The sequence below is a fragment of the Sphaerisporangium corydalis genome (assembly GCF_025506355.1).
GTDB classification, from domain to species: Bacteria; Actinomycetota; Actinomycetes; order Streptosporangiales; family Streptosporangiaceae; genus Sphaerisporangium; species Sphaerisporangium corydalis.
Genome location: NZ_JANZYP010000024.1, coordinates 1 through 57,671, shown reverse-complemented (window position 1 = coordinate 57,671; position 57,671 = coordinate 1). Strand labels below are relative to the sequence as shown.

The 57,671-nt window shown below is 72.0% G+C and carries 43 protein-coding genes, 1 tRNA gene and 1 pseudogene (1 of these 45 running past the window's edge); 19 read left to right on the top strand and 26 right to left on the bottom strand.

Features of this window, described 5'->3' with window-relative positions:
- Positions 1–1,181, bottom strand: partial view of a helix-turn-helix transcriptional regulator gene (locus NYZ98_RS18395; protein WP_262844035.1) — the 5' end (the start) only. Its footprint begins 1,567 nt before the window's first position; the window shows 1,181 of its 2,748 coding nt (coding positions 1–1,181); it begins with the start codon at positions 1,179–1,181; its stop codon lies off the left edge, out of view.
- Positions 1,182–1,491: 310 nt separating this feature from the next.
- Here NYZ98_RS18395 and NYZ98_RS18390 point away from each other — a divergent pair, with 310 nt between their 5' ends.
- The gene (locus NYZ98_RS18390; RefSeq protein ID WP_262844034.1) at positions 1,492–3,285 is read left to right on the top strand and encodes an ABC transporter ATP-binding protein/permease; all 1,794 of its coding nucleotides are present in this window, start codon (positions 1,492–1,494) and stop codon (positions 3,283–3,285) included.
- Positions 3,286–3,320: 35 nt separating this feature from the next.
- On the opposite strand, the gene aspS is transcribed toward NYZ98_RS18390, so the two are convergent.
- Positions 3,321–4,619, bottom strand: coding sequence for an aspartate--tRNA(Asn) ligase (gene aspS / locus NYZ98_RS18385; RefSeq protein ID WP_262844033.1), 1,299 nt, complete (start codon positions 4,617–4,619; stop codon positions 3,321–3,323).
- Between the two features lie 333 nt (positions 4,620–4,952).
- Between aspS and NYZ98_RS18380 the strand changes: the two genes are divergently transcribed.
- From NYZ98_RS18380 to NYZ98_RS18370, 3 genes are all read left to right on the top strand, one after another.
- On the top strand, positions 4,953–6,800 hold the full coding sequence (locus tag NYZ98_RS18380; protein WP_262844032.1) for an ABC transporter ATP-binding protein: 1,848 nt from the start codon (positions 4,953–4,955) through the stop codon (positions 6,798–6,800).
- A gap of 48 nt (positions 6,801–6,848) precedes the next feature.
- Positions 6,849–8,663 (top strand): ATP-binding cassette domain-containing protein, encoded by a 1,815-nt coding sequence (locus NYZ98_RS18375; RefSeq protein WP_262844031.1) that lies wholly within the window; start codon positions 6,849–6,851, stop codon positions 8,661–8,663.
- Between the two features lie 85 nt (positions 8,664–8,748).
- Positions 8,749–10,719, top strand: coding sequence for a thioredoxin domain-containing protein (locus tag NYZ98_RS18370; RefSeq protein ID WP_262844030.1), 1,971 nt, complete (start codon positions 8,749–8,751; stop codon positions 10,717–10,719).
- 127 nt (positions 10,720–10,846) lie between these two features.
- Here NYZ98_RS18370 and NYZ98_RS18365 read toward each other — a convergent pair whose 3' ends face one another.
- Both NYZ98_RS18365 and NYZ98_RS18360 read right to left on the bottom strand, forming a co-directional pair.
- Positions 10,847–13,063 (bottom strand): transglycosylase domain-containing protein, encoded by a 2,217-nt coding sequence (locus NYZ98_RS18365; protein ID WP_262844029.1) that lies wholly within the window; start codon positions 13,061–13,063, stop codon positions 10,847–10,849.
- 196 nt (positions 13,064–13,259) lie between these two features.
- Positions 13,260–13,775 carry an Lrp/AsnC family transcriptional regulator gene (locus tag NYZ98_RS18360; protein WP_262844028.1) on the bottom strand — a complete coding sequence of 172 codons (516 nt, stop codon included), beginning with the start codon at positions 13,773–13,775 and terminating at the stop codon, positions 13,260–13,262.
- 102 nt (positions 13,776–13,877) lie between these two features.
- Between NYZ98_RS18360 and hppD the strand changes: the two genes are divergently transcribed.
- Positions 13,878–14,978, top strand: a complete 1,101-nt coding sequence (hppD, locus tag NYZ98_RS18355) for a 4-hydroxyphenylpyruvate dioxygenase (RefSeq protein ID WP_262844027.1) — start codon at positions 13,878–13,880, stop codon at positions 14,976–14,978.
- Between the two features lie 157 nt (positions 14,979–15,135).
- The gene (locus tag NYZ98_RS18350) at positions 15,136–16,590 is read left to right on the top strand and encodes a M1 family metallopeptidase (RefSeq protein ID WP_262844026.1); all 1,455 of its coding nucleotides are present in this window, start codon (positions 15,136–15,138) and stop codon (positions 16,588–16,590) included.
- Positions 16,591–16,612: 22 nt separating this feature from the next.
- On the opposite strand, the gene ilvA is transcribed toward NYZ98_RS18350, so the two are convergent.
- From ilvA to NYZ98_RS18335, 3 genes are all read right to left on the bottom strand, one after another.
- The gene (gene ilvA, locus NYZ98_RS18345; RefSeq protein ID WP_262844025.1) at positions 16,613–17,827 is read right to left on the bottom strand and encodes a threonine ammonia-lyase; all 1,215 of its coding nucleotides are present in this window, start codon (positions 17,825–17,827) and stop codon (positions 16,613–16,615) included.
- A gap of 183 nt (positions 17,828–18,010) precedes the next feature.
- Complete coding sequence (locus NYZ98_RS18340; RefSeq protein ID WP_262844024.1) at positions 18,011–19,156, bottom strand: ROK family protein; 1,146 nt, start codon at positions 19,154–19,156, stop codon at positions 18,011–18,013.
- A gap of 128 nt (positions 19,157–19,284) precedes the next feature.
- Complete coding sequence (locus tag NYZ98_RS18335) at positions 19,285–20,505, bottom strand: FIST signal transduction protein (RefSeq protein ID WP_262844023.1); 1,221 nt, start codon at positions 20,503–20,505, stop codon at positions 19,285–19,287.
- A 193-nt stretch (positions 20,506–20,698) separates the two neighbouring features.
- Between NYZ98_RS18335 and NYZ98_RS18330 the strand changes: the two genes are divergently transcribed.
- The 4 genes from NYZ98_RS18330 to NYZ98_RS18315 all read left to right on the top strand — a co-directional run bounded on the left by NYZ98_RS18330 (position 20,699) and on the right by NYZ98_RS18315 (position 25,029).
- Positions 20,699–22,174 carry a sigma 54-interacting transcriptional regulator gene (locus NYZ98_RS18330; RefSeq protein ID WP_262844022.1) on the top strand — a complete coding sequence of 492 codons (1,476 nt, stop codon included), beginning with the start codon at positions 20,699–20,701 and terminating at the stop codon, positions 22,172–22,174.
- A gap of 40 nt (positions 22,175–22,214) precedes the next feature.
- On the top strand, positions 22,215–24,176 hold the full coding sequence (locus tag NYZ98_RS18325; RefSeq protein WP_262844021.1) for a vWA domain-containing protein: 1,962 nt from the start codon (positions 22,215–22,217) through the stop codon (positions 24,174–24,176).
- Between the two features lie 185 nt (positions 24,177–24,361).
- Positions 24,362–24,523, top strand: coding sequence for a hypothetical protein (locus tag NYZ98_RS18320; protein WP_262844020.1), 162 nt, complete (start codon positions 24,362–24,364; stop codon positions 24,521–24,523).
- A 74-nt stretch (positions 24,524–24,597) separates the two neighbouring features.
- The gene (locus NYZ98_RS18315) at positions 24,598–25,029 is read left to right on the top strand and encodes a hypothetical protein (RefSeq protein WP_262844019.1); all 432 of its coding nucleotides are present in this window, start codon (positions 24,598–24,600) and stop codon (positions 25,027–25,029) included.
- 30 nt (positions 25,030–25,059) lie between these two features.
- Here the strand turns inward: NYZ98_RS18315 and NYZ98_RS18310 are convergent, their stop codons facing one another.
- Positions 25,060–26,202 carry a cystathionine gamma-synthase gene (locus NYZ98_RS18310; RefSeq protein WP_262844018.1) on the bottom strand — a complete coding sequence of 381 codons (1,143 nt, stop codon included), beginning with the start codon at positions 26,200–26,202 and terminating at the stop codon, positions 25,060–25,062.
- 255 nt (positions 26,203–26,457) lie between these two features.
- Here NYZ98_RS18310 and NYZ98_RS18305 point away from each other — a divergent pair, with 255 nt between their 5' ends.
- Both NYZ98_RS18305 and NYZ98_RS18300 read left to right on the top strand, forming a co-directional pair.
- Positions 26,458–27,726 carry an MMPL family transporter gene (locus tag NYZ98_RS18305; protein WP_262844017.1) on the top strand — a complete coding sequence of 423 codons (1,269 nt, stop codon included), beginning with the start codon at positions 26,458–26,460 and terminating at the stop codon, positions 27,724–27,726.
- A gap of 110 nt (positions 27,727–27,836) precedes the next feature.
- Positions 27,837–29,021 carry a sensor histidine kinase gene (locus NYZ98_RS18300; protein WP_262844016.1) on the top strand — a complete coding sequence of 395 codons (1,185 nt, stop codon included), beginning with the start codon at positions 27,837–27,839 and terminating at the stop codon, positions 29,019–29,021.
- A gap of 86 nt (positions 29,022–29,107) precedes the next feature.
- Here NYZ98_RS18300 and NYZ98_RS18295 read toward each other — a convergent pair whose 3' ends face one another.
- Positions 29,108–30,487, bottom strand: a complete 1,380-nt coding sequence (locus tag NYZ98_RS18295) for a cystathionine beta-synthase (RefSeq protein ID WP_262844015.1) — start codon at positions 30,485–30,487, stop codon at positions 29,108–29,110.
- Positions 30,488–30,771: 284 nt separating this feature from the next.
- Here NYZ98_RS18295 and NYZ98_RS18290 point away from each other — a divergent pair, with 284 nt between their 5' ends.
- From NYZ98_RS18290 to NYZ98_RS18280, 3 genes are all read left to right on the top strand, one after another.
- Entirely contained in the window at positions 30,772–31,773 is a 1,002-nt protein-coding gene (locus NYZ98_RS18290; protein ID WP_262844014.1) for an SGNH/GDSL hydrolase family protein, read from the top strand.
- Between the two features lie 51 nt (positions 31,774–31,824).
- Positions 31,825–33,177, top strand: coding sequence for a PQQ-binding-like beta-propeller repeat protein (locus NYZ98_RS18285; RefSeq protein WP_262844013.1), 1,353 nt, complete (start codon positions 31,825–31,827; stop codon positions 33,175–33,177).
- A gap of 249 nt (positions 33,178–33,426) precedes the next feature.
- Positions 33,427–34,647 (top strand): acetyl-CoA C-acetyltransferase, encoded by a 1,221-nt coding sequence (locus NYZ98_RS18280; protein ID WP_262844012.1) that lies wholly within the window; start codon positions 33,427–33,429, stop codon positions 34,645–34,647.
- A gap of 38 nt (positions 34,648–34,685) precedes the next feature.
- Here NYZ98_RS18280 and NYZ98_RS18275 read toward each other — a convergent pair whose 3' ends face one another.
- From NYZ98_RS18275 to NYZ98_RS18260, 4 genes are all read right to left on the bottom strand, one after another.
- The gene (locus tag NYZ98_RS18275) at positions 34,686–35,096 is read right to left on the bottom strand and encodes a PPOX class F420-dependent oxidoreductase (RefSeq protein WP_262844011.1); all 411 of its coding nucleotides are present in this window, start codon (positions 35,094–35,096) and stop codon (positions 34,686–34,688) included.
- A gap of 128 nt (positions 35,097–35,224) precedes the next feature.
- Complete coding sequence (locus NYZ98_RS18270; protein ID WP_262844075.1) at positions 35,225–35,458, bottom strand: DUF4287 domain-containing protein; 234 nt, start codon at positions 35,456–35,458, stop codon at positions 35,225–35,227.
- 214 nt (positions 35,459–35,672) lie between these two features.
- Complete coding sequence (locus NYZ98_RS18265; protein WP_262844010.1) at positions 35,673–36,473, bottom strand: Bax inhibitor-1/YccA family protein; 801 nt, start codon at positions 36,471–36,473, stop codon at positions 35,673–35,675.
- 548 nt (positions 36,474–37,021) lie between these two features.
- On the bottom strand, positions 37,022–37,990 hold the full coding sequence (locus tag NYZ98_RS18260) for an LLM class flavin-dependent oxidoreductase (protein ID WP_262844009.1): 969 nt from the start codon (positions 37,988–37,990) through the stop codon (positions 37,022–37,024).
- 88 nt (positions 37,991–38,078) lie between these two features.
- On the opposite strand from NYZ98_RS18260, the gene NYZ98_RS18255 reads away from it, so the two are divergent.
- A complete protein-coding gene (locus tag NYZ98_RS18255) occupies positions 38,079–38,942 on the top strand; it encodes a helix-turn-helix transcriptional regulator (protein ID WP_262844008.1) in 864 nt (287 codons plus the stop codon).
- 107 nt (positions 38,943–39,049) lie between these two features.
- On the opposite strand, the gene NYZ98_RS18250 is transcribed toward NYZ98_RS18255, so the two are convergent.
- The 10 genes from NYZ98_RS18250 to mfd form a co-directional block, all read right to left on the bottom strand.
- Positions 39,050–39,122 (bottom strand) — tRNA-Leu (locus NYZ98_RS18250).
- Between the two features lie 231 nt (positions 39,123–39,353).
- The gene (locus NYZ98_RS18245; RefSeq protein ID WP_262844007.1) at positions 39,354–40,673 is read right to left on the bottom strand and encodes an NAD(P)/FAD-dependent oxidoreductase; all 1,320 of its coding nucleotides are present in this window, start codon (positions 40,671–40,673) and stop codon (positions 39,354–39,356) included.
- A 190-nt stretch (positions 40,674–40,863) separates the two neighbouring features.
- Positions 40,864–41,658, bottom strand: a complete 795-nt coding sequence (locus NYZ98_RS18240; protein WP_262844006.1) for a uracil-DNA glycosylase — start codon at positions 41,656–41,658, stop codon at positions 40,864–40,866.
- A 137-nt stretch (positions 41,659–41,795) separates the two neighbouring features.
- Positions 41,796–42,707 carry a Ppx/GppA phosphatase family protein gene (locus NYZ98_RS18235; protein ID WP_262844005.1) on the bottom strand — a complete coding sequence of 304 codons (912 nt, stop codon included), beginning with the start codon at positions 42,705–42,707 and terminating at the stop codon, positions 41,796–41,798.
- Entirely contained in the window at positions 42,704–43,276 is a 573-nt protein-coding gene (locus NYZ98_RS18230) for a DUF501 domain-containing protein (RefSeq protein ID WP_262844004.1), read from the bottom strand. Before NYZ98_RS18230 ends, NYZ98_RS18235 begins: the two co-directional genes overlap by 4 nt.
- A gap of 146 nt (positions 43,277–43,422) precedes the next feature.
- Complete coding sequence (locus NYZ98_RS18225) at positions 43,423–43,839, bottom strand: FtsB family cell division protein (protein WP_262844003.1); 417 nt, start codon at positions 43,837–43,839, stop codon at positions 43,423–43,425.
- A 56-nt stretch (positions 43,840–43,895) separates the two neighbouring features.
- Entirely contained in the window at positions 43,896–45,173 is a 1,278-nt protein-coding gene (gene eno / locus NYZ98_RS18220) for a phosphopyruvate hydratase (protein ID WP_262844002.1), read from the bottom strand.
- A 123-nt stretch (positions 45,174–45,296) separates the two neighbouring features.
- Positions 45,297–46,277 (bottom strand): MazG family protein, encoded by a 981-nt coding sequence (locus NYZ98_RS18215; protein WP_262844001.1) that lies wholly within the window; start codon positions 46,275–46,277, stop codon positions 45,297–45,299.
- Position 46,278: 1 nt separating this feature from the next.
- Positions 46,279–46,923, bottom strand: coding sequence for a SurA N-terminal domain-containing protein (locus tag NYZ98_RS18210; protein ID WP_262844000.1), 645 nt, complete (start codon positions 46,921–46,923; stop codon positions 46,279–46,281).
- Positions 46,924–46,979: 56 nt separating this feature from the next.
- Entirely contained in the window at positions 46,980–50,585 is a 3,606-nt protein-coding gene (mfd, locus tag NYZ98_RS18205; protein ID WP_262843999.1) for a transcription-repair coupling factor, read from the bottom strand.
- 435 nt (positions 50,586–51,020) lie between these two features.
- Between mfd and NYZ98_RS18200 the strand changes: the two genes are divergently transcribed.
- Positions 51,021–51,752 (top strand): class I SAM-dependent methyltransferase, encoded by a 732-nt coding sequence (locus NYZ98_RS18200; protein WP_262843998.1) that lies wholly within the window; start codon positions 51,021–51,023, stop codon positions 51,750–51,752.
- A 46-nt stretch (positions 51,753–51,798) separates the two neighbouring features.
- Here the strand turns inward: NYZ98_RS18200 and NYZ98_RS18195 are convergent, their stop codons facing one another.
- Complete coding sequence (locus NYZ98_RS18195; protein ID WP_262843997.1) at positions 51,799–53,034, bottom strand: hypothetical protein; 1,236 nt, start codon at positions 53,032–53,034, stop codon at positions 51,799–51,801.
- On the bottom strand, positions 53,031–53,561 hold the full coding sequence (locus NYZ98_RS18190) for a SigE family RNA polymerase sigma factor (RefSeq protein ID WP_262843996.1): 531 nt from the start codon (positions 53,559–53,561) through the stop codon (positions 53,031–53,033). The genes NYZ98_RS18195 and NYZ98_RS18190 overlap by 4 nt, the downstream gene beginning before the upstream one ends.
- Between NYZ98_RS18190 and cysC the strand changes: the two genes are divergently transcribed.
- The gene (cysC, locus tag NYZ98_RS18185) at positions 53,463–55,010 is read left to right on the top strand and encodes an adenylyl-sulfate kinase (RefSeq protein WP_316249579.1); all 1,548 of its coding nucleotides are present in this window, start codon (positions 53,463–53,465) and stop codon (positions 55,008–55,010) included. The two genes, NYZ98_RS18190 and cysC, sit on opposite strands and share 99 nt — an antisense overlap.
- A gap of 24 nt (positions 55,011–55,034) precedes the next feature.
- Here cysC and NYZ98_RS18180 read toward each other — a convergent pair whose 3' ends face one another.
- Positions 55,035–56,039, bottom strand: coding sequence for a glycoside hydrolase family 26 protein (locus tag NYZ98_RS18180; RefSeq protein ID WP_262843994.1), 1,005 nt, complete (start codon positions 56,037–56,039; stop codon positions 55,035–55,037).
- Between the two features lie 409 nt (positions 56,040–56,448).
- On the opposite strand from NYZ98_RS18180, the pseudogene NYZ98_RS18175 reads away from it, so the two are divergent.
- Positions 56,449–57,671: pseudogene (locus tag NYZ98_RS18175) on the top strand (hypothetical protein); the annotation flags it as partial.

Sequence of the window (57,671 nt, the reverse complement as noted above, 5' to 3'; positions counted from 1 at the left end):
GCGTGCATGGCCATCTCGCCCGCGACCAGCGGGGCGCCCCGGGTGGCGGCGAGGGTCGCGGCGTCGTCCAGGGTGTCGGCCACCTCCGCGTCCGGTTCGCCGGCGGTCGCCGCGAGGTGCCTCGCGCGCTCCTCCGGGTCGTCGACCACCCGGGCGAGCCGGACATGCATATCGCGCCGCCGCAGCGGGCCCGCGACCTCCAGCACCGCGACGCCGAACAGCGGGTTGCGGAAGCGCGGGACCTCACCGTCGAGTGAGACGAGCCACTCGGAGGTCGTCTCCGCCAGCCCTTCGAGCCCGCCGGTCACGGTCTCGACCAGGCCGATGGTGGGCCGGGAGGCGCAGGCGACCAGGAGCGCCGCCTCGGCGGCGGCCGGGGACAGCGCCGAGACGCGCTGGCGGAGCCGGTGCCGCAGGCTCTCCGGCAGGGACATGGCGGCGGCCGGGTCGGACCGCTCGGCCCAGGCCCTGGCCATCTCCAGGCCGAACAGGGGATTGCCGCCGCACGCCTCGTGCAGCCGCCGCAGCAGGGGCCGGGTGAGCGCGGTGCCGTACCGGCCCTCCACGACGGCGGCCAGGGCGTCCGGGCTCAGCGGGCCCGCCTCCCAGCGGGTGACCCGCTCGGCGGGCAGCACCCGGGCGAGCGCCGGCCAGGCGTCGCCGTCGGGCCCGGTCCGCAGGGTGGCGAGCAGCTTGACGGGCTCGACGGTCAGCCGCCTGAGCACGAAGGCGAGCACGACCTCGGTCGCGGAGTCCAGCCACTGCAGGTCGTCCAGGGCGATGAGCACGGGCCGCTCGGCGCTCAGGCGCCTGACCAGGTCGAGGACGGCCATGGCGACCGCGCGCCGGCTGGGCGGCTCTCCTTCGGGCTGCTCCCACCACAGGGCGGTGGCGAGGGCCCTGCGCAGCGGCTCGCGCAGGCCGCGTACGGCCGCCGAGCCCTCCACGCCGTTGACCAGGTCTCCGAGGCCCGCGTAGGCGAGGCCGGTCTCGCTCTCGTCGGACCGGCAGGAGAGGACCTGGTACGACCGCCCGGCCGCCACCTCCAGCGCCGTCGACCAGATGGTGGACTTGCCGATGCCCACGTCTCCGCTCAGCACCGCCATCCAGGGCCCGGACGTCCCGCTGTCGAGCCACTTACCGATCATGCCGATCTCGCGCGCCCTGCCGGCAACTTCCATGGTTCCTCTCGACGGGAGGCACCTCCTCACCGTCGTCGATTCACAACGGTGCGGATTGTTCGACCGCAGCAATCAACAAACCATAACATTTCACGGCAATGCTTCAGGGATTTCCCTGATGAATCTGCCAAAGATGTCCCGTTTACTCGCCTGAGTAGAGCGAACCGTGACGAGACCCGCCCACCCCTTCGGGCACAGTTTGTGAGCGCCGTAAAGGCGGCGCCCGCGGAAGGGGCGCGCCGGAGAAGGCCGCAATTCCGGGCGCCCCTTATATGGAGTCACCGCTTCCGTCGAAAAGGCGCTACCCCCATTGAGTATTCCGAATTCGGTAGACCCCGCGAACGCCGACACCGCACTCGCCGAACCCCTCGTCCCGGTCCCCCGCCTCCTGGCCGTGGACGGCCGCGACCTCCGCCGCCGGCACGGCGCTCATCTCGCCGTGGACGGCGTCTCGATCGCGATCCCCGCAGGCGGCCGTCACGGGCTGGTCGGCCCGAACGGCGCCGGGAAGACCACGCTCATGCGCATGCTCAGCGCCACGCTCGCGCCCGACAGCGGGTCGCTCCGGGTGCTCGGGCACGACGCGGCACGCGACCCGAGGGCCGTCAAGGCCCGCATCGGCGTGGTCCCGCAGGGGATGACCTACGACAACGAGATCCTCGTCCGGGAGAACCTCACCACTTTCGGCCGCTACCACGGCCTGTCGGGGCGGGCCTCCGCCGCCCGCGCCGACGAGCTCCTCGCGACCGTGGGCCTCACCGCGTACGCCCGCGCCCGCCCGGAGACGCTGTCCGGCGGCATGCAGCGGCGCCTGCTCATCGCCAGGGCGCTGGTGAACGACCCCGACCTGATCCTGCTGGACGAGCCGAGCACCGGGCTCGACCCCGAGGGCCGCCTGCTGTTGTGGGACCTGCTCGACACCCTGTGCGCCACGGGCAAGACCCTGGTCGTCACCACGCACTACATGGAGGAGGTCGAGCGGCTCTGCGACGGGGTCACCGTCCTGCGGGCCGGGCGGGTGCGGCACACCGCGAGCCCCCGGCGGCTGGTGGCCGAGACCGTCCCGAGGTACGTGGTCGAGGTCGACGCCCCCCGGCCCGGCTCGCCGGTGCCCGCCTGGGCCCGGCGGCGCGAGCGGCTGCGGGTCGGCAACCGCCTGCTGGTGTTCGACGACTCGGCCACCGGCCTCGCCGCCGAGGCGGACCTGCAAGGGTCCGAGCCCATGGTCAGGCCGAGCTCGCTGCAGGACGCGCTGCACGCCCTCGACCAGCGCCCCTCGGCCGACCCCCCCGCCGGGCGGCCCGCGCCCGCCGCGCCGCGCCGGCGCCGCACCCTCTACCCGCCGTCGCCCGCCCTGGCCGCGCGGATCTGGTGGCGCGACCTCACGCTGTTCCGCAAGTCGTACAAGACCACCATCGTCCCCAACTTCTTCGAGCCGGTCTTCTCCCTGGCGGCCCTCGGCATCGGCCTCGGGTTCTACGTCAACGGGAGCGCCCTCGGCTCCTCGTACGCGAACTTCGTCGCCCCTGGCCTGCTGGCCGTCACCGCGATGAACGGCGCGGTCTTCGAGGTCACCTACAACGTCTTCGTGCGGCTCCGCCACGCACGGAGCTACGACGCGGCGGTGACCAGCCCCGTGGAACCGGCCGACATCGCGCTCGGCGAGCTGATGTGGGCGCTCACCCGGTGCCTGGTCTACACCGGCGTCTACCTGGCGATCATCGCGGCGATGGGCTACGCGCCCGCGGGCACCGCCGTGCTCGCCGTGCCGGCCCTGCTCCCGCTCGGCCTGGTCTTCGCCTGCGCCGGGCTGATCTTCACCGGCACCGTACGCGCGATCAACGCCTACTCCTACTTCTACACGCTGGTGCTGACCCCGCTCACCCTGCTGAGCGGGGTCTTCTTCCCCACCGCGCGGCTGCCGGCGCCGCTGCGCGCGGTCGCCGAGGCCTCTCCGCTGCGGCACGGCGTGGAACTGGCCAGGGCCCTGGTCACCACGGGCGACCTGCGCGCCGCGGCGGGGCACCTGGCCTGGCTGACCGGGATCTCACTGGTCCTGATCGGCCCCGCCCTGTACAGCCTGAGGCGGCACCTGTGCTCGTGAGCCGGGGGCCGGGGGAACGGCCCCCGGCCCTGCGGTCACGGGGCCAGGCGGTGCAGGTCGCGCGGGAACAGGGTGGTCCAGCGGATGTTGTCCGCCCCGGTCAGGCGGGCGACGAAGCGCTCGAGGCCGAGGGCGAACCCGCCGTGCGGCGGCATGCCGTGCGCGAACGCGGCGAGGTACCCGGCGTACGGCTCCGGGCTCTCCCCGCGCGCCGCCAGCGCCGCCAGGTAGTCGGAGTGGCGGTGCAGCCGCTGGCCGCCCGTCACCAGCTCCAGACCGCGGAACAGCAGGTCGAAGCTGTTGGAGTACTGGGGCCGCTCGGGGTCGGGGTGGGTGTAGAACGGCCGCTTGGCCATCGGGTAGCCGCTGACGAACAGGAACTGGGAGCCGTACTCGCGCATCGCCCAGTCGCACAGCCACCGCTCGTGCGCGGGGGCCAGGTCCGGCTCGCCGCGCGGGTCCTCGTCGGTCTCGCGGGCCAGCAGCTCCTGCGCGTCGGCGAAGTGGATCGACGGGATCTCGGCCGGCACGTCGGGCAGCTCCACGCCGAGCAGCTCCACCGCGCCGGCGGCGCGCTCGGCGACGGTGGAGACCATGTCGGCCACCGCCTCGCGGACCACGGCCATCACGTCGCGGTGGTCGGTCACGAAGCCGAGCTCGGCGTCGAGGCTGGTGTACTGCGCGAGGTGCCGCGCGGTGTCGTGCGGCTCGGCGCGGAAGACCGGCCCGACCTCGTAGACCCGCTCGAAGACCCCGACCAGGGTCTGCTTGTAGAACTGCGGCGACTGCGCGAGGTAGGCCTTGCGGCCGAACCAGTCGAGCGCGAAGACGTTGGCCCCGGACTCGGTGGCCGAGGACACCACCTTCGGGGTGTGCACGTCGGTGAAGTCCAGCCGCTCCATCGCGCGTCGGAAGCCCGCCACCGAGGCGGCGGAGATCTCGAACGGCGCCCGCAGCCGGGGGTGGCGCAGCGCCACCGCCGCGTTGTCCAGCACGGTCGGCAGGCTCGCCGACACCACCGGGCGGTAGATGTCGAAGGGCGGCGGGACGGCCGGGTCGGAGAGCTCGGTCACCGACGGCGAGGTGATCTCCACGCCGCCCGGCGCCTGCGGGTTCGCCGTGGCGGTGCCCACGACCTCGATCACGGTCTCCTCGGGAAGCTCGGCGAGGCGCTGCATCAGGCCGGGCTCGGCGGCGATCACCTGGATCAGCCCCTCACGGTCCCGCAGCACGGCGAAGGTCACCTTCTTCAACGCGCGCACGCGATGCAGCCACCCGGCGACGCGCACCTCTTCCCCGACATGCTTGGACACCTGGGAGGAAAGAATTCGCATGGCCACTCCACACCTGAAGCTCATAGGAATCCCTGCAGAGTGTGGGCGAGCAGGGACTTCTTACTCGCGGTGCCACCACACCTTCGTCCCGCCGGAGACGGGACCTCGTCGCGGCCCGGTCACGGGAGCCGTCCGGCGGGGCATTGGACGGCCGCCACGATGGCGCCGCCGTTCCTCCCCGCAGCTCGGAAGGGTCTTCGGCCGGGGGGCGAGGCCGCCTTTCCAGCTCCGGCGGCTCTCTCGTGACTCGCGTGGTCCCGGCCTACTTGACTTCGTCACAGCTTTGCCGCCGAGCATAGCCGAGAACGCCTCGCCCCGGAGCCGGAGGCCCCGATGACCGCGGCCGGCGCGAGCCCCTCGGAGCGGCGGCGGGAGATCGCCCGGCTGCTCCCGTACGCGGGCCCGGGGCCGCTGGCCGCGGCGGTCGCGCTGAACCTGGTCGCGGGCCTGCTCCCGGCCGGTTTCATCGTCTGGACCAGCGTGATGCTGGCGGAGGTGGCCGCCCCCGCGGCCGGTCGTCCGGCCGACCTGGCGGCCACCGCCACGGCGCTCGGCCTCGCCGTCGGCGCCTACATAGCCCAGCAGGTGATCGTCCCCTACCAGGCCGCGCTCGGGGAGATCATCGCGCGGCGCGTGGACGGGCGCTGCGCCCGCCGGCTGATGCGCGCCGCCCTGGCCGACGCCCCGATGGCGGTGCTCGAACGCGAGGACGTGCTGAGCGGCCTCGGGGACGCCCGCGACGGGCTCGGCCGCCTGCCGCCCACCCCCGGCGAGGCGGTCGCCGGGGCGCTCACCCTGATCGCCAGGTACACGCAGCTCGCCGGGGCGGTGGTCCTGATCGGGATCATGCTGTCGCCGGTGGCGGCGGTCGTCGCGGCGGCCACGGCCCTGGTGATCCGCCACGGCCAGCGCGGGTCGCTCGGCCGGCTCGGCGCGCTCTGGCGCGAGCTGGCCGGCCCGCGCCGCCGGGTCGCCTACCTGCGCGGCACCGGGACGGCGCCCACGGCGGCCAAGGAGTTCCGGACGCTGGGCCTGATCGACTGGTACGAGCGGCGCCACCGCCAGGACTCGCGGGAGTACCTGGGGGCGCTGTGGGCCGGCCGCAGGCGCATCCTGTTCTGGCCGTTCGTCGGGTACACGCTGGTCGGGCTGGCCGGCGGCGCCGCCCTGCTGCTCTGGCTCGGCCGCTCCGCCGCCCTCGGCGGGCTCGGCCTGCTGGAGATCTCCATCGTGCTCCAGGCCGCGCTGGTGGCCGTCCGTTTCGGCACCTTCTTCCCTGAGAGCGACGTCCAGACGCAGTACGGCCTCAACGCCTACGAGGCGCTGGAGACGTTCGAGGAGGTGGCCCGGCGCGGCGCCGGCGAGACGCCGCGCGGCGACCTCCCGGCGGCGGGCCTGCCCCGGCACGGCATCCGCTTCGAGGGGGTCCGCTTCGGCTACGGCCGGGGGCGTACCGTCCTGGACGGCCTCGACCTGGAGCTCCCCGCAGGTTCCTCGACCGCGATCGTCGGGCTGAACGGCGCCGGCAAGACCACGCTGGTCAAGCTGCTGGCCCGCCTGTACGACCCGGACCAGGGGCGGATCGCGGTCGACGGGCTGGACCTGCGGGGGCTGGACCCCCGGGACTGGCAGCGCCGCCTCGCCGTGATCTTCCAGGACTACGTCCGCTACGAGCTGTCCGCGGGCGCCAACATCGGGCTCGGCGCCCCGGACGCCCTCACCGACCGTGAGGCGCTGCTCGCCGCCGCCCGCCGCGCCGGGGCCCTGGAGGTGGTCCAGGCGCTGCCCGGCGGGCTGGACACCCCCCTGTCCCGGCAGTACGCGGGCGGGCGCGACCTGTCGGGCGGCCAGTGGCAGCGCGTCGCCCTGGCCCGCGCCTTCCTCGCGGTCGAGCGGGGCGCCTCGGTGCTGGTGCTCGACGAGCCCACCGCCCAGCTCGACGTGCGGGCGGAGGTGGAGTTCTTCGACCGGTTCCTCGCCATCACCGGCGGGCTGACGACCGTGATCATCTCGCACCGGTTCTCCACGGTGCGGCGGGCCGACCGGATCGCCGTCATCGAGCACGGCCGCGTGGTCGAGCAGGGCGACCACGCGTCGCTGCTGCGATCGGGCGGGCGGTACGCCGGTCTGTTCAATCTGCAGGCCCGCCGGTTCGGCCCCGGATCGGATGGGGTCCGGTGAAACCGACTGAAACCGTCGAGAGGGGCCGATCATGAACGGGGCGGGCCGATGAGGTGGGTCGTGGGCAGCGCCGTCTTCGTCATGCGGCTCGCCGCCGCGGTGGACAGGGTCCGGCTGCTCAAGGCGATCGGGCTGATGGCCCTGGGCTACCTGGCCACGCCCCTGGTCGCCCTCGGCCTGCGGGAGTTCACCGACGCCGCCGTCTCCGGCCGGGCGGGCACCGCGACGCTGGTCATCACCGGCGTCGCCGTGCTGCTCGTCATGGAGCTGATGCTCGGGCACTTCGCGCACCTGTCGTACTTCGAGGTCGGCGAGCTGGCCGAGACCGACCTCAACGAGCGGCTCATCCGCACCGTCAACGGCTCGTCCGGGCTGGAACGGCTGGACGACTCCACTTTCGCCGACGGCGTGAACCTGGTCAGGGAGGAGCTGGGCAAGACCCGGACCGCCGTGGAGTCGGTGCTCCAGCTCGGCGGGCTGGTCCTCCAGATGAGCCTGACCACCGTGCTGCTGGTGACGCTCGATCCCCGGCTGGCCCTGCTGCCGCTGGCCGCGCTCCCCTCGGTCCTTCTGGGCCAGCGGGCCCAAGGGCTGGTCGAGCGGGCCAGGGAGGCGACCGCCGAGAGCACGCGCCGCACCCGGCACCTGCTCGACCTGGCGACCTCCCCGGCCTCGGTCAAGGAGATCCGGCTCTTCCACGCCGAGCCCCCGCTGATGCTGGAGCAGGACGCCTGCTGGTCCCGGACCAGCGCGGCGCTGCGGAGCGCGCACCTGCGGGCCGCCGGAGTGCGGGCGCTCGGGCAGCTCGCCTTCGCCCTCGCGTACGGCGGCGCGATCACGCTGGTGATCTGGGAGGCGGCGCGCGGACGGGCCGGCGCCGGTGACGTGGTCATGGTCATCACCCTGGCGGTCCAGGTGAGCGTGCAGGTGGCGGGGTCGGCGACGCTCCTCACCGCCCTCCAGGGCGTCGGCAGGACCCTGGACCGCCTGACCTCCCTCCAGGACCCCGCCCCGCCGCCGCCCGCCGCACGGGCGGATCGTTCAGGACGGGCGGCGGCGCTCGTGGGGGCTTCGGTGCCGGAGGCACTGGCGGAGGGGATCCGGCTGGAGGGGGTGGGCTTCGCCTATCCCGGGACCGGCAGGATGATCCTGCGGGACGTGGACCTGACGATCCCCGCCGGGGCCTCGATGGCGCTGGTCGGCGAGAACGGCGCGGGCAAGACCACACTCGTCAAGCTGCTGTGCGGCCTCTACCGGCCGACCTCGGGCCGGATCCTGGTGGACGGCGCCGACCTGGCCGAGATCCCGCCGCGGGAATGGCGGGCCAGGGTCGCCCCCCTGTTCCAGGACTTCGCCCGGTTCGAGCTGCTGCTGCGCGAGAACGTGGGGGTCGGCGACGTCGCCCGGGTGGAGGAGGAGGCGGCGGTCACCCGGGCCGTCGGGCAGGCGCGGGCCGACGGGATCGTCGCGGCCGTGCCCGGCGGCCTGTCCGGGCTGCTCGGCCACGGGTACGGCCCGGGGGTGGAGCTGTCCGGCGGCCAGTGGCAGACGCTGGGCCTGGCCCGGTGCATGATGCGCGAGGACCCGCTCCTGCTGGTCCTGGACGAGCCGGCCGCCGCGCTCGACGCCGCCGCCGAGCACGCGATCTTCGACCGTTACGCAACCCTGTCCGGTGAGGCGGGCCACCGCAGGGGCGCGATCACCCTGTTCGTCTCCCACCGGTTCACCACCGTGCGGATGGCCGACATGATCGTGGTCCTGGACGGCGGCGAAGTGGTCGAGAACGGCGATCATCGGGCACTGGTGTCCCACTCCGGCCTGTACTCCGAGCTCTACCACCTCCAGGAACGGATCTACCGCTGACGCGGCGGGATTACTGTGTGAGGGTCCGCGCGGAGTGGAAACGGGGCCGCCTCCGCGCGCCTCGACGTACGCAGGGGAGATCTCGATGAACCGCCTGAAGGACGCGACGAGCCCGTACCTGCTCCAGCATGCGGACAATCCGGTCGACTGGCACGAGTGGGGTGAGGACGCCTTCGCGGAGGCCCGGCGCAGGGACGTGCCGCTGCTCGTCTCGGTCGGCTACTCCGCCTGCCACTGGTGCCACGTCATGGCCCACGAGTCCTTCGAGGACGCCGAGACGGCCCGCATGATGAACGAGCTGTTCGTCAACGTCAAGGTCGACCGCGAGGAGCGGCCCGACGTGGACGCGGTCTACATGAACGCCACCACGGCCATGACCGGCCACGGCGGCTGGCCGATGACCGTGTTCGCCACGCCCGAGGGCCACCCGTTCTACACCGGCACCTACTTCCCCCGGCCGCAGTTCCAGCGGCTGCTGTCCGGCGTGGCCCAGGCGTGGACCCAGGAGCGCGACGAGGTGCTCGCCCAGGGGACCAAGGTCGTGGAGGCCCTCAGCCACGGCTCCGACCTGCCGGAGGGCCCGCTGCCGACGGCGGAGACCACCGAGACGGCCGTGCGCGACCTCGCCCGCACCTTCGACGCGACCCGGGGCGGGTTCGGCGGCGCGCCCAAGTTCCCGCCGTCGATGGTCCTGGAGTTCCTGCTCAGGCACGGCACCCCCGAGGCCATGGCGATGGCCGAGAACACCCTGTCCGCCATGGCCAGGGGCGGGATGTACGACCAGCTCGGCGGGGGTTTCGCCCGCTACAGCGTGGACGCGGGCTGGGTGGTGCCGCACTTCGAGAAGATGCTGTACGACAACGCGCTGCTGCTGCGGGTCTACGCCCACTGGTGGCGGTCGGCCGGGTCGCCGCTGGCCAGGCGGGTGGCCCTGGAGACCGCCGACTGGCTCCTCCGCGAGATGCGCACCCCCGAGGGCGGCTTCGCGTCCGCGCTCGACGCCGACAGCGAGGGCGTGGAGGGCAGGTTCTACGTCTGGACGCCGAAGGAACTGCGCGCCGCGCTCGGCGAGGAGCGCGGCGCCTGGGCCGCGTCCGCCTTCGAGGTGACCGGCCCTGGCACCTTCGAGCACGGCGCCTCGGTGCTCCAGCTCCTCACCGACCCGGCCGACGCGGCGCTGCTCGCCGAGGTGCGGGCCGAGCTGCTGGCCGCCCGCGCCGCCCGGGTGCGCCCCGGCAGGGACGACAAGGTGGTGGCCGCGTGGAACGGGCTCGCCATCGCCGCCCTGGCCGAGACGGGGGCGCTGTTCGACCGCCCCGACCTCGTCGACGCCGCACGCGCGGCGGCCGAGCTGCTGGACGGCCTGCACCTCGACGGCGCACGGCTGACCCGCACCTCCAGGGACGGCCGGGCGGGGGCCAACGCCGGGGTGCTCGAGGACTACGCCGACGTCGCCGAAGGTTTCCTCGCCCTGTACGGGGTCACCGGCGAGTCCCGCTGGTTCGACCGGGCGGGCGCGCTGCTCGGCACGGTGCTCGACCGGTTCCCCGACGGCTCCGGCGGGTTCTACGACACCGCCGACGACGGAGAGCGGCTGTTCCAGCGTCCCCAGGACCCCACCGACAATGCCACGCCGTCCGGGCAGTTCGCGGCGGCCGGGGCCCTGCTGTCGTACGCCGCCCTGACCGGCTCGGCCCGCCACCGCGAGGCGGCGCAGGCGGCGATCGGCGCGGTCTCGGTGCTCGCGGGCAAGCACGCGCGGTTCGCCGGGTGGGGTCTCGCGGTCGCCGAGGCCGTGCTGGGCGGGCCGGTGGAGGTCGCGATCACCGGGCCGCTCGGCGACCCGCGCACCATCGCCCTGCACCGCGCCGCGCTGATGGCCGGCGCGCCCGGCATGGTGATCGCGATCGGCGACGAGGGGGTGCCGCTGATGGAGGGCAGGGGCCTGGTCGGCGGGCTGCCGGCCGCGTACGTCTGCCGGGCCTTCACCTGCCGCGCCCCGGTCACCTCCCCCGCCGACCTGGCCAGCGAACTCCGCGCCTCCCCCGCCCGCTGACCGGGTCCGGACGCGTCCGGACCGGCCATGGACGCACGTGCGTCCGGGTCGGCGAACGGCCCGCGCGCGTGCGGCCCAGTTGAAGATCCGCGCGCGTTCGGCCAGGCCGTCCGCCCGGCAGGGCGTGTCAGGCGGGCGGCGGGGACGGGGTCTCGGCGGGGTGGTTCCGGGGGGTCAGGCCGTCGGGGCCGTCGGGACCGGGGCCGGGGCCGGGGCCCGGGTCGCCGTCGGGACCCGGGGGCGGGCCGTCCGGCCCGGGAGGCGTGCCGGACCGGTCCTTCTGTGGGTTCTCGCGCGGGTCGCCGCCCTGCCCGTTGTCGCCGTTCGGGCCGCCCGGCCCGTTGTCGCCGTTCTGCCCGTTCTGGCCGCGGTCGCCGTTCTGACCGTTGTCTCCTTCGCCACCGTTGCCCCACGGGTCCGCCGGGTCGGTGGAGTCGCCCCAGCCGTTGCCGCCCCAGTCGTCGTAGTACGGGTTGTACGAGGTGGGGCCGGGGAAGTCCTTCACCGGCCGGCCCGCCATGGCGTCGGTCATGAACGCCCGCCACACCTGCGCGGGCAGCGAGCCGCCGAACAGCGCCCCGTACCCGGGGACGCTCACCGTCTTGTTGTCGTCCCTGAACATGTCCACGGCGGCCGAGAGCTGCGGGGTGAAGCCGACGAACCACACCGAGCTGGAGGAGTCGCTGGTGCCGGTCTTTCCGGCCACCGGCCGGTCGTACAGCCGGGCGGCGGTGCCCGTGCCGCCCTCGACGGCCTGCTGCATGGCGTAGGTGGCGTCGGCGGCGGTGTCCTCGCCGAACGCGCGGACGCCCTGGGCGGTGTACTTGCTGACGTGCCCCTTGGCGTCGGTGACCGAGCGGATGACGTGCGTTTCGTGGTGGACCCCGCCGGCGGCGAACGTGCCGAACCCGGAGGCCTGCTGGACGGCGCTGACCGACGCGGTGCCGAGCGGGAAGGTCGGGAAGTCCTTCTGCCTGACGATCTGGTCCGCCGGGATGCCCGCCGCCTCGGCCGCCTTGGCGACCCGCTTCAGGCCGACCTTCTGCGCGAGGTCCACGAACGCGGTGTTCACCGAGTGCCGGGTCGCCTCCACCAGGTCGATGGACGCGCCGTAGGAGGTGCCGCCTGAGTTGGGGATCGGGTCCTTGGCCGAGGCGACCCGGATCGGCGAGTTGCCGTTCACCCGGGTGTTGAGGTCGAACCCGGCCTCCAGCGCGGCGGCCAGCGTGTACGGCTTGAAGGTGGACCCGGCCTGGACCTTGGCCGAGAACGCGTTGTCGTACTGGTTGGCGGCGTAGTCCTTGCCCCCGTAGAAGGCGACGACCTCGCCGGTGCCCGGGTCCACGGCGGCGAGCCCGGTGCGCACCTTGCCGGAGGTGTCGGAGGGGAGGGTGTCCTCGACGGCACGCTCGGCGGCGGCCATCAGGCTCTTGTCGAACGTTGTCGTGATCTTGAGGCCGCCCTGCTGGATGTCCTCGTCGCTGAGGCCCCTGCGGTTGAGCTCGGCCCGCACCTGCGCCAGGACGTACCCCTTCTGGCCGTTGGGCGACAGCGGGTTCTTGAGCTTGTTGAGCTTGGGGAACGTCATCGCCGCCGCCCGCGCCGGGTCGAGCGTCTTGGTGAGCACCATCGCGTCGACCACCGCGCGCCAGCGAGCCTTGGCGGCGTCCAGGTCGGCACCCTTGGGCGTGGCGAACCGCGACGGCTGCTGGATCACCGCCGCCAGGTAGGCGCCCTGCGACGCGCTCAGCTTGCCGACGTCCTTGCCGAAGTAGGCCTGGGAGGCGGCCTGGACCCCGTACGCGCCCCGGCCGAAGTAGATGGTGTTGAGGTACTGCTCCAGCACCCAGGACTTGGACCTGGACCGGTCCACCTTCAGCGCGATCATGATCTCTTTGAGCTTGCGGGTCGCCGACCGCTCCTGGCTGAGCCCGCTGTAGTAGTTGCGGACGAGCTGCTGGGTGATGGTCGAGCCGCCCTGCACCTGGTTGCCGGTGACGGTCGACCACATGGCTCTGGCCGTACCTGGCAAAGACACGCCCTGGTCCTGATAGAACGTCCGGTTCTCGACGGAGATGACCGCGTCGCGCACGACCTGAGGGACCTTGTGAAGCGAGACGTTCTTGCGGTTGACGCCCTGGCGGGCGAGCACCGACTTGCCGTCGCGGTAGTAGATCAGCGAGCCCTGCGCGGTCGCCAGCTTCTGAGTGGTGTCCGGGATCGGGGTCAGCACCCAGACGACGGCCACCATCGCGGCGAGCCCGAGGACGACGACGCCACCGGCGATGAGGAATCGGTGGAGAAGACGACGCCTCGACCGGCGTTTCTTCCCTTCGTGCCGCACGGCATGACCCCCGATCTCCTGCTCAGCAAACCCCCGTAAGCTGGGCGGATCGTCCACAGTAGAGGATAGAAGCCGGTGCTCCGCCCGTCGAGAGGCCTCGCTGACCAGGCATGATCCAGGTTCGCGTACCACCTTTTCCGGCTATGGCACGAGGCTTCGGGTTCCCCGGCGACGCGTGGGGCGGGCCCGCCGGGAGTCAAGTTTTCGTATCGCCGCCCGGGTGACCGCCGGCGGGGCCTTGGCGGTCGCGGGGCGTCTCGGCGACGAGCGGCAGCACGCGGTAGGCGACCGGGGTGTCCAGCGCGATCACCGAGGACGTGCGCACCACCCCCTCGACGTCCACGATCCGGTCGATGACCCGTTGCAGGTCGGCGTTGCTCCTGGCGACCACCCGGCACAGCATGTCGCCACCCCCGGTGATGGTGTGGACCTCCAGCACCTCCGGGATGACCGCGAGCAGCCCGGCGACCGGCTCGTGCCCGCTGACCTGCCGGATCTGCAGGGTGACGAAGGCGGTCACGTGGTAGCCGAGCGCGGCGGGGTCGACGTCCGGGCCGAAGCCGGTGATCACGCCGCTCTCCGTCAGCCGGTCGAGCCTCGCCTGCACGGTGCCCCGCGCGACCCCCAGCCGCCGGGACGCCTCGAGGACGCCGACCCTCGGTTCGGCGGCGAGCAGGGTGATCAGCCGCGCGTCCAGCTCGTCGATCATCATGCTGTACAGGATTACCGGTGACAGCGGCTGGGCGCTAGGCAATCTGACCACTGTTTTTTCCATCACTTGCGCATATAGGTCACATCATCTGAGAGTGGCCTCATGAGCGATGTATTTCCGGTTAACGGCATGGATTCGGTGGTCTTCGCGGTGGGCAACGCCAAGCAGGCGGCGCACTACTACTCGACGGCCTTCGGGATGCGGCTGGTGGCCTACAAGGGGCCGGAGACGGGCAGCCGCGACGAGGTCGCGTACGTACTGACCTCGGGGAGCGCGCGCTTCGAGCTGCGCGGCCCGGTGCGGCCCGGCACGCCCGTGGCCCGCCATGTGGCCGAACACGGCGACGGCGTCATCGACCTCGCCCTGGACATCCCCGACGTGGAGGGCGCCTACGCCCACGCGGTCGGCGCGGGCGCGCGCGGCCTGGTCGAGCCGTACACCCTTGAGGACGAGCGCGGCAAGGTCGTCATGGCGGCCATCGCGACCTACGGCGAGACCCGGCACACCCTGGTCGACCGGTCCAACTACAGCGGCGTGTACCTGCCCGGCTACCACGAGGCCGGCCCGCTGGTCGAGCCGCCGGCCAAGCGCTTCTTCCAGGCCGTGGACCACTGCGTGGGCAACGTCGAGCTCGGCCGGATGGACGAGTGGGTCGAGTTCTACCAGCGGGTCATGGGCTTCACCAACATGGCCGAGTTCATCGGCGACGACATCGCCACCGAGTACTCCGCGCTCATGTCCAAGGTCGTCGCCAACGGCACCCGCAAGGTCAAGTTCCCGCTGAACGAGCCGGCGGTCAGCCGCAAGAAGTCGCAGATCGACGAGTACCTGGAGTTCTACGGCGGCCCGGGCGTCCAGCACATCGCGCTCGCCACCAACGACATCCTCCGCACGGTGGCGGCGATGCGGGAGGCCGGCGTCGAGTTCCTTGACACCCCCGACTCCTACTACGACGACCCCGAGCTGCGCGCGAGGATCGGCCAGGTCCGCGCCCCCATCGAGGAGCTCAGGAAGCAGCGCATCCTGGTCGACCGCGACGAGGACGGCTACCTGCTGCAGATCTTCACCAAGCCCGTGCAGGACCGGCCCACGGTGTTCTTCGAGTTCATCGAGCGGCACGGCTCGCTCGGCTTCGGCAAGGGCAACTTCAAGGCGCTGTTCGAGGCGATCGAGCGGGAGCAGGAACTGCGCGGCAACCTCTGACCAGCGCGGAGGACCTCCGGCCCCGGTGCGCCCGGGGCCGGTGGGACGGATGTGAATCCCGTTCGGTGGAATGGGGCGGGCTTTGCGCGACAAAGCCCCTTCGCGTCATTGCCGTAGATGCCGGATGACCTGGGGTTTCTCGCGTAGGCTGCGTGGCATGCAGCTCAAGGGGCCCAAGCGGGTGACGACCGCCGTTCTGTCCGCCACAGTGCTCGGACTCAACGCCTGTTCAGCGTCGAGCGGGGCGACCGCGCCGAGCGAGCCGGCGGACGTCGCGAACGCCCAGTCCGCCGGCTCACAGGCGGGGACGCCGGGGGCGGCGGGCATCGGCGACCCCGACTTCCCGATGGACGGCAACGGCGGCTACGACGTGGACCATTACGCGTTGAAGCTCGCCTACGACCCGCCGTCCAAGAAGCTGTCGGGCACCACGAGCATCGACGCGAAGGCCGTCCAGAACCTGTCGAGGTTCAACCTCGACCTGCACGACTTCACCGTGCGGGGCGTGCGCGTGGACGGGGGCGCGGCGAGGTTCACCCGGGACGGCGACGAGCTGACCGTCATCCCCCCTTCGGTGATCGCCAAGGGCACGACGTTCACCGTCGTCGTCGACTACGCCGGCAAGCCCGATCCGGTGCGCAACTCCTCCAACCTCGGCACCTACGGCTTCATCCCGACCAAGGACGGCGCGTTCGTCACCAGCGAGCCGAACGGCGCCAAGACCTGGTTCCCGTGCAACGACCACCCCGCCGACAAGGCGACGTACGAGTTCGACGTCACCGTCCCGGCCGGGATCACGGTCATCGCCAACGGCGAGATGCGCGGAGCCCCGGTGACCAGGGGAGGGTCCACCGACTTCCGCTGGCGCGAGGACCACCCGATGGCCACCTACCTGGCGACGATCACGCTCGGGAAGTTCCAGGTGAAGACCGGCGAGAGCCCGGGCGGCATCCCGGTGTACGCGGCCACCGACCCGGCGTTCCGCCACGACCTGGACTTCCTGTACACCACGTCGGCCACGGTCACCGACTACTGGTCGAAGATCTTCGGGCCCTACCCCTTCTCCTCCACCGGCGGCGTGATCGACGACTTCTCCACCGGGTACGCCCTGGAGAACCAGACCAAGCCCATGTACGGCGGGTTCGAGCCGGACCAGAGCATCATCGCGCACGAGCTGGCCCACCAGTGGTTCGGCGACAGCCTCAGCATCGCCCGGTGGAAGGACCTGTGGCTCAACGAGGGCTTCGCCACCTACGCCGAATGGCTGTGGACCGAGCACAAGGGCGGCCCGAGCGTCGAGAAGACCTTCCAGGACTACTACGCGGCCAAGTCCGCGCCGATCTGGAAGTACCCGCCCGGCGTCGCCCAGCGGCAGGACCTGTTCAACAACTCCGTGTACATCAGGGGCGGCATGACCCTGCACGTCCTGCGCAAGCGCATCGGCGACGACGCGTTCTTCACCCTGCTGCGCACCTGGACCGACCAGCACAAGTACGGCAGCGTCACGACCGAGGAGTTCGTGAAACTCGCCGAGAAGGTCGCGGGAAAACCGCTAGGCGACCTGTTCGACCCCTGGCTGTTCAAGCCCACGCGGCCCGCGTCGGCGGTGTGACGCCCCGCGCCGGCGTGGGCGCTCAGCTGAAGATCAGCTTGTAGCCGTAGCGGCGGAGGCCGGACAGGACCTCCTCGCAGTGGACCGGGCCCTTGGTCTCCAGGTGCAGCAGCACCTCGGCCTCGTCGATGTGCAACCGGGGGTCCACCCGCTCGTGCCCCACGTCCAGGACGTTGGCCCCCAGCTCGGCCAGACGGCTGAGCAGCGTGGCCAGCGCCCCCGGGCGGTCGGCGAGGCGGATGCGGAAGGCGAGATAGCGCCCGGAGACCGACAGGCCGTGGCGCAGCACCTTCGACAGCAGCAGCGGGTCGATGTTCCCGCCGGACAGCACCGCGACCACCGGCGGCTCGAACGCGTGCGGCCAGTCGAGCAGCGCCGCGAGCCCGGCGACCCCGGCGGGCTCCACCACCATCTTGGTGCGCTCCAGGCACAGCAGCAGGGCCCGGGACAGGGTCTCCTCCGAGACCGTGACCACGCTGTCCACCAGGTAGTGGATCATCTCGAAGGTGATGTCGCCGGGACGGCCGACGGCGATGCCGTCCGCCATCGTCGACATGGGCTCCACGACCACGGGGTGGCCGGCGGCCAGGGACGCGGGGTAGGCGGCGGCCCGCTCGGCCTGCACGCCCACGATCCTGACCCCGGGGCGCAGGGACTTCACGGCCAGGGCGACCCCCGCCGCGAGCCCGCCGCCGCCGACCGCGAGCGTGATCGTGCCCACCTCGGGGAGCTGTTCGAGGATCTCCAGCCCGAGGGTGGCCTGCCCGGCCACGACGTCGGGGTGGTCGAACGGGTGGATGAAGACGGCCCCGGTCTCCTCGGAGTGCTCCTTGGCCGCCGCCAGCGCCTGGTCGACGGTCACGCCCGCGAAGATCACGTCGGCGCCGTAGCCCCGGGTGGCCTCGACCTTCGGCAGCGGGGCGCCCGCCGGCATGAACACCGTCGCCTTGCAGCCCAGCAGGCCCGAGGCCAGGGCCACGCCCTGCGCGTGGTTGCCCGCGCTCGCGGCGACCACGCCGCGCGAGCGTTCCTCGTCCGTGAGCCGGGCGATGCGGACGTACGCGCCCCGGACCTTGAACGAGCCGGCCCGCTGGAGGTTCTCGCACTTGAGGTGGACCGGCCCGCCGACCAGCTCCGAGAGCACTCTGGAGTGCAGCATCGGCGTACTGACGATCACGCCTTCGAGTAGTTCACGGGCGGCGACCACATCGTCATAGGTCACCTGTTGGTGCGCCATGCCCGAAGTCTCCCATTCATCCAGACCCCCACCTTCGGCACCCCGGCCCCACCTTCCCGCGACTGGGGTGCCCACGGGCACCCGCCGATGCTAGGACCCCCTTCCCCGAGCCCCTCCAGGGCCGGACGCCGTCCTCCCCCGGGCCGCCCGAGGGCGGTCGCGCGGTCGTCCCGGCGCGGAGGGTCAGGCGGGGCCGGACCAGTAGCGGCCGGGGGCCAGGATGAGGGCCGCCGCGCCGATCAGGCCCGCGGCCTGGCCGAGCCGGGCGGGGACGACCCGGACGCGCCTCGCGAACGGGAAGCGGGCGTGCTCGCGCAGGGCCTGCTCCAGGGGCTCGAAGAGCGCGGGCCCCGACTGCGAGAGGCCGCCGCCGATGGTCACCAGGTCGAGGTCGCACAGGTGGGTGGCCGAGGCGATCGCGACGCCCAGCGCCCTTCCGGCGCGGGCCATGGCCAGGCGGGCGATCTCGTCCCCGGCGGCGGCGTCCGCCGCGAGCTGCCTCCCGGTCGCCCGCGCCGCCTCGACGTACCCCCGCACCCGCCCCTCCGCGCCCTCGTCCACGGCCGGCGGCAGGCCCGCAGGTGTACCGAGACCGGGGCCGGCGTCCTGGAGCAGGCCCGAGGGCGTACCGGGACCGGGGCCGGCGTCCTGGAGCAGGCCCGAGGGCGTATCGGGAGCGGGGTCGAGGTCTTGGAGCAGCCCGGCGGACGTGCCGGGCGCCCAGCCCTGTTCCAGGGCCCAGGAGGCGAGGCCGGGGCCGCGGGCGACGGCCTCCAGGCAGCCGTGCCCGCCGCAGCCGCAGGCGGGGCCCTCGGGGTCCACCACGACGTGCCCGATGTGCCCGGCGTTGCCGGTGCCGCCGTCGATCAGCCGGCCGCCGAGGATCAGCCCGCCGCCGACCCCCGTGGAGACGACCATGCCCAGCATGTCGTCGCTCCCCTGGCCGGCCCCGCGCCAGTGCTCGGCCACCGCCAGGCAGATCGCGTCGTTGTGGACCCGTACGGGCACACCGGGGAGGTGCTCGGCGAGCCGCCTCCGCAGGGGGAAGCCGCGCCAGCCGGGCATGTTGAGCGGGGAGACGGCACCCTCGGGCCACTCCATCGGGCCGCCGCAGCCGGCACCCACCCCGATGACCTCGCCTCCCGGCCCCTGGTCGAGCACGGAGTCGACCAGCCCGGTCAGGGCCTTCCACAGCGTCGGCGCGTCGCCCCCGGGCGGGGTGGCGACACGGTCGGCGACGAGGATCTCCCCGTCGCGGCCGACGAGCCCGGCGGCGAGCTTGGTCCCCCCGACGTCCACCGCCACCACCACACCCGCGTCACCCGCCATCGGCACACCCGGGTAACGGCACGGCGGCCGGAACGCGTGCCACCAGGACGGCGGCCCCAGGGGACGGCACGGCGCCAGGCACGGCCTCGCGTACACGCGCCACGGTCTCAGCCGGCACGGCTCCGGGGTCAGGCGCCACGGGCGGCCTTCTCGCCCCCGGGGGTGCCGTTCGGGCCGACCCCGCTGGAGAAGACGAGGATGGCCGCGGAGAACCCGTGGACGTGGTTGTGCCCGCCCACCGGCCCCACCTCCCCGGCGGCGAAGAACCCCGCCATGCCGATCGGGCCGAGGGTGTCGTGCAGGGCGAGCACGTCGTGGTCGGGGCTGCCGAACATGGCCGACCCCCGGCCGTTGCAGGAGAACAGCAGGGCGCCGTCGATGCGCCCCCGCTGCTCGGCGTGCGCGTCGAGCAGCTCGTACAGGTCCTCGTCGGCGGTGGCGGCGTCGCGCACCTGGAAGCGGACGCTCTGCCCGATGTCGAGCACGTCGCCGACGGCGACGGCCTCCCGCTCGGGGTCGATGCCGACGATGCCGCGGATCAGGAAGTCTCCCCGCTCGTGGCTCTCGGCGTACTCGTCCATGGCGACGCCGATCTGCAGGCCGGAGGCGACCAGCTCGCGGTCCTCCTCGTCGAGGCCGCTGACGATGTCCTCCAGGCGGGCGAGCGCGGGCTGCCCGGCCAGCTCCAGCAGGAGGTTCTCCTCGGAGCGGGTGATGACCATGGTGGGGCCGATGGGCCGGCAGCCCTGGCTGACGACGGTGCTGACGTTGATCGGGCCGCTCAGGATCACCCCGATCGCCCCTTCGGTGTACATCTCGCCGCCGGCGAACAGGCGGACCGAGCCCTGCCCCCGCATCCCGTTGGCCAGGCCGCCGACCAGCGGGAGGTCCCCGAGCACGTCGGCGGAGTGCTCCACGAAGGCGTCGGTGGGGAAGCTGTACGGATCGGCGAGCAGGATCGCCACCTGGTCGTCCTGGCCGCGGTCGGGCAGGCCGATGATCACGAAACGCTCCTCCATGTGGAGGGTCTCCAGCGCGAAGGGGGTCACCCGCCCGCCGCCCAGGCTCCCGGCCCAGGCGCTGACCGCCGAGGTCAGCTCGACGCCCTGGCCGTCGCCGATCACGCCGGTGGCGCTGCAACCGATGACCTGCGCCCCCGGCGCCATGCGCATGGCACGCAGGCCCGCCTGGGCCACCTCTTCCGGGTCGTCGCCGCAGATGAAGAAGCACACGAGGTCGGCCGGTCCCGACAGGCCGGAAAGCGCTTGGCGCACCGCGGTCTCGGCGGCGGAGACCAGATCGGAGCCGATGGCGAGACCGTCGGCGAACCTGCTCGTCAGCACTGCCACACGCCTCGCCTCCTCCTGTGTCGTGAGCCGTAGCGCGTCTTGTGTCGTGAGTCGTAGCGCGTCGTAAATTGCCCCTCTTGGCCGGATTCTCCCCACTACGGGACTAACGACGCGTGCGGCGCGTCACGCAATGGTCAAGATCCGAAATGTGTATAAGCTGCCGTAACCTCCCTACGGGACGTAGTCTCGTTGCGTGCATGAATCGCCCACACCACGAAGTGAACCGCCGCAGGCTCGCACTCTCCGTGACCTGCGCGAAAGTGGACATACCTATCGCACGGTCAAGGCGGAGATCCGCGAAAACCTGCTCGCCAGATTACGCTCAGGCGAGCCGAGATTCCCGGGCATCGTCGGATTCGACGACACCGTGCTCCCCCACCTCGAGCGTGCCCTGCTGGCCGGGCACGACCTGGTGCTCCTGGGCGAGCGCGGCCAGGGGAAGACCCGGCTCATCCGGACGATCACCACTCTGCTCGACGAGTGGACCCCGGTCATCGACGGCTGTGAGATCAACGACCACCCGTACGCTCCCGCCTGCGTCCGCTGCGCGCGCCTGGCCGCCGAGCGCGGCGACGAGCTGCCGGTCGCCTGGAAGCACCGCGACGACCGGTACGGCGAGAAGCTCGCCACCCCGGACACCTCCGTCGGCGACCTGATCGGCGACGTCGACCCGATCAAGATCGCGGAGGGCCGCACCCTCGGCGACCCCGAGACCGTCCACTACGGCCTGGTGCCCCGCACCAACCGGGGCGTCTTCTCGGTGAACGAGCTGCCCGACCTCGCCGAGCGCATCCAGGTCTCGCTGCTCAACGTGCTGGAGGAGCGCGACATCCAGGTGCGCGGCTACAACCTGCGGCTGCCCCTGGACATCCTGCTGATCGCCAGCGCCAACCCCGAGGACTACACCAACCGGGGCCGCATCATCACCCCGCTGAAGGACCGGTTCGGCGCCGAGATCCGCACGCACTACCCGCCGACCCTGGAGGACGAGCTCGCCCTGATCCGCCAGGAGGCCGCGCTGAACTGGCGGGGCCAGGACCTCGGCGAGACCGGCGGCGTGGCGGCCGACCCGCCCGGCCTGAGCGCCGAGCTGCCCGACCACCTCGTGGAGACCATCGCCCGCTTCACCCGCCTGGTCCGCGAGTCCACCGCCGTGGACTCCCGTTCCGGCGTCTCGGCCCGGTTCTCCATCGCCGCCGCCGAGACCGCCGCCGCCTCGGCCGTACGCCGCGCCGCGCTGACCGGCGAGGAGCGGCCCGTGACCCGGGTGTGCGACCTGCCGGGCATCGTGCCGACGCTGCGCGGCAAGGTGGAGTTCGAGGTCAGCGAGGAGGGCCGCGAGGTCGAGGTGCTCGCCCACCTGCTGCGCCGGGCGACCGCCGAGACCTTCCGCGGCACGCTGGGCGGCATGGACCTGTCCGCGCTGCTGGACAAGTTCAGCGAGGGCATCCAGATCCAGTCCGGCGAGCTGACGCCCGCGACCGAGCTGCTGCACCAGATCGGGCCGGTCAACGGGCTCGCCAAGATCATGTCCGCCGTCGGCATGGGCGAGGGCGACGAGTCCCCCGGGCACGCCGCCGCCGCGCTGGAGTTCGCGCTCGAAGGGCTCTACCTCATGCGGCGCCTGTCCAAGGACGAGGTCGACGGGGGCGCCGTCTACCGCACCTGAGTCCTCGCATACCGGCACACGACGATTAGGGTCACAAGAGATGAGTGGCTACCGATACGGCGAGTACCACGACGGGCCCGATCCGCTGGCACCGCCGTACGACGTCCGCGCCGCGCTCGACGAGATGGGCGACGCGATCCTGTCGGGTTCCAACCCGGCCGACTCCCTGCGCGACCTGCTGCGGCGGGGCCTGCCCGGCGCTCCGGACCGGCGCGGCCTCGACGAGCTGCTCCGCGAGGTGCACAAACGCCGCCGCGAGCTGCGCGAGCGCGGCAACCTGGACGGCACGCTGGAGCGTGCCCGTGCCCTGCTGGACAAGGCCATCGGGCAGGAGCGGGCCGAGCTGTTCCCCGACCCCTCCGACGAGGCCCGGCTGCGCGAGACCGAGCTGGACTCCGTGCCCGCCGACACGGCGAGCGCGGTGCGGCAGCTCGGCTCCTACGAGTGGCGGTCCCCCGCCGCCCGGCGGACGTTCGAGGAACTGCGCGACCTGCTGCGCCGGGAGGTGCTGGACAGCCAGTTCCGCGGCATGCGCGACGCGCTGGCCAATCCCGACCCGGAATCGATGGAACGGGTCCGGCAGATGATGTCGGATTTGAACGACATGCTGGATCGGGACGCCCGCGGTCAGCACACCCAAGATGATTTCAACAAATTTATGGAGAAACACGGGGAATTCTTTCCGGAGAATCCCCGCGACCTCGAAGAGCTGGTCGACATCCTGGCCCGCCGGGCCGCCGCGACCCAGCGGATGCTCGCCTCCATGACCCCCGAGCAGCGCGCGGAACTCCAGGGGCTGATCGACCAGACGCTGGAGCAGGCCGGCCTCGGCGAGCAGATGTCCCGCCTCGGCGAGTCCCTGTACGCCCGCCGTCCCGACCTGCCCTGGGACACCCCCGAGCGGATGAACGGCGAAGAACCCCTCGGCATGGGGGACGCGGTCAGCGCCCTCGAGGAGCTCGCCGACCTCGACCAGCTCGAAGCGGCGCTCCGCCAGGACTACCCCGGCGCCCGGCTCGACGACGTCGACGAGTCCGCGATCCGCCGCGCCCTCGGCCGCTCGGCCGTCGACGACCTGGAGACGCTCAAGCAGATCGAGCGCGAGCTGGAGCAGCAGGGCTACCTCCGGCGCCAGCGCGGCAAGCTGGAGCTCACCCCGAAGGCCGTGCGCCGGCTCGGGGAGACCGCCCTGCGCAGGGTGTTCGACTCGCTGGACGCGGGCCGCCGCGGCGACCACGACCAGCGCGACGCCGGTGCCGCCGGCGAGCTCACCGGCTCCTCGCGCCCGTGGCGCTTCGGCGACGAGCAGCCCATCGACGTGGTCCGCACCCTGGTCAACGGCGTGCGGCGGGGCGACGGCGGCGCGAGCGGCGAGGGCCGGGTGGCGCTGTCGGTGGACGACTTCGAGGTGGCCGAGACCGAGCGTCGCACGGCCGCCGCTGTGTGCCTGCTGGTCGACCTGTCCTACTCCATGGCCCTTCGCGGCACCTGGGCGCCGGCCAAGCAGACGGCGCTCGCGCTGCAGGCGCTGGTCGCGTCCAAGTTCCCCGGGGACGCCGTGCAGATCATCGGCTTCTCGAACTACGCGCGGGTGCTGCAGGCCGAGGAGCTGGCCGGGCTCGAATGGGACATGGTCCAGGGCACCAACCTGCACCACGCCCTGCTGATCGCGGGCCGCCACCTCGACCGGCACCCCGACTTCGAGCCCGTGGTGCTCGTGGTCACCGACGGCGAGCCGACCGCCCACCTCATGCGCAACGGCCGCTACTGGTTCGAGTGGCCGCCGTCCCGCGAGACGCTGGAGCTCACGCTGGCGGAGGTCGACAAGATGACCCGCCGCCGGGCCACGATCAACGTGTTCATGCTCGCCACCGACGAGCGGCTCAAGGACTTCGTGGACGAGGTCGCCCGGCGCAACGGCGGCCGGGTCTTCTCCCCCAGCGCCGACCGTCTCGGCGAGTACGTCGTCAGCGACTTCCTGCGGGCCCGCCGCACCCGCTGACCCCGCGCCGTCTGAACGGCGGTTCGCAGGGGTATGTCACGTTCTGCCGTGGTTTCCGATGACCACCGGCGCGTTTTCTTGCGGGCGTTAATCACTTGCCGATCGATATGCGATCTCGGAGGATATTCATTAAGAGTGCTTGACCGAGAAACTCCGGGTTCCGCCGGTGCCGAAAGGAGAGTGCGATGCTCGCGGCAGCCGCTCTCCTGGTCCTGATGGTGTTCACGGTGATGATGTTCGAGGTCACCGTGAACAACCGCCACCGGGCCCCCAAACCGCCCGCCCACGACGAGACCGAGCTCCCCGAGGTGGCGGCGCGGGACGTGCCGGACCTCCCGAAACCCTGAGCCGCCGCTCATGATTGCGTAGGGCTCACCCGGGGCCGTTCCCCGTTGATCGGCCAGACGATAGCCTCAGCGGCATGTCGTTCCTCGACAAACTTCTGCTCTGGCTGCACATCGGCTTCGCGATCTTCGCGATCGGCCCCGTGACCGCCGCGACCATGTTCACTCCGCGCTACATCAGGGCCAGGGACAGCGCCGTGCTGCGCTATCTGCACCGCACGACGCGCATCTTCGGCGTCCTCACCCTCGGCGTCTTCCTGTTCGGCCTCGCCATCGCCGGCCGGAACATCGGCAAGCCGTACCTGTCGGTCTCTATGACGCTGTTCATCGTGGCGGCGGTGCTGCTGGTCATCATCGACCGCGACCAGAGCACCGCCGTCCGCGTGCTCTCCAACGACATCCCCGAGGACGACGCCAAGGTCCAGACCGGCAGGATCGCCACCCTGTCGTCGGTCATGGCGCTCATCTGGCTCGTGATCCTCGTGCTGATGGTCTGGTTCAACCCCTGAGCCCGTTCACGACGGGCCCAGGATGCCTCTCTACGCGCCCAGAGCCTGCCTGAGGTCGGCGATCAGGTCCTCCGCCGTCTCGATGCCCACCGACAGGCGCACGATGTCTCCGGCGACCTCCAGGGGCGAACCCACGACCGAGGCGTGCGTCATGCGGCCGGGGTGCTCGATCAGCGACTCGACGCCGCCCAGCGACTCGCCCAGGATGAACAGCTTCGTACGGTCGCACACCGCGACCGCCTCCTCCTCGCCGCCGGCGACACGGAACGACACCATCCCGCCGAACCGCTTCATCTGCTTGGCCGCCACCTCGTGCCCGGGATGCCCGGCGAGACCCGGATAGAACACCTCGGTGACCCGGGGGTGCGCCATCAGCAGGTCGACGATCTGCTCGGCGTTGTCGCTGTGGCGCTCCATGCGCAGGGCGAGCGTCTTGATCCCGCGCAGGGTCAGCCACGCGTCGAACGGCCCCGCGACGCTCCCCAGGGCGTTCTGGTGGTACGCCAGCTCGGCGCCGAGGTCGCGGTCACGCGTGATCAGGGCGCCGCCGATCACATCGGAATGCCCGCCGATGTACTTCGTCGTGGAGTGGACCACCACGTCGGCCCCGAGCGCCAGCGGCTGCTGCAGGTAGGGGGAGGCGAAGGTGTTGTCCACCAGCAGCAGGGCGTTCGCCTGGTGGGCGATGGAGGCGAGGGCCTCGATGTCGGAGATGCCCAGCAGCGGGTTGGTGGGGGTCTCCACCCAGATCGCCTTGGTGTCGGGGCGCACGGCCGCGCGCACCGCGTCGATGTCGCCGAGCGGCACCGGATCGTAGTTCAGGCCCCATCGCGAAAGGACCTTGGCGAACAGGCGGTAGGTGCCGCCGTAGGCGTCGTTCGGGATGATGACGTGGTCGCCGGGCCGGCACACCGTGCGCAGCAGGGTGTCCTCGGCGGCGAGGCCGGAGGCGAAGGCCATCCCGCGCGTGCCGCCCTCGATCGCGGCCAGGCACTCCTCCAGGGAGGTGCGGGTGGGGTTGGCCGACCGGCTGTACTCGTATCCGGCCCGCAGCCCGCCGACACCGTCCTGCTTGTAGGTCGATACGGCGTATATGGGAGGCACGACCGCACCGGTGTACGGGTCGGGCTCCTGGCCTGCGTGAATGGCCAAAGTCTCGAAGCCTTCAATCATGGCTCCACGCTATCGCCCTCCCGGAGGACGAACCCCGCCTTCCGCACTAAGGCCAAAGGACGAGACAAGAATCGCCCCCAGGCCCGATGCCCCCTCCCCACCCGCCCCCTTACGGTCACCTCAAGGACCAACCCGCCCCACCCCAGGGGCGCGAACCCGGTCCGATCCGGCGTACGGAATCGTGGCGGCCCCGGCTCGGGGTGAACACCGTCCGTTCGGGAGGGGCTCGGCCAGGTACGACGGGAGCGAGGGCGAGTGCTCGACGTCATCGGCAGGCTCACGACCCGCCACGCGTGGTGGGTCGTGGCCTTCTGGACGGCCGCGCTCGCCGCCCTCATCCTGACCCGCCAGGACCCCTTCATCACCCTCCTGGGCGTCCCGGGCCCCGGCCTTCCAGGCGCCGTGGGATCTGGGCTGCTTGGGGGGTATGGGCCCGTGCCGGGGGGTGGGGGTGGGATGGTGGCGGCCGGGGTGGTGTTGTTCGCGCTGGCGGCCGTGCTGCGCTCCCCCCTCGCCGTGCCCCTGGCCCTGCTGGCGGCGGTGGCCGTCCACGGGATGTCCGCCGTCGTGGTCTCCGCCCTCGGCCTGCCCGCCCCGCCGGCCCTCTTCGCGTACGGCACGGCCCTCGGGTGCGCCGTCATGATGGTCCACCGCTTCAAGGAACGCCTGTCCTCGGGCGACGGGCCCGCCGTCGCCGTCCAGACCTGCCTGGACCGGGTCGGACCTGTGGTCGCGACGGCGTACGCGGCCTGGACGGTCTCCTGCGGCGCGCTGCCCCTCGGTGCCGGGACCCGCGGCCTCGGCCCGGCGCTCGCCGTGACCGCGTCGGCCGGGATCCTGGTCGCCCTCACCCTGCTCCCCGCCCTGCTCACGGTGCTGGCCCCCCTGCTGGCCTGGCCGTCCCGCCGCCGCCCGGGTCCCCGCAAGGGTCGTCCCTCCGGCCCCCGTAAGGGCGGCACCAGGCTCGGGCTCGCCGTCGCCGCCCACCCGGCCGCGTGGACGCCGGTGGCGGCCGGGCTGATCCTCGCGATGGGGGCGACCGGGCCCGTCCTGGTGCCGGCCCCGCTCCCCGCCGCCGTCGTGGCCGTGGCCGGGGTGCTCGTGGCGCTCGTCCTCGCCCTGGTCCTGCGGAGCCTCGTCTCCCCCGCGTACGTCGCGTCCGGGGCCCTGCTGGTCGCGTGGGCCGCCGGGACGACGGCCGCGCGGCCGGGCGACCAGCTCGCCGTGTTCATGTTCACGCTGGCCGTCACGGTCTCCACGGCACTGCTGGTCCTCGCGCGGGTGCGCGAGGCGACCGGCACCGGCCGCGACCCCCGTACCTCCTCCGCCCTGGCGATCAAGTACGCGGGCCCGCCCGCGCTGGCCGCCCTCCTGGTCGCGGGGACGCTCGCCGCGACCGTGTACGACGTGCTGTCCGGCGTCTGCCTGGTGGCCGGCGGCGCGGCGCTCTCGCTCGTCGTCGTCCCCGGCCTCACCGCGATGCTCGGCACCCGCGCCTGGTGGCCCGACACCGCCCCGGCCTAGCACGTCCCACCCTCGCCCGCGAAGACCATGCAGGCCGACCGGCGTGCGTGGGTGGGGGTCGGCCGAATGGGGGATTCCTTGGTGCGGGGGTGCGTTTACGCTCGGGGGTCGTGAGGGACACGCGGCGGTTCGTCTCCTGGATTCAGCGGCTCAGCGAGGTCGCGATGGTCGGCTGGCTCGGGCTCCTCCTGCTGGCCGACTCCGCGGCGGCGCACTCCCTCGGCCATGCCCAGTACGCCGTACCGGTGTGCGGGCTGATCGGCATCGGGACCTACCTGCTGCGCCACCGGTTCCGCGTCCAGGGCATGATCCTTCTGATGGGGATGTCCGCGTCCGTCTCGGTCACCATCGGGATCCTCCCCTGGCAGGGCACCCCCGGCTTCGCCGAGGGCGGTTCCCTGTTGCTGCTCACCGTCGGGGTGCTGCGCTGGGTCGAGCCCCTGCGGCTGGCCGCGCTCCTATCGCTGCTGTCCATGATCACCCTGCAGCTGGCCGTCGCCCTGCGCGGCCATGGGTCGCTGGCAACGGTCGGCTTCGGCTACCTGTTCTTCGTCGCCTGGGTCACGGCGGCGTGCATCGGCGGCTACCTGCGCTTCCAGCGCGAGCGCCGCACCGAGACGGTGAACGCCGTGCGGCGGGCCGAGCGGCTGGAGCTGGCCCGCGAGCTGCACGATCTGGTGGCCCACCACATCACCGGCATCGTGGTGCAGGCCCAGGCCGCCAGGACCGTGGCGGCCCAGATGCCCGAGGCCGTCGTGCCCGCGCTGGACGCCATCGCCGGCGCCGGCTCCGACGCCCTGACCTCCATGCGCCGCCTGGTCGGGCTGCTCCGCGCCGGGGACGACGCGTCCCGCGAGGCCGGCACGACCCTCGCCGACCTGCGCCTGATGGTGGATCGGTTCTCGGCGGACGGCCCCGGGGTCGCCTTCGACGTCGGCCAGGGCGTCAGCGAGGACGACCTGGCCCCCGAGGTGCTCACCACCCTGCACCGCGTCCTGCGCGAGTCGCTGACCAACGTGCGGCGGCACGCGCCCAAGGCGGGCTGGGTGCGGGCGGGGCTGCTGCGGGAGGGACCGGGGGTGCTGCTGCGGGTGCGCAACCAGCGGTCGTCCGCCGACCCGCGCGTCTCACGGCTGGGCGGCGGGTTCGGGCTGGTGGGCATGGCCGAGCGGGTCGAGGCCGTCGGCGGCCGTTTCGCGGCCGGGGCCATGCCGGACGGCACCTGGGAGGTGCACGCCTGGTTCCCCACCGGCGACACACCCCCAGCCGCCCACCCAGGCCCGCGCCCGACCTAGCGCCCGGACGGCCGTGCCCGACGGGGCCACCGACCGCCGGGCGCACGTCCAGGCACACCTCCGCGTACGCCTCCGGGCGCGCGGGGTCAGGGAGTGACGGTGCTGGCCAGGAAGGCGAGGAGGTCCTGGCGGGTGATGAGGCCGATCGGCTTGCCGTCGTCGAGGACCACGGCGGCGTCGGCCTTCTCCAGCGCCTCGATGGCCACCGAGACCGGCTCGCCCGAGCCGATCATGGGCAGCGGCGCCGACATGTGCTCCTCGATGGGGTCCTCACCGCGCACCCTGCCCCGGTAGAGGGCCTCCAGCAGGTCGCGCTCGACGATCGAGCCGACCACCTCGGCCACCATGACCGGGGGCTCCTCCTTCATCACGGGGAGCTGGGACACGCTGTACTCGCGCATGATGGCGATGGCCGTGCTGACCGACTCGTGCGGGTGGGTGTGCACGAACTCGGGCAGGCCGGGCGACTTGCGGCCGAGCACGTCGCCGACCGACCCCTCCTCGCTGGCGGAGGTCAAAAAGCCGTAGTCGGCCATCCAGTCGTCGTTGAAGATCTTGGACAGGTAGCCCCGGCCGCCGTCGGGCAGCAGGACCACGACGACCGCCTCGGGCCCGGCCTCGGCGGCCACCTTGAGCGCGGCCACGACGGCCATCCCGCAGGAGCCGCCGACCAGCAGCGCCTCCTCGCGCGCCAGGCGGCGGGTCATGCCGAAGGAGTCCTTGTCGGAGACCGCGATGATCCGGTCGGCGACCGTGGTGTCGTAGGTCGCCGGCCAGATGTCCTCGCCGACGCCCTCGACCAGGTAGGGCCGCCCGGAGCCGCCGGAGTAGACCGAGCCCTCGGGGTCGGCGCCGATGATCTGGACCCGGCCGCCGGAGACGTCCTTGAGGTAGCGCCCGGTGCCGCTGATCGTGCCGCCGGTGCCGACGCCGGCGACGAAGTGCGTGACGCGACCGTCGGTCTGGTCCCAGATCTCCGGGCCGGTGGTGTGGTAGTGGCTGGCGGGGTTCTCCGGGTTGGAGTACTGGTCGGGCTTCCAGGCGTTCGGGGTGTCGCGCGCCAGGCGGTCGGAGACCGAGTAGTAGGACTCGGGGTGCTCGGGCGAGACGGCCGTCGGGCAGACGACGACCTCGGCGCCGTACGCGCGCAGCACGGCGATCTTGTCCTGGGCCACCTTGTCGGGGACGACGAACAGGCAGCGGTAGCCCCTGTCCTGGGCGACGATGGCCAGCCCGATGCCCGTGTTGCCGGACGTGGGCTCCACGATCGTGCCGCCGGGCCGCAGCTCCCCTGAGCGCTCGGCCGCCTCGACCATGCGCAGCGCGATGCGGTCCTTCACCGAGCCGCCCGGGTTGAGGTACTCGACCTTCGCCAGGACCTGCGCCGACACTCCGGCCGTGACCTTGCGGAGGCGCACGAGCGGAGTGTTGCCCATGAGCTCGATGAGCGAGTCGTGAACGCGCACCGGGAATAACACCTCATTTACCGAAGCTTCATCAGCTTGCCGATGCCGGTCTTCCCTGGATGATCTGGTCTCCGGCGGGTTTCAATTCCACACCGTACCGTCACGACTACCACTCCCGGGGACGGGCTTCCGCGAGTCGCGCCCTTGGCGAATCCGAACGGCGGCGATCATAGTGCTCAGGACTATGACGAGGCCGAAAAAGATCTACGAATCACCACATACAGCCACAGAACCATGATGGGAAACGCCGCCGAAGGTACGAGGATCAGGAAGGACACCACGTGATGTGGACGCCTGGAACCGCACGGGCAGCCCGGCGCATCGCGACCGCGGCCGCCGTCGGCAGCGGGGGCGTCACCGCGCTGGGAGCGGCCGTGTACGGCCTTCTCATGGCGGAGGCGATGCTGGCCCGCAGGCTCGTCGGCCGCCCGCACGGCATGGAAGGGCCCGCCTCCGACGGGATCTACGGGGAGTGGCCGAGCCGGAAGGACGGCGGGCCGGTGGAGCCGATCAGGCTGGTCATGCTCGGCGACTCGACCTCCGTCGGGCTCGGCATGACCGACCCCTCCACCACCCCCGCCGTGCTCCTCGCCAACGGCCTGGCCGCCATCGCCGAGCTGCCGGTGCGGCTGAACGTCTACGGCCGGTCCGGCGCGGTCTCCGCCGACCTCGGCATCCAGGTCGACCGCGCGCTGAAGGTGCGTCCCGACATCGCGATCATCTTCGTCGGCGCCAACGACGTCACCACCCAGGCCAAGCCCGCCGAGGCCGTGCGTCACCTGCAGAAGGCCGTACGGCGGCTTCGCGAGGCGGGCTCGGAGGTCGTCGTCGGCACCTGCCCCGACCTCGGCACGATCAGGCCGATCGGCCAGCCGCTCCGCTGGGTCACGCGGCGGTGGAGCCGCCAGCTCGCGGCGGCCCAGACGGTCGCGGTGATCGAGGAGGGCGGGCGCACCGTGGCGTTCGCGGACATCCTCGGCCCCGAATTCGCCTCATATCCCGGCGAGATGTTCGGACCCGACCGATACCACCCATCTGCGCGAGGCTACCAACAGTCCGCTTACGTAGTGCTACCTTCTGTATGCGCTGCGTTGGGGTTGTGGCCAGAGCCCGCACCCGAGCGCGGCGAGGGATCGCAATCGATATACCTCGCGGCGGCCATCGCCGCGGAGGAGTCCGGCACCGAGGTCTCCGCGACCCGCGTCGCCGGCCGAGCGACCGGCCCCCACGGAATGTGGGCCACGATACTTCGCCGTCGGCCAGGGGCGATGCCTCGTAGCGCCTAGATCCGGTCACCCTCCGCGACAGAGCTGCCACTCTGCCCGCATTGGAGTCAAATGACCGTGATCCGGCCCCTCGCTAAACCAGCTTCGGCTTTAGCCCTGGCCCTGACCCTGGCCGGCTGCTCCAGCAGCAAGGCGGCCATCGACGAGGCCCATCCGACCTGGCAGAACACCGAGGTGAACGCCGTCAGCCGCGCGACCGTGGCCGCCGGGGTGGCCGCGGTGACCTCGATGAGACAGGACGGCACCCTGGAGACCGCCGCCCTCGACCTGTCCAGCGGGAGAAGGCTGTGGGCCGATCCCGCGACGATCGCCGGGCGGCTGCCCGGGATGGGGGTGCAGCCGCCCGCCGTCGTGGAGGCCGGCCCCGGCCAGGGGGTCGTCGCCTCGATCGAGCCGCTCAAACAGGGGAAATGGAACGCGACACTGGTCGCCCGCGACGCCCGCACCGGGCAGCGCAAGTGGGCGCGTCCCGTCCATTCCACCTTCGGCCCCCAGCGCTGCGGCGCCTACCTGTGCATGGCGGAGAACACCGCCCTGACCACGGCCCGCATGGTCGTGCTCGACCCGCTCACCGGAAAGCTCCTGTGGAAGCTCCCCGGCATCGCCGAGGTGGAGTGGTCGGACGCCGCCAAGGTCGTCATGCTCCGCATGGCCCGCCACCCCGTGCTGTCCTCGCACGACCTGCGGACGGGGGCGCGGAGCTGGCAGATCAACGTCGAGCAGGCGCTCAGCCCCGGCATCGACCTGTCGGGCGGCTGGTCCTTCGGCAGCGCCGGGAGTGACCTCGTGGGCTACGTCGCCCCGTTCACCAACCTGAAGAAGAAGACGACCTCGGCCTTCGGCCTGTTCTCGGTCAAGCTCGCGGACGGCAAGGTCAACTGGTTGCGCCCCTCCGTCGTGCGCGTCTACCCGAGCGGCAACCCCGGCTTCGCGCCCATCGTGCGGCCCATCGACGCGAAGGGGCAGTACGGCGGCTTCGCCCGCCTCGACCCCCGATCCGGCCGCGTGGTCGGGCAGATCACCGTCGACCAGGTGCCCGGCACGGGATGGTGGCTCGCGTTCCCGCAGGACATGGGCAGGCTCGACTTCCTCAAGCCCAACGCCGCGGGCGCCACGTTCGACTTCACCTCGGGGAAGGCGGCGCCGGTCAAGGGCCGGCAGGGCTGGTCGTTCTGCGTCACCGACCCCAAGCCGCTGGCGCTCACGGGCCTGGCCCAGGGCTTCTACTCGGTGGCGTCCCTGTGCGAGTTCGACCTGGCGACCGGCAGGCGCGTGGCCGGGTCCGGCGCCCCTCCCGCGTGGTTCACCGGCAGCCAGAACGGCTGGCGCCTGTGGCGTGACGAGAAGGGCGCCCTCCACGCCGTGCGGGACACCACCGGTTCGGCGCCCGGCATGTACGGCTGAGGCGCTCGGCCAGTACGGCTGAGGTGCTCGGCATGTACGGCTGAGGGTGACCGGCATGTACGGCTGAGGCGCCCGCCCGTCCCGAGCGTCGGGCCAGGTCCGGCCGCACATCCGCGTCCGAGGCCTCGTGATCCGCTCACGGGGCCTCCCGTACAAAGTTCTGTTTCTACCGCCCCGGGTCGTGGCAATCGCCGTACCGCGGGGTAACCTCCGCTGGAGGGAGCCCTGCCACGAACCCAGGAGAGCCATATGCCCGAGGCAGTAATCGTCGCGACGGCGCGGTCGCCGATCGGCCGAGCCTTCAAGGGGTCGCTCAAGGACATCCGTCCCGACGACCTGACCGCTCAGATGATCAGGGCCGCGCTGGACAAGGTCCCGCAGCTCGACCCGAACGACGTCAACGACCTGATGCTGGGCTGCGGCCTGCCGGGCGGCGAGCAGGGCTTCAACATGGCCCGCGTCGTCTCGGTGCTGCTCGGCCTGGACACCGTGCCGGGGACCACCGTCACCCGCTACTGCTCGTCGTCCCTGCAGACCACCCGCATGGCCTTCCACGCCATCAAGGCCGGCGAGGGCGACGTGTTCATCTCCGCAGGCGTCGAGGTCGTCTCGCGCTTCGTCAAGGGCAGCTCGGACTCGCTGCCCGACACCACCAACCACCTGTTCCTCGACGGCAAGACCCGCACGGACGCCGCGGCCGGGGGCGGGGCCCCCGAGTGGCACGACCCGCGCCAGGACGGCCAGCTTCCCGACGTCTACATCGCGATGGGGCAGACCGCCGAGAACGTCGCCGGGATCAAGGGCGTCAGCCGCAGGGAGCAGGACGAGTTCGGCGTCCGGTCGCAGAACCTGGCGGAGAAGGCCCTGGCCAACGGGTTCTGGGAGCAGGACATCACCCCGGTGACGCTGCCGGACGGCACCGTCGTGAGCAAGGACGACGGCCCGAGGGCCGGCACCACCTACGAGGCCGTCTCGCAGCTCAAGCCGGTGTTCCGGCCGGACGGCACGGTCACCGCGGGCAACTGCTGCCCCCTGAACGACGGCGCCGCCGCGGTGATCGTGATGAGCGACGTCAAGGCCGCGGAACTGGGCATCACGCCGCTGGCGCGCATCGTGTCGACCGGCGTCACCGGCCTGTCCCCCGAGATCATGGGCCTCGGGCCGGTCGAGGCGTCCCGGCAGGCGCTGGGCCGGGCGGGCATGTCGATCGGCGACGTCGACCTCGTGGAGATCAACGAGGCGTTCGCCGCCCAGGTCATCCCGTCCTACCAGGAGCTGGGCATCGACCTGGACCGGCTCAACGTCAACGGCGGCGCCATCGCCGTCGGGCACCCGTTCGGCATGACGGGCGCCCGGATCACCTCCACGCTGATCAACGGCCTGCGCTTCCGCGACAAGTCGGTCGGCCTGGAGACGATGTGCGTCGGCGGCGGCCAGGGCATGGCCATGGTGCTGGAGCGGCTGGGCTGACCGGGCCGCCGCGCACCTGACCTGAGCGGGCGGCGCCGTCAGCCGTGGACATCGGGGCCGGCGCGGGTGAGGTCGATGCTGACGATCACCCGCCGGTCCCGGACCATGGCGGCACGGTAGTCGTCCCAGTCGGGGTGCTCGCCGGAGATGTCGCGGTAGTAGTCCACGAGCCCCTCCATGGCCTCGGGGAGCGGCACGACGCGGGCGGTGCCCTCGACCTGGATCCACTGACCGAAGAAGGCGTCGGTCATCACGCACAGCATGACGCGGGGGTCCTCGCGGAGGTTGCGTACCTTGGCGGCGGTCTCCCGGGTGCTGACCACCACGTGACCTGCGCCGTCCACGCCCACCGTCACCGGGGAGGTCTGCGGGCGCCCGTCGGCGTGCCGGGTCACCATCACCGCGCGGTGGTTGTTCCTGATGAATTCACGGGCTTCGTCGAGATCCATGAGTCCATGATGATCCATGTGCGAGGCGTCGATCCCGGCGGGCACGGCCGAAGGACCGCCGCCGGGCCGGGACGCGAGTCGCGCCCACGCCATCAGATGACGTGGGCGCGCTAGGGCCGGGCAGGGGCTTACATGAAGCCCATGCGGGAACGGCGCTGCCGCTCGTGCTCGATCACGATCGCCGCGGCGTAGCCGTGGGTCAGCCCGTGCTCGTCGGCGAGCCAGTTGGCCCGCTCGTCACACCGTAGGAAAGCCGGGCCGTTGTCGATGGCTTGGAACCACTCTGGGAGTGCGCGTCCGGTGATGTCCGGAACCCTTGCGACCAGCTTGTTCTGCGTCTCCAGTGAGTGGTTCAACGACATGGGCACCTCCATGAGTGAAGCCTCTTTTGCTTGACACTGCATCACCAGCCCCGTGATGGCAAGACCCCAATGGCCAGCCTTCACTTACACGAGGTAGATCATTAGTCGCTGTCCGTGGGCTTACCCAAAGGTTCGATGGCCATGCCGGACAGAAACGGTCCGCCGAAAAATCGGCGGCCGTTCCCGTGCCGGAGGTCGCGGCGTCCGCGAAGATCTAGTCGTTGTTAAAGAAGATGCTGATGAAGCGGAGGATCTCCAGGTAAATCCAGACGAGGCTCACGGTGAGGCCGAAGGCCATCAGCCAGGAGTACTTCTCGGGGACGCCGGCCCGCACGCCCTTCTCGACCGCGTCGAAGTCCAGCAGCAGGAAGAAGCAGCCGAGCAGGATCATCGCGACGCTGAAGATCCAGCCGATCGGGCTGTCGGTGCGCAGGCCGAGGCCGCCGCCCACGAAGATGCTGGCGACCCAGTTGAGGAGCATCAGCCCGACGGCGGCGAAACCGGCCGCGACGACGAACTTGGTGAACTTCGGCGTGGGCCGGAAGATCTTGAGCGCGTACACCGACAGGACGCCGGCGAACGCGACCATGGTGCCGAGCACGGCCTGCAGGACGACGCCGGAGTACATGTCGTTGTACATCTTGCTGATCACGCCGATGGCGATGCCGTACGCGACGGAGTAGCCGAGGATCAGCGCGGGGTTGGTGCTCTGGCGGAACGAGACGATCAGCCCGAGCACCAGGCCGACGATCACCGCGGGGGCCGCGAGGGCCCAGCCCACGTTGAAGTACCAGGCGAGCGCGGCGGACACCACCAGGGTGCCGAGGGTGATGAACCCGCGGACCACGACGTCGTCGATCGTCATCGGCCGGGTCGCGGTGGGCGGCGGCGGGCCCGCGTACGACGGGGCGTTGTACATGCCCTGCAAGGTCTGGGGGCTCGCCGTGGGGCCGGCCCAGCCCCGGCGGTCGTTCTGCTGGCCCAGCCTGCTCAGAACCGGGTTCTTACTCTGCATCACTGCCTCCACTGCGACCTGCGATCAGCCTGTTCGGTCGAGCCTCACAGGAGGTTCCGCCTGTAGCACATAGCTTCGCATCCGTTACGGCGGTCAGGAGGGCCCCTGCCGTTTTTCCACCGCTGGACGACGGGCGGGCCGACATCCAACGGCAACGGATACAACGAGCGAGCGCACACCCGAGTTCCGGCCCCCAGGTCGCGTTTCGATCACTCCGCGCGCGGCCGGCACCGCGCGCGTGACCCCCCCGGCCGGGCCGCCGGGCCTCCGGGCCGGGCCCGCGGACGGGAACCGGCCGCACGGGCGTTAGGTCGCGCCCGATAACCCCATCCGAGGAGGTTTTTACGAGGATACTGAGAAGTAATCCCTTTCTTGGGAGGGCCATCGTTTTCGCGTAATTACGGGGAGTCATATCCGATAGCGCGCTCCCGGGAATGCGACTATCCGATTGGGCGGAAGACGCGCCACCCCGGGGACCCAAAGGCCGCCCCGATTCGGGCCCGGCCCGTCCCGGTCGCGGCGGGACGATTCGCCGCCGCCCCGGCCATTCACGGCCGCCCGGCTTTCAGCGATTTCCCGAGCTCGATGACCTGTTCGAGCTGGTCCAGTTGCGCGGCGAGGTCCAGCGCGGCGATCCGGCAGACGATGTGCCTGGTCCCGGCCGCGACGTAGCGGCCGAGGTGCTCCGCCACGTGCGCGAACGGCCCGGCGACCATGGTCTGGATGGTCTCGGCGATCTCCACGGGCAGGGTGTAGTTCGCCTGGGTGAAGGCGTCCAGCGCGCGCCGCCCGCTCTCCGCGTCCTCGGTGAACAGCATCGTCGCGAACAGCGCCGGGGTGACCGCCCCCGGCGCCCGTCCCGCCTCTCCGGCCACCTCGCGCACGGTGGCCAGGCCGGACCGGTAGTCGGCGGGGTCGGGCGGGTAGGGCAGCCAGCCGTCGTACAGCCGGCCCGTACGGGCCAGGGCCGAGGGAGAGGCGCCGCCGAGCCAGATGGGCGGTCCCCCCGGCTGGTACGGCGCCGTGCCGCGTGGCAGGTCGTCGAAGCGCAGCACCGTGCCGTGGTAGGAGCCGGGGGCCTCGGTCGTCCACAGGTGGCGCCAGAGCGCGACGGTGTCGTCGAGGCGGGCGAAACGCCCCTCCCACGGCACCTGCGACAGCTCGTGGAGCGGCCGGCCGAACCGCCCGGGGAAGCCCGCGCCCACGGTCACGGTCAGCCGGCCGCCCGACAGCAGGTCCAGGGAGGCGAGGGCCTCGGCCGCCTGCACGGGCCGGCGGAGCACCGGCATCAGCGCGGCGGTGCCGAGCCTCACGCGCTCGGTCACCGAGCTCACGGCGGCCAGCATGGTCAGCGCCTCGATACGCGGCAGGAGCAGGGAGTCGTTGACCCAGACGGAGTCGAAGCCGAGCTCCTCGGCCCGGGTCGCGAAGCCGAGCAGGCGGCGGGGGTCGGTGCCCACGCCCCACTGGTCCCGTCCGGTGGGGAGCATGACTCCCAGGCGAATCTCATCATCCATGGGGCGAAGCGTGCGTGCCGCCGGTGAATGGTGGCAATTCCCCGCACGGAATCGCCGGGCGTCGCCGGCAGGGGCTACAACTGGGTGGGTGGACTTCCCTCAGGCCCTGCGTGAACGCAGGACCCGGCACCATCTCAGCCAGCTCGACCTCGCCATCCGCGCGGGCACCACCCAGCGGCACATCAGCTTCATGGAGAGCGGCCGGTCGGCGCCGGGGCGCTCCATGGTCGTGCGGCTGGCGGAGTCGCTGGAGCTGCCGCTGCGCGAGCGCAACGGGCTGCTGCTGGCGGCGGGGTACGCGCCGGTGTACCCGGAGACGAGCCTGGAGGATCCCGCCCTGGCGCCGGTGCGCGCGGCGCTGGACCACATTCTGGACGGCCACCTGCCCTACCCGGCGATCGTCGTCGACCGGTACGGCTTCCTGGTGGCCGCCAACGCGGCCTTCGAGGTGCTCTGCGAGGGAGTGGCCCCCGAACTGCTGGCGCCCCCGGTGAACGCCTACCGCGTGGCCCTGCACCCCCGGGGCATGGCGCCCCGGATCCGCAACTTCGCCGAATGGGCCGGGCACATCGTCGAGCGCCTGCACCAGGACTCCCTGCGCGACCCCGGCGGCCGGCTGGCGGACCTGCACGCCGAGCTGCGGTCGTACGCGCCGCCCTCGCCCGTGGGTCCTGGCCATCTGGGCTTCGCGGTCCCGCTGCGGCTGGCCTCCGAGCGCGGCGAGCTGCGGCTCGTCACCACGGTCACGACCTTCGCCACGGCCGTGGACGTCACGCTGTCGGAGCTGAAGCTGGAGGCCTTCCTGCCCGCCGACCAGGCCACGGCGGCCATCCTGACGGCCCAGGCCGGGGAGCGGGGCGCGGAGGGCGCGGGACGGCCGGATGAACGCCGCCGGGAAACGGCACAGGATGGTAACGATTCACCACCGGCCGAGGAACGGCCGGGGGTTTGACCGGTTTGGACCCTCGCGATAAACGCACGCGACCGGCGGCAAACCGACAAGGATATAGGCGCGGGAGTGCGTTACTGCCAGCGGGTCGTTTCATATAGTCGGCCGGGTGCCCCCGGTGGGACTCGAACCCACACTGGAACCCTTTTAAGGGGTTTGCCTCTGCCATTGGGCTACGGGGGCGCCGTAATCATACGTAACGGACCACACTTGCGTAACGGGTCAGAGCCCACGTCTCTGCTCTTCCTTCCGTAGTGCGCAAGATAACGGTATACGTCACGCGCCCCCGTGACTCGGGCAATGAACAACAGACCGCTCAAGTAGCCCAATTTCACCACGCCATCTCTGTTATGCCTACAGAGAACAGTACGGCTCGCGCCCCAGACATTGCGGCGCGAGCCGTACCGGAAGCAGTCAGCCTGTGGCTGCCGCGGCCCTGAAGTCGTCGCGGGGGGACTCGATCTCACCGAGTGAGACGGTCTCCCGCTTGAAGAAGAGCGCGAGCGTCCAGTCGGCCACCACGCGGACCTTACGGTTCACGGTCGGCACCCGGGACAGATGGTACGTGCGGTGCATGAACCACGCAGGCAATCCGTGAAGCTTGACCCCGTAAACGTTGGCCACGCCCTTGTGGAGGCCGAGGCCCGCGACCGACCCGGCGTACTTGTGCCGGTACTCCCGCAGCGGGCGGTCCTGGAGGTGGCGGACGATGTTGTCCGCGAGGACCTTGGCCTGCCGCACGGCGTGCTGGGCGTTCGGCGCGCAGTACTGACCGGGGTTGGTCACGTCGGGCACGCCCGCGACGTCGCCCGCCGCGAAGGCGCCGTTGGTGCCGGAGACGGTCAGCTTGGTCGTGGTCATGATCCGGCCGCGCTCGTCCAGGGGCAGGTCCCCGGCGTTCACCACCGGGCTGGGCTTGACCCCGGCGGTCCACACGATCGTCGCCGACTCGAAGGCGTCGCCGTCCGAGAGCACCACATGGCCGCCCTCGCAGGACTTCAGCAGGGTCTTCATCTTCACCTCGATGCCCCGCTCGCGCAGTTCCTCAAGGGTCCACCGGCCCATCTCGGGGCCGACCTCGGGCAGGATGCGGTCGCTGGCCTCCACGAGCACCCAGCGCAGGTCCTTCTCGCTCAGCCTGTCGTAGTACTTCACCGCGTCCCGGGCCATGTCCTCAAGCTCGGCCAGGGCCTCGACGCCCGCGAAGCCGGCGCCGACCACGACGAAGGTGAGCGCCCGCCGGCGGACCTCCTCGTCGTCGGTCGAGTCCGCCCGGTCCAGGAGCGCGAGGACGCGGTTGCGCAGCGCGATGGCCTCGCCGACGGACTTGAAGCCGATGGCGGCGTCCGCGAGCCCGGGGATGGGCAGGGTGCGCGAGATGGAGCCGGCGGCCATGACGATGACGTCGTACTCGATCTCCTCGCTCGGGCCCGCGTTGGGCTCGAACGTCACCGACCTGTTCGCGTGGTGGACCTTGGTGACCTTGCCGTTGCGGATGCGGACCTTGGACAGCACCCGGCGCAGCGGCGTGACGACATGACGCGGGGACAGGTTGCCCGCCGCGGCCTCGGGAAGGAAGGGCTGGTAGGTCATGTAGGACTGCGGGTCGATGACCGTGATCCGGACGCTGCCGGACTTGAGCTCGCGGCGCAGGGCGCGCTGGAGCCGGAGTCCTGTGTAGAGACCGACGTACCCTCCGCCGACGATGAGGATGTGCTTGGCCTTGTGGTCCACCTGGGTGCCCCTTCGTGGCGTATCGCTTGTGAAACCATTCACAAGGTTACGCCAGATGGGTCGCCGACGCCAATCACTTATTGGGGAAAACAGGAGATCTTTCCGGATCCGTACACTTACTCCCTGGATTCCGGGCAGAAGACCGGAAATTTTTCGGCACGTGACGTACTTCACTCCCCGCCGGGAGCGCTCATCCGGCCAGCTCGACGGCACGCCTGAAGATCGCTTCGAGCATGTCCGCGGTGACCCGGCCGGTGAAGGTGTTCTGCTGGCTCGGGTGGTAGCAGCCCAGCAGGCGGACCGGCTCCGCGCCGTACGCGATCTCCGCTTCGGCGCCGTGGCCGAACGCCGGCCTGGCCCGCGGCAGGGTGTAGCCAGCCTCCCGCAGCGCCGGCCAGACCGCCTGCCAGGCGTACCCGCCCAGGGCGACGATGACGCGGACCGGCTCGGCGACCAGCTCCAGCTCCCTGACCAGCCAGGGGAAGCACGCGGCGCGCTCCTCGACGGCCGGCTTGTTGGCGGGCGGCGCGCAGCGGACCGCGGCGACCACGCGGGCGCCGATCAGCCGCTGCCCGTCGCCCGCGTGGGTGCTGGTCGGCAGGGCGGCCAGCCCGGTGCGGTGCAGCGAGGCGAACAGCCAGTCGCCGCTGCGGTCCCCGGTGAACACCCGGCCGGTGCGGTTGCCGCCGTGCGCCGCCGGGGCCAGCCCGACGAGCAGGACGCGCGGCTTCTCGTCGCCCCAGCCGGCGATGGGCCGGCCCCAGTACGTCTCGCCCGCGTAGGCGCGCCGCTTGACGTCGGCGACCTCCTCGCGCCACTCCACCAGGCGGGGGCACGCCCGGCACACCGACTGCCGCGCGGTGAGCTCGCCGAGGCCGTCGCTGGACCCGGCCAGCTCGCGCACCTGCTCGGGGGTGGCCGCCACCGGGGTGTCCGGGCCGGCGGGGTCGTCCGGCCATCCGCTGCCTGGGGGAACGAAGCTCATGGCTCCGATCGTGCCAGCCCGCGCCCGATGCCCGGACCGGCGACCGTCGCTCACGGGCCGGGCCGGTCCGAGAGGCCGGGTCGGGCCGATGAGGTCGGGCCGGTTCGAGAGGTCGGGCCCGTTCGAGGGCCGGAAGGTCAGGGGGTCAGGCCGCGGGCGATGCCGTCGAGGATGTCGTGCTCGCTGACGATCACCTCGGCGAAGCCGAACCGGCCGACCAGGCGGTCCAGGATGAGGGCACCCGCGCCGATCACGTCCACGCGGCCGGGGTGCATGACCGGGATCGCCGCCCGCTCGTCGTGGGTCATGGCGAGCAACCGCTCCGACACCTCACGGACCCGCGCGGCCGGGATCCGCGCGCCGTGGGTCCGCCTGGGGTCGTAGCCGGTCAGGCCGAGGCTGATGCCCGCGACCGTGGTGACCGAGCCGGCCAGGCCGATCAGCGCGCGCGCACGGGCCACCGGCACCGCGGCCGCCACGCGGTCCAGGGCCGCGTCGATGTCGGCGACCGCCGCCGCCACGGCCTCCGGGGTCGCACCGGACGAGAGGTGGCGCTCGGTCAGGCGCACGCAGCCGATGTCGACGGAGATCGCGCTGTCCACGCCGGCCGAGCCGATCACGAACTCGGTGGACCCGCCGCCGATGTCGACGACCAGGACGGGAAGCTCGAACCCGGTGAGGCCCATGGTGGCGCCGGTGAACGACAGGTGGGCCTCCTCGGAGCCGGTGATCACCTCGGGCTCCACGCCGAAGATCTCCCGGACGCCGTCGGTGAAGTCGCCACGGTTGGCGGCGTCCCGGGTGGCGCTGGTGGCCACGACGCGCACCCGCGAGGCGCCGTGCTCCTTGATCAGCCCGGCGTACTCGCGCATCGCGGTGAAGGTGCGGTCCAGCGCCTCGGGCGCGAGGCGCCCGGTCCTGTCCACTCCGGCGCCGAGCCGGACGATGCGCATCCGCCGCTCGACGTCGGACAGCTCGTCTCCGGATATGTCGGCGATGAGGAGGCGGACGGAGTTCGTCCCGCAGTCGACGGCCGCCACCCGCGTCATGCCCCCTCCCCCGCCGAACCCTCGACCACGTTCTCCGCCGGGCTCGTCGCCGGGCCGTCCGCCGAGTCCCCGGAGGCGTCCACGCAGGGGCCGTCGGCCCACCAGTCGGGCAGGGCGGCGAGTGCCTCGCGGCCGAAGGGGTTGGCGCCCGGTACGGCCAGCTCGTGGCCCACCAGCGCGTGCAGGCACTTCACCCGGCCGGGCATGCCGCCCGCGCTCTGCATGTCCCGGGGCAGCGGCTCCAGCCCGTCCTCGGAGGCGACCTTGTCCCGCCGCTCGACGTAGTCGTCGTGGGCCCGGGCGTACGCCGAGGCCAGCTCGGCGTCCTCCGCCAGCCGGGCCTGCATCCGCTTCATCAGCCCGGAGGACTCCAGCGTGCCGATGGCCGAGGCCGCCCTCGGGCACGTCAGGTAGTACAGGGTCGGGAACGGCGAGCCGTCGGCCAGCCTCGGGGCGGTCTCGACGACGTCGGGCAGCCCGCAGGGGCACCGGTGGGCCACCGCCCGCAGTCCCCTGGGCGGCCGGCCGAGCTGCCGTTCCACCGCGGCCGCGTCGGCCGGATCCACCATCGTCCACTCCCAGGAAAGTACGTCACGGGCCGGGCCCGCCTCGCTGAACACTACGGCGCGCGCGTGCGACCTGCCTCGCCGAACACTACGGCGCGCACGGCTCACCTCGCCGAACACTACGGGCGTGCGGCCCACCCCGGCGAGCGCTACGGCGCGGGCGTGCGGCCCATCTCGACGCGGCGGCCGGTGCCCCGGTCGGCCGCCTCGACCGACTCCCACAGCGTCTGGTACCACGGCGCCCGCTCGGCGGGCGGCGAGCCGGCCTTGGGCTGCTTGGCCTTCTTGGCCGCGTCGAGCAGGACGAGGCACTCCTCGCCGACGCCGCAGTAGTGCAGCCGGGACCTGACCTGCTGCCTGATGTAGGCGGGGTCGTCGAGCCGCTTGCTGCGCTCGCCGAGCGCCTGGAGGTCCTTGAGCGCCTGCGCCTCCTGCTTCTCAAGCTGGGCGATCTGGCGACGCTGCGCCACGTACTCGCGCACGGGGTACGCGAGGCTCATGGCGATCGCGCACACGACGACCGCGAGGATCGCGGCCCGGCCGGTGAGCTGCGGTCGTTTCTTCATGATCCCCCCAGGTCCGTACGGCTTACGCGCAAATGGCGCAAGCCGTACGGAGAAAACTAGCCCCGGAACCGCGGAAACGCTCCGCGACCCGCGTAACGGGCCACGTCGTCGAGCAGTTCCTCGATGCGGAGGAGCTGGTTGTACTTCGCGACGCGGTCGGAGCGCGCCGGGGCACCGGTCTTGATCTGGCCGCAGTTGGTGGCCACGGCGAGGTCGGCGATCGTGGTGTCCTCGGTCTCGCCGGAGCGGTGGCTCATCATGCAGCGGAAGCCGTTGCGGTGGGCCAGGTCCACGGCGTCGAGGGTCTCCGACAGCGTGCCGATCTGGTTGACCTTGACCAGCAGGGCGTTGGCGGAGGCCTCCTCGATGCCCCGGGCCAGGCGCTCGGGGTTGGTGACGAACAGGTCGTCGCCCACGAGCTGGACCTTGCCGCCGAGCGAGGCGGTGATGGCCTTCCAGCCCTCCCAGTCCTCCTCGTTCAGCGGGTCCTCGATCGAGACCAGGGGGTAGGAGCGGACGAGGTCCTCGTAGAAGGAGATCAGCTCGTCGGAGGAGTGGCCCTTGCCGTCCAGGGTGTAGACGCCGGCGGAGTGGAACTCGCTCGCGGCCACGTCCAGCGCCAGCCCGATGTCCTCGCCCGGGGTGAAGCCGGCCTTCTCGATGGCCACGAGGATCAGGTCGAGCGCGTCGCGGTTGCTCGGGAGGTTCGGGGCGAACCCGCCCTCGTCGCCGAGGCCGGTGGCGTAGCCCTTCTCCTTCAGCACGCCCTTCAGCGCGTGGTAGGTCTCGGTGCCCATGCGCACCGCGTCGGAGAACGTCTCGGCGCCGATCGGCGCGATCATGAACTCCTGGATGTCGACGTTGCTGTCGGCGTGCGCGCCGCCGTTGAGGATGTTCATCATGGGGACCGGCAGCACGTGGGCGTTGGGCCCGCCGACGTAGCGGAACAGCGGCAGGTCGGCGCTGTCGGCGGCGGCCTTGGCCAGGGCCAGCGACACGCCGAGGATGGCGTTGGCGCCGAGCCGGCCCTTGTTGGGGGTGCCGTCGAGGTCGAGCATGGTCTGGTCGACGAGCCGCTGCTCTTCGGCGTCGAAGCCGATGATCTCGTCGGCGATCTCGTCGGTGACGTTGAGCACGGCCTTCTGGACGCCCTTGCCCCCGTAACGCCCGTCACCGTCGCGCAGCTCCACGGCCTCGAACTGGCCGGTGGACGCGCCGCTCGGGACGGCCGCGCGGCCGGTGCTGTAGTCGTCGAGCAGGATCTCGACCTCGACCGTGGGGTTACCACGGGAGTCGAGGATCTCGCGGGCGGTAACGGCCTCGATGGCAGCCACGAAGCGCTCCTAGATCGGTCAACCCGGGGAGGGCCCCCGGAACCCGGCCACCGCGCCGTCGTGCGCGATGCGGTTGCGGACGGTTTGCCTGCTGAGCCTATCGGGCCCCGCCGGCCGCCACGGCTACCGCTCCCCCGTTGCGGCCTCGCGGCCGGAACGCTCCCAGGTGCGGACGCGTTCGCGGTAGGCGCGGGCGGCGGCGCGTAGCTCGGCCTCGGGGTCGATCCCGGCCGCGCGGGCCCGTCGTACGAGGTCGAACAGCTCGCGCCCGATGCCCTGGCCGACGGCCCGGGACAGGGATTCGGGGACCCCGGCCCGCTCGGCGCGGCCCTGGAGACCGTGGGTGAGGGAGAGCGCGGGCTGGCCCATCGGGACGCCGTCGAGCAGCGACTCCCAGCCCTTCTCCGCCCGCTCGGCCGCCTTGATCGTGTCCCAGTTGTCGCTGACCTCTTCGGCCCCGCTCACCACGGTCTCGGCGAACACGTGGGGATGGCGGCGGACCAGCTTGTCGACGATGCCGCCCGCGACGTCGTCCACGTCGAAGCCGCCGTCCTCGGGCGCGCGCTCCTGGGCCAGGCGGGCGTGGAACACCACCTGGAGCAGCAGGTCGCCCAGTTCCTCACGCAGGGCGGCGTGGTCGCCGTCCTCGATGGTCTCCAGGACCTCGTAGGACTCCTCCAGCAGGTAGGGCACGAGCGACGCGTGGGTCTGCCTGGCGTCCCACGGGCAGTCGCGGCGCAGCCGGTCCATGACGGTCACCAGGTCGAGCAGGCGCGCGCCCGGCAGGTCGTAGGAGCCGGGGACCAGCTCGATGACCGGGGGGTCCTCCATGGCGAGCGCGGCGCGGCCGACGGCGCGCATGAGCGGCTCGTCGCCGTTCAGGGCGGCGAGCCAGACGAGCGTGCCGTCGCGGCCCTCGCGCGCCAGCGCGCCGGGATCGGGCGCCACCACCTCGACCGGGATCCCCTCGTCCGCCAGGTACGGCAACAGGGGGTGGTCGGCGGAGCCGGTCAGCACCCGGCCGGAGCCGAGGACCGACCACGCCCGCCCGCTCAGCAGGCCGGGGGCCACCCTGGGCGAGGTGGTGAGGACGACGAGGGTCACCTCACTGCCCGGCGGCGGGATCCGGCTGGGTCGTGGGTTCGGAACCCGGGGCGGGCTTGCCGAACCGGGCCTCCTCGACGAGGCCCTGCTGCGGGTCCCAGGTGCCGTAGCGGTGGGAGACCTTGACCGGGATGGTGTCCATCTGGCCGAACAGCTTCACCTGGGCGGCCTGCACGGAGGCCTGGTCGGTGAGGTTGGCGCCGAACTGCTGCAGCGACTTCTGGTAGATCAGCGCCGTGCGCACCCATTCGCGGGTCTCCGACGGGGGCACGCCCTTGGAGAGCGCCGCCGGGCCGATCTTGGCCATGCCGCCCTGCTCGGTGAGGAAGTCGGCGATCTCGCGTTCGGAGACCGTGACGCCGTTGCGCTGGGCGAACTGCTGGAACTGCCGGATGGAGATCATCTGGAGCAGCACCGCCCTCGGGACCCCCGACGGGAGCTGGAGCTGCGCCTCGGTGATCTTGGCGGTCTTCAGCGCCGCCTGGAACTCCCTGACCTCGGAGTCGAGACGGCCGGTGGTGATGCGGTCGCCGCCGACGGTGGCCGCGGTTCCGGCCTGTACGGGGGCGGAGCAGGCGGTGAGCCCGGCGCCCGCGAACACGGCCGCCACGACGACCGGCAGCGCGCGCATACGGTTCGACTTCACTAACGGTCCCTTCGACAGACGCGGGCTTACTCTACTCAAACCGCGCACGAGATCGGTCATCGAGCCCCGGACGCCCTGGCGGGCTCCAGGAACATCGCCTCGACCAGGTCGGTGCACCATTTGAGCAGATCGAGGTCGCGCAGCGGGCGGCCCCCCATCGGCTTGGTCTTCGGCACCGGCACCAGCAGCGACCCGGCGGCCACCTTGTAGATCGCCTTGGGGTACAGCCGGTCCAGGCGGACCTGCTGCGACTCGCGCAGCGCCACCGGCGCGAACCTGATGTGCTGGCCCTGGAGCGCCACGTCGGTCAGCCCGGCGCCACGGGCGTGCACGCGGAAGCGGGCCACCTCCAGCAGGTTGTCCACCTCCTGCGGCGGCCGGCCGTACCGGTCGACCAGCTCCTCGCGGACGGCCACGATGTCGGCCCCGGTGCCCACCGCCGCCAGGCGCTTGTAGGCCTCGAGGCGCAGCCGCTCGGAGGTCACGTAGTCGTGGGGGATGTGCGCGTTGAGCGGCAGCTCCACCTTGACGTCGGCGCGCTCCTCGACGAACTCCTCGCCGGCCAGCTTCGCCTTCTGCTCCTGCACGGCCTCGGCCATCATCCGGACGTACAGGTCGAAGCCCACGCCCGCGATGTGCCCGGACTGCTCGGCGCCGAGGATGTTGCCGGCGCCGCGGATCTCCAGGTCCTTCATGGCGACGTACATGCCGGCGCCCATCTCGGTGTGCTGGGCGATCGTCGCCAGGCGCTCGTGTGCCGTTTCGGTGAGCGGGGCCTCCGGCGGGTACAGGAAGTAGGCGTAACCGCGCTCGCGGCCCCGGCCGACCCGGCCGCGCAGCTGGTGGAGCTGCGACAGGCCGTAGTTGTCCGCGCGGTCCACGATCAGGGTGTTGGCGTTGGGGATGTCCAGGCCCGACTCGACGATGGTGGTGCTCACGAGCACGTCGAAGTCGCGCTCCCAGAACCCGACCATGATCTTCTCGAGCTGCTGCTCGTTCATCTGCCCGTGGGCGACCGCCACGCGGGCCTCGGGGACCAGCTCGCGGATGCGGGCGGCCACCCGGTTGATCGACGACACCCGGTTGTGGACGAAGAACACCTGGCCGTCGCGCATCAGCTCGCGCCGCACGGCCGCCGCGATCTGCTTCTCGTCGTAGGGGCCGACGAAGGTCAGGATCGGGTGGCGCTCCTCGGGGGGCGTCAGGATGGTCGACATCTCCCGGATGCCCGTGAGGCCCATCTCCAGCGTGCGCGGGATGGGCGTCGCCGACATGGCGAGCACGTCCACCTGCGTCCGCATGTGCTTCATGGCCTCTTTGTGCTCGACGCCGAAGCGCTGCTCCTCGTCGACGATGATGAGGCCGAGCTGTTTGAACCGGATGTCGGGGTTGAGCAGCCGGTGCGTGCCGATCACGATGTCGACGGTGCCGTCCTTGAGCCCTTCGAGGGTCGCCTTGACCTCGCCGTCGGACTGGAACCGCGACACCGGCCGCACCATCACCGGGAAGCTCGCGAACCGCTCGCCGAACGTCGACAGGTGCTGCTGGACGAGCAGGGTGGTCGGCACCAGGACGGCGACCTGCTTGCCGTCCTGCACGGCCTTGAACGCCGCGCGCACGGCGATCTCGGTCTTGCCGTAGCCGACGTCGCCGCAGATCAGCCGGTCCATCGGGACCGAGCGCTCCATGTCGCGCTTGACCTCGTCGATCGCTTCAAGCTGGTCGCCGGTCTCGGCGTACGGGAAGGCGTCCTCCATCTCCCGCTGCCAGGGGGTGTCGGAGGCGAAGGCGTGGCCGGGGGAGGCCATGCGGGCGCTGTACAGGCGGATCAGCTCGCCGGCGATCTCCTTGACGGCCTTCTTGGCCCGCGACTTGGCCTTGGCCCAGTCGGCGCCGCCCATGCGGTTCAGCGTGGGCGACTCGCCGCCGACGTACCGGGTCACCTCGTCGAGCTGGTCGGTCGGCACGTACAGCCGGTCGCCCTTGGCGTACTCGATCACCAGGTACTCGCGGGTCGCGCCCTGGACCGAGCGCTGGACCATCTCGATGTAGCGCCCCACGCCGTGCTGGCCGTGCACGACGAAGTCGCCGACCTTGAGCTGGAGCGGGTCGACCATGTTCCTGCGGCGGGACGGCAGCCGGCGCATGTCCTTGGTGGAGGCCTTCTGGCCGACCAGGTCGAGGTGGGTCAGCACCACGACGGTGTCGCTCACGAAGCCGTGCTCGACGCGGCCGGTGGTGACGTTCACCACGTCCTTGCCGGGGGCGTCGGGAAGGGACGGCACCAGCCTGGCGGCGACGTCCACGCCCTTGAGCAGCTCGATGATGCGCTCGGCCGGCCCGTGGCCCTCGCTGAGCAGCACGACCGCCCGGCCGTCGCCGAGCCACCCCTTGATGTCGCCGAGGGCGCGCTGGGTGTCGCCGCGGTACGACTCGGCCTCGCGGGCCGACAGCTCGACGACCTCGCTGCCGTCGTAGGTGTCGTCGTCGGGCCTGCCGTCGCCGTGCCCGGCCGCGGGGCCGCCGCCCTGGGCCGTCAACCGGCCGGGGGCCTCCGCGCCCGCCTGGCCGGTGGTCACGAACGGGGCGATGGTCCACCACGGCTGGCCCAGCTCGCGGGCCTGGTCGCGGACGTCGGCCAGGCTGCGGAAGGCGGCGGCGCCCAGGTCGATCGGGGCCTCGCCGCCGGCCGCCGCGTTGATCCATGAGGCTTCGAGGAACTCCTGGCTGGTGTGCACCAGCTCGATCGCGCGGCTGCGGATGCGCTCGGGGTCGCAGACGAACACCGACGCGCGGGCGGGGAGGTGGTCCAGCAGGAGGTCCATGCCGTCGACGAGCACGGGCGCGAACGCCTCCATGCCCTCCACCGGTACGCCCTCGGCGAGCTGGTCGAGGATCTCCTTGAGCGGGGGATGCAGCTCGCCGAGCTCCCTGGCGCGCTCCCTGACCTCGTCGGTGAGCAGCAGCTCGCGGCACGGCGCCGCGAACAGGCCGCCGTCCGCCACTTCGAGCGAGCGCTGGTCGGCGACCTTGAACCAGCGGATCTCCTCGATGGTGTCGCCCCAGAACTCCAGGCGCAGCGGGTGCTCCTCGGTGGGCGGGAACACGTCCAGCAGGCCGCCGCGCACGGCCACCTCGCCCCGCTTCTCCACCATGTCCACCCGGTGGTAGCCGTTCGCGACCAGGCGCCCGACCACGTCGTTCAGGTCGGCGTCGTCACCCGAGCGCAGCCGTACCGGCTCCAGATGGCCGAGGCCGGTGACCAGGGGCTGCAGCACGGCCCGGATCGGGGCCACCACGACGCTGAGCGGGCCTGCGGCGGGGTCGCCGGGAACGGGGTGCGCCAGCCTGCGCAGCACCGCCAGGCGCTGGCCCACGGTGTCGCTGCGGGGGGACAGCCGCTCGTGCGGCAGCGTCTCCCACGCGGGGAAGACGGCGACGGCGTGCTCCCCGACGAGGCCGGTGAGCGCGGCGACCAGGTCCTCGGCCTCCCGCGCGGTCGCGGTGATGGCGAGCACCGGCCGCTGCCGCGCCAGCCCGGCCAGGGCGAACGGCCGCAGGGCCGGCGGGGCGATCAGGTTGACGTCCTCCCCCGTGCGCTCAAGGGCGCCCGCCAGCCGGGGGTCGGCGACCACTAGGTCGAGCAATCCGGAAAGACTCATCAGAAATGCCCCCACATGGTCACGCCCGTCTTGTCCTCGTACGCCTCGCGGACCGTCTGCTCAACCTCGAACATCCCACGTAACCGATCCGCCACCGTGCGCGCCAGCGACACGGCCTCGGATCACTCCGTGTGAACGCACACGGCTGGACGCGGCTGTGCGGAGCGACGCGCGCTACCCCGGGTCGTCGAATTCACCGGGATTACCACAAGGCTACTTCCCCTGCGGCCTCACCACGCCGAGAACCACCCCTCCACCCGATCGAATCGGTCCCGCCGGGACGGGAGGCCGGGGGCCCAGGACGGGCGGAGGCCCACCCCTGCCTGGTCACGAGGGGCACCCGGCCTGGTCACGGGGAGGCTCGCGTGATGAAGAACGGCCCTTTAGCAAGGCGAATCCACTACAGCGAGAGCGTTCATGACTACCCTGAGTCACATGTCAGAGGTTCGATGGGTGCCGGCCACTCAGGGCGACGTGTTCGGCCAGCGGATCCGCGAGCTGTGGACCGAACAGCTCGGCAGGCGGCTGGACATCTTGGTCGCCGGATGCGGCCACGGCCAGACCATCGAGGTGGACCGCGTCGAGACCAGGATCACCGGCATCGACGAGGACCTGCCCGTGCTGCGCGCCTCGTGCGAGGGCCGCGGCGACCTGGACACCCGCTACATCGGCGACCTGCGCGCCGCCCCCCTGCTGCCCCGCACGTTCGACGTCGTGCACGCCGCGTTCCTGCTCGAACGCGTGCGGCACGCCGAGCTGGTCCTCGACCGCCTGGTCAACGCGCTGCGCCCCGGCGGGCTCCTGCTGATCCGCATGCGCGACCGCGCCACGGCGTACGGCTTCTGCGACCGGTTGCTGCCCGGCCGGCCGCGCGGGCTCGTGTGGTCCTGGTTCGCCCCGGACGGCGCCGTGGGACCCCTCCCGGCGATCTACGAGCAGGTGGCCTCGCGGGAGGGCATCCACTCCTACTGCCTGATGCGCGGGCTGATGATCGCCGAGGACTACTCGGGCACGTCGGGCCCGGCGCTGCGCGGACCGCACGCCAGGATCGCGCGCGCCGTGTGCCGTGCGGTGGGCAGGCTGTCCGGAGACCGCCTGCCCGCCACGCGCGACGAGATCATCCTGGTGATCCGCAAACCCCAGAACCACTTCGCCCGCCTCATCTGACCACCGGCGCGCGGCCACCCGCGCGCTTCTACGAGGCCGGTGACCGTCAGCGGCGGGTGAAGATCGGCCGCCAGCTTCCCGGTGAGTCCGAGTTCTTCTGATCGGCCGACAACCGGGTGACCGGCTCACCGTCGACGCCGACCAGCGCCAGCCCGCTGTGGAACTCGTCCTCGCACTTCCCCGCGCACCCGAGCCCGATCAGGTGCTCGTCGTCCGCCCAGGCCAGAAGCTGCAACATCGTCTGCGTCCCGGCGATCTCCCCGGTCTCGACGTTCCGCACCCTCGTCTGCGGGCCGGGAGGTGCCCCGCCGTCGGCGTACAACCTCCCGTCGGGGGAGATCCCCGCCTCCTCCGAGCTCATCCACGGATGGATCCACCCGTTCGGCGGATCGTGCGGGGCGCCCTGGAGGTCGTAGAACGTCTTCGACGGGGTGGTGCACGTCGAATCCCAGATCAGCGCGCCGTCGTCGGTCCAGTGGAAGGGGCCCAGGTCGCTGTCGGAGGGGCACATGTTCTCGGTACGCGGCTCGGGCTGGGCGTGGAACTCCGCCGCGCCGGAGTTCACGTCCACGAGGTGGAACCCGCTGCGGGACGGGGACGCCGGCTCGTGCCGCCCCTCGGCCGTGTAGTCGAGGCGGACGTCCGGGTCCCGGTCGTAGGCCGTGGTGAGCAGCCGCGTGCCGTCGGGGGACCAGGCGACGTCGGCCACCGGGTGGTCCAGGCCGATCCATTTCACGATCGCGCGGGTGGAGGTGTCGACGATCCCGACCCGCCGGACCGGCAGCGCGTCCTCCAGCACGGCCGCGTACTTCAGGCCCGGCGCGACGTCCAGCTTCGCCCAGGGGGTCTTCTCGTACGTCCCGGCCGCCGGGTCGTACAGGTACCAGGTGTACCGGTAATGCACCATCTCATCGGGGAGCTTCTCCGCCCTGACGATGGTGTAGGCGGAGACGGCGACCCGCCCGGCCGCGATGAGCCTCACCGGCGGCGAGTTCTCCGTGTCCGTGCGCACGTCGGTCTCGGCCGGCTCGGAGGGCGCCACGCTGATCCGGATCTCGTCCGACGGACCGGCCGTCGTGGTGACCGCGCGCTGGTCCCGGACGAGCTGGGGCACGACGACCCCGGCGGCGACCACGGCGGCCGTCAGGATCGCGGCCGAGGCGGTCCGCCTCAACCGGTGCCGGGTCCGCCCCCGCAGGGCCCGGTCCGCGAGGTCGTGGGGGACCTCCGCCTCCCTGGACCAGTCGCGCAGGGTGTCCGCCAGCAGGCTCTCGGGCTTCATGAGGTGACCTCCTCGAAGGTCTCGTGAGGGGTACGCAGATCGGCCAGTTCCGGCGCGACGACGCGCAACCTGGCGAGCGAGCGGTGGGTCGTGCTCCGGACCGTACCGACCGAGCAGCCCATGATCAGGGCCACCTCCGCCTCGGGCAGGTCCTCGAAGTAGCGGAGCACCAGGACGGCGCGCTGGCGCGAGGTCAGCCGGGCCAGGGCGTGGCGCAGGACGAGTTTCAGGTCGGCCGTGTGCGTGTCGTCGCGCCCCGCCATGTCGGGCATGTCGGCGACCGTGGTCTCCCGGCGCCGGGACGCCAGACGCCACCAGCTCACCTGCTGGCGGTACATGGCCCGCCGCACGTAGGGCTCGGGATCGTCGATCCGGCCCCACCTGGCCGCGGTCTTGGCCAGGACCGTCTGCAGCAGGTCCTCCGCCGCGTGCTGGTCGCCGCCCGTCAGCAGGTACCCGAGCCTGATGAGCGCCGGCGAGCGCGCCGACACGAACTCGCGGAAACGTCGCTCTTCGGCAACGTCCACGATCACCTCCAGAGGGTCGATGTCAGCCTTTGGACGCGCCCCGCCCGCCTCCGCTATGCCTCCCGCCCCGTGGGGTTCCGCCGGCCGGTAGGGTGCCGCTGGTCTCCCGGCCGCCGCGACGGCCGGCGAACCCCAATATCCTGGCCTGGTGATCCTGACCCAGGGATCCTGGCCTGGCGATCCTGGCCTCGTGAGAATGTGGAGCAGATGACGGCGAATCCCGACGGAACCCCCGAGTGGGTGCCCGACGCCCGCGAGCTGGCCGATCTGGAGCTGCTGCTCTCCGGCGCGTTCGACCCCCTCACGGGCTTCCTGGGCTCGGCCGACACCGCCTCGGTGATCGAGAACGGGCGCCTGGCCGACGGCACCCCCTGGCCCGACCTGGTCACGCTGACGCTGCCGCCCGACCACCCCGTGTCCGCCGGGCAGGAGCTCACCCTGCGCGACCCCGAAGGCGTCGCGCTCGCCACGGTCACCGTCACCGAGCGGGCCGCCGACGGCCTGGTCGCCGGCCCGGTGAAGTCGCACGGCGCCCCCGAGCACGGGCCCTTCGCCCGCCTGCGGCGGCCCCCCGCCGAGGTCCGCGCGGAGGCGGGCGACCGTCCCGTCCTCGCCGTCACCATGCGCGGGCCGCTCGACCACCTCGACGAGATCACCGCCACCGCCCGGGAACTGGACGCGACGATCCTGCTGCTCCCGCTCGCGTTCGGCGAGGGCGGGCCCGCGGTCGTGCGGGCGGCGCTCAAGGCGCGCGACGGGCTCCCGTCCGGCACCCGGGTCGTCGTGGTCCCCCTGGCCCCCCGCGAACCCGAGATCGACCTGGAGCTCCGCGAGCACATCGCCACCGCCTACGGGGCCGACGAGCACCTGGCCGGGCCGGAGCCGATCACGCTTCCCGGGCCTCCGCACCGGCGCGGCCTGGTGGTCTTCTTCACCGGTCTGTCCGGATCAGGGAAGTCGACGATCGCCCGGGGGCTGCACGACGTCCTGCTCGAACGCGGCGGTCGCACGGTCACCTACCTCGACGGCGACGTGGTACGGCGGCTGCTCTCGGCCGGGCTCACGTTCTCCAAACAGGACCGCGACCTGAACATCCGCAGGATCGGCTTCGTCGCGGCCGAGGTCGCCCGGCACGGCGGCCTCGCCATCTGCGCGCCCATCGCCCCGTACGCGGCGACGCGCGACGAGGTGCGCCACATGGCCGAGACGGTGGGGGCCGACTTCGTCCTCGTGCACGTGTCCACACCGCTTGCGGAGTGCGAGCGGCGCGACCGCAAGGGCCTGTACGCCAAGGCGCGGGCCGGGCTCATCCCCGAGTTCACCGGCGTCTCCGACCCGTACGAGGAGCCCGACGACGCCGACCTGACCCTCGACACCACCGGCATGACGGTCGACCGGGCCGTCGGCTCGGTGCTGGACCTGCTGACCTCGGGCGGCTGGCTCCGCTGACGTCCTGGGCGCTATGCCCGGGCTTCAGTGGTCGGGGACGGGTGTCGAGCTGAAGTACGGGACGCGGGCCAGCTCGGTGAAGGCGCGGCCGGCCTCGACGGTGGAGTCGAACCGTGTGTCGCCGCGCGGCGCGCGCGGTGAGTCGAAGTAGACCAGCGCCTTGATCTGCGGGTAGCCGCGGATCTGGCGGCGCACCGACTCGAAGAACGCGACCTTGAACGCCGGGTCGTCGTGCCGCTCGAACGCCCCCCACTCGGCGACCATGATCGGTTTCCCGGGGAACCGCGTCTGGGTCCACCGGTAGAAGCCCGGCCAGCGGGCGTGGTCCTCGCGGGTCTTGTCGACCAGGTTGGCGAAGTCGTTCACCCGGCGGTCGGCGTACGGGTCGAGGCCCACCCAGTCGACGACGTCGTCACCGGGGTACAGGCGCTCGAACCACGGCTTGGCCGCCCAGTTGGGGGCGCCCATGTACGTCATGACCGTGACGGCGTTCCTGACGCCCCGGGCGCGCAGGCGCAGCACCACGTGGCGGTACATGGCCGCGTAGTCCTCCGCGGTCATGCCCGATCCCGCCCGCTCGCGCACGTCGTTCTCGGGCTCGTGGTGGATGGTGAGGAAGAACCGGCCGGGCAGCCGCCTCTTGACGCGGTCGGCGACGCGGTCGATGCGGTGGTCGATCGCGCCGTCGGCGATCTCGGCCCAGGTGTCGTCCACGGACGGCTTCCAGTTGATCAGCAGCAGCCGCTTCCTGGCCAGCCGCCGCTCCTCGGGGGTGGGGAACGGGTCACCGCCGCGGTGGTACACGTGCACGATGTCGGCCCTGCGTCCCATGCGCTCCTCGGCCGAGACGATGGCACGGGACGGCGGCCGGCCGCCGAAGACGTCGGGGGCCACGCCCCACCACGCGCCGCAGCTCGGAATGAGCTTGGCCGTCGCGGCGCAGCCGGGGGCCCCGCTCGGGGGCGTCATGTCGATCACGGGCGAGCGGTCCCTGGGGAAGGCGTCCGGCCGGGGTCGGACGGCGGCCACGCCGTAGACGATCAGCCCGCAGCCGGCGGCGATCCCAATGCCAAAAACCCATATTCTCGTCACTTTGCGCAACGCGGCCAAACCCCCCTTTTACCCGTTTCCTCCGAAGGACGATATTCACCTTCCCACTAATGAGGGCCGGGCCGCCGGAAACTCGGCACCCATTCGCCGACCTGCGGATTCTTAATTAGGCAAATATCCGGTTTTGCCTGGTGGGCGGCCAGATCGGGGGGTCCAACAAATATCGCGGTCCGGGATCGAGGAATCTTGGTTTGTGCCTATAGTTCTCTGGATCTGTTCCGGGAGGCCGTTCACCGCACGGCACTTCCGAGCACCACAAAAGACACAAATGGACAGATATGCATAACACCCCCGCACCGAGAGGCCTGCCGCACCCATGAGCCACCCGGTGTCCCCAGTCCGCGGCCCGGCCACCGGGCGGGAGACCTCCGACTTCGGCTCGATGCTGCTGCGGCGCCGGGTCGTGCTCACCATCTTCCTGATCGCCGGCGTCTGCTGCGGCGGCGCCGCCCTGGCGACGACCCCGCCGACCTACGTCGCGACCGCCGAGCTCCTGGTGTCCCCCACGGGCGCGCAGGACCAGACCAACCAGACGACGCAGCGCCAGCGCGAACCGCTCAACCTCGACACCGAGGCCCAGATCGCCCGGTCCGCCGTGGTCGCGATCCGGGCCGCGCGGACGCTCAAGGCCGCCGACGCCGACGCGCTGCGGGCCCGCGTCACGGTCACCGTTCCGCCCAACTCGGCGGTGCTCGCCGTGTCGTACGCCTCCCGCGACCCGGTCTCGGCCGCGGCCGGCGCCCAGGCGTTCGCCAAGGCCTACCTCGCCAACCGCGAGGCGACCGCGACGCGCGCGCTCGACGCCCAGCTCAAGGTGCTGTCCGGCAAGCTGCGCGAGGTCGGCGCCGCGCTCGCCAAGACCGCGGCCGGGCTGCCGCGCCTGGCGGACGGATCGGCGGCGCGCACCATCGCCGTCCAGCGGCAGAACCTCCAGACCCGGCAGGTCTACAACCTCACCGTGAAGTACGACGCACTCAAGACCGTCACGGTCTTCCCTGGCTCGATCATCAGCGACGCGCGCTCGCCCACCTCACCCGCCCAGCCGAACCCGCCGCTCTACCTCGGCAGCGGCCTGTTCCTCGGCCTGCTCGCCGGGGCCGGCGCCGCCATGGCCCGCGACCGCCTCGACACGCGGCTGCGCACGGCCGCCGACGTCGAGCGGCTCAGCGGGCTCCCGGTCCTCTGCGAGGGCGAGAACGCCCGCGAGCTGCGCGAACTCGCCATGGCCGTCGCCCGCCACCTCCGGGACGGCGGCGAGCTCCTCGTCCGTGGCGTGTCCCCCGGGACCGATCCCGAGCCGATCGCCGACGACCTGCGCGTGGCCCTCACCGGCCTCGCGCCCATCTGGGTGCGCACCGACCAGGCCGCACGCGCCGACGCCGCCCTGCTGGTGGTCGAGAGCCGCGCGGCCCGCTCCAAACAGCTCACCCAGGCCATGCGCCAGCTCCGCCGCACCGACACCGCGGCCCTAGGCGTCATCCTCCTGCCCTCCGCCACCCCCCTCCCCCGAGACGACCCCCACCCCCCACTCCACGGCCACCACCGCCACCC

Bases quoted from the DNA above. Each gene is read 5' to 3' on its own strand.
- NYZ98_RS18350 (WP_262844026.1), top strand. From the start codon at position 15,136: ATGCAGCTCAAGGGGCCCAAGCGGGTGACGACCGCCGTTCTGTCCGCC.
- ilvA (WP_262844025.1), bottom strand. From the start codon at position 17,827: ATGGCGCACCAACAGGTGACCTATGACGATGTGGTCGCCGCCCGTGAA.
- NYZ98_RS18315 (WP_262844019.1), top strand. From the start codon at position 24,598: ATGTCGTTCCTCGACAAACTTCTGCTCTGGCTGCACATCGGCTTCGCG.
- NYZ98_RS18280 (WP_262844012.1), top strand. From the start codon at position 33,427: ATGCCCGAGGCAGTAATCGTCGCGACGGCGCGGTCGCCGATCGGCCGA.
- NYZ98_RS18285 (WP_262844013.1), top strand. From the start codon at position 31,825: ATGACCGTGATCCGGCCCCTCGCTAAACCAGCTTCGGCTTTAGCCCTG.
- NYZ98_RS18200 (WP_262843998.1), top strand. From the start codon at position 51,021: ATGTCAGAGGTTCGATGGGTGCCGGCCACTCAGGGCGACGTGTTCGGC.
- aspS (WP_262844033.1), bottom strand. From the start codon at position 4,619: ATGCGAATTCTTTCCTCCCAGGTGTCCAAGCATGTCGGGGAAGAGGTG.
- NYZ98_RS18325 (WP_262844021.1), top strand. From the start codon at position 22,215: ATGAGTGGCTACCGATACGGCGAGTACCACGACGGGCCCGATCCGCTG.
- NYZ98_RS18260 (WP_262844009.1), bottom strand. From the start codon at position 37,990: ATGGATGATGAGATTCGCCTGGGAGTCATGCTCCCCACCGGACGGGAC.
- NYZ98_RS18290 (WP_262844014.1), top strand. From the start codon at position 30,772: ATGTGGACGCCTGGAACCGCACGGGCAGCCCGGCGCATCGCGACCGCG.
- NYZ98_RS18310 (WP_262844018.1), bottom strand. From the start codon at position 26,202: ATGATTGAAGGCTTCGAGACTTTGGCCATTCACGCAGGCCAGGAGCCC.
- NYZ98_RS18225 (WP_262844003.1), bottom strand. From the start codon at position 43,839: ATGAAGAAACGACCGCAGCTCACCGGCCGGGCCGCGATCCTCGCGGTC.
- NYZ98_RS18235 (WP_262844005.1), bottom strand. From the start codon at position 42,707: ATGACGCGGGTGGCGGCCGTCGACTGCGGGACGAACTCCGTCCGCCTC.
- NYZ98_RS18240 (WP_262844006.1), bottom strand. From the start codon at position 41,658: ATGAGCTTCGTTCCCCCAGGCAGCGGATGGCCGGACGACCCCGCCGGC.
- mfd (WP_262843999.1), bottom strand. From the start codon at position 50,585: ATGAGTCTTTCCGGATTGCTCGACCTAGTGGTCGCCGACCCCCGGCTG.
- NYZ98_RS18195 (WP_262843997.1), bottom strand. From the start codon at position 53,034: ATGAAGCCCGAGAGCCTGCTGGCGGACACCCTGCGCGACTGGTCCAGG.
- NYZ98_RS18275 (WP_262844011.1), bottom strand. From the start codon at position 35,096: ATGGATCTCGACGAAGCCCGTGAATTCATCAGGAACAACCACCGCGCG.
- NYZ98_RS18340 (WP_262844024.1), bottom strand. From the start codon at position 19,156: ATGGCGGGTGACGCGGGTGTGGTGGTGGCGGTGGACGTCGGGGGGACC.
- NYZ98_RS18370 (WP_262844030.1), top strand. From the start codon at position 8,749: ATGAACCGCCTGAAGGACGCGACGAGCCCGTACCTGCTCCAGCATGCG.
- NYZ98_RS18360 (WP_262844028.1), bottom strand. From the start codon at position 13,775: ATGATGATCGACGAGCTGGACGCGCGGCTGATCACCCTGCTCGCCGCC.
- NYZ98_RS18265 (WP_262844010.1), bottom strand. From the start codon at position 36,473: ATGCAGAGTAAGAACCCGGTTCTGAGCAGGCTGGGCCAGCAGAACGAC.
- NYZ98_RS18375 (WP_262844031.1), top strand. From the start codon at position 6,849: ATGAGGTGGGTCGTGGGCAGCGCCGTCTTCGTCATGCGGCTCGCCGCC.
- NYZ98_RS18230 (WP_262844004.1), bottom strand. From the start codon at position 43,276: ATGGTGGATCCGGCCGACGCGGCCGCGGTGGAACGGCAGCTCGGCCGG.
- NYZ98_RS18380 (WP_262844032.1), top strand. From the start codon at position 4,953: ATGACCGCGGCCGGCGCGAGCCCCTCGGAGCGGCGGCGGGAGATCGCC.
- NYZ98_RS18320 (WP_262844020.1), top strand. From the start codon at position 24,362: ATGCTCGCGGCAGCCGCTCTCCTGGTCCTGATGGTGTTCACGGTGATG.
- hppD (WP_262844027.1), top strand. From the start codon at position 13,878: ATGAGCGATGTATTTCCGGTTAACGGCATGGATTCGGTGGTCTTCGCG.
- NYZ98_RS18270 (WP_262844075.1), bottom strand. From the start codon at position 35,458: ATGTCGTTGAACCACTCACTGGAGACGCAGAACAAGCTGGTCGCAAGG.